Here is a 50,469-nt window from a genome sequence, read left to right as displayed (position 1 = left end):
GCCCCACCCCTCAACCCCGCCGCGCTCCAGCAAGCCATCGCCGAGCGTCCTGGCGAGGCAGCGGCTAGCGCGGTGGCGTTCGTGCAGAGCGAGGGCCAGACCTGGCGTGGCACCTCCGGCGACGCGCAGACCGGGCAGCCGGTCTCGGCCGATGCGCACTTCCGCATCGGCAGCATCAGCAAGACGTTCTCGGCCGTCGTGCTGCTGCAACTGGCCGCTGAGCGGCGTGTGGATCTGGACCAGAGCGTGCAGCACTACCTGCCCGGGCTGCTGCCGGCCGCGTTCCAGCCGATCAGCTTGCGCCAGCTGCTCAACATGACCAGCGGGCTGCCGCAGATCGGCGCCGGCGGCCCGGATCTGAGCACCGACCAGATGATCGCGGGGCGTTTCGGGTACCACGACTTCGAGCAGATCATCGATTCGACGCTGCGCCCCGCCGGGCAGGCGTGGCCCGGGCCGGTCTTCGCGCCGGGCACCGCACAGAACTACAACTCGCTGAACTACCGCATCATCGGGCTGCTGATCGAGCACGTCACCGGGCGTTCCTTCAGCGACGAGGTCAACGCGCGCATCGTGCGCCCGCTGCACCTGACCGGCACCTTCGTGCCGCAGGGCGCGCCGCGGATGCCCTCGCCCTACATGCACGGCTACCTCACCGGGAGTCAGGGCACTGTCACGGACGTCAGCGCGCAGGGCGGCGACCCGTCGAGCATGATCTCCACCACCGGCGACCTCGACCGCTTCATCACGGCGCTGTTCCAGGGCCGTCTCCTGCCGCCCGCACAGCTGGCGCAGATGTTCACGCTCCCCCGCGACACCCGGGGAGACCTGCTCCCCTACACCGGCGACACAGGGAACTGCCAAACCGGCCCGGAGAAGGGCAAGGCCTGCCTGGGCCTGGGAATCGGGACCGACACCCTGCCCGACGGCACCGTGCTGTGGGGCAAGACCGGCGAGGACATGGGCTACTTCACCGCCATGTTCGCCACCCGCGACCTGCGGCACGTCGGCATCGTCTCGACCGGCGTCACCGACCTCGCGGCCGAGGCCGGGCTGGAGAACGCGAACCGGCTGGCCGCTGCGGCGTTCACGTCCTGATGTGAATATGGGGCCTGACAGAGCTCCCTGTCAGGCCCCACTGGCGCTACAGCCCCCGCAACAACCGCGCGGGCTCCTCGACCAAGTCCGCGACGTATCGCAGGAAACCGCCGGCCACGCCGCCGTCGCACACCCGGTGGTCGAAGGTGAACGACAGCTGCGTCACGAGCCGGATGGCCAGCTCGTCGCCGCCCGCGCCGGACACCACCCACGGCTTCTTCACGATCCGCCCCACGCCGAGCATCGCGGCCTCGGGGTGGTTCAGGATCGGGGTGGAGCCGTCGACGCCGTAGACGCCGTAGTTGTTCAGCGTGAAGGTCGAACCGGTCAGGTCCGCCACCGGCAGCGAGCCGGAGCGCGCCGCCGTCGTCAGCCGCTCGAACTCGGCCGCCAGCTCCTCGGTCGACATCCGGTCGGCGCCGTGCACCACCGGCACGACCAGGCCGCGGTCGGTCTGGGCGGCGAAGCCCAGGTTCACGTCGGCGTAGCGGACGATCTCCTGACGCTCGACGTCGACCGTCGCGTTCAGCTCCGGGTAGCGGGCCAGGCCCGCGACACAGATCCGCGCCAGCACCGCCAGCAGGCTGATCTTCCGCTGTGACGCGTCGCGGTTCAGCGCCGCGCGCAGCTCCATCAGGCCGGTCGCGTCGACATCGACCCACGTCGTCGCGTCGGGGATCTCGCGACGGGAGCGGGACAGCTTGTCGGCGACCGTCTTGCGCAGACCCCGCAAGGGAACGCGCTCGCGCTCGGCGATACCGGTGGCGGAAACGGCAGAAGTGGCAGAAGTGGCAGAAGCCAGAGCAACGACAGGCGCAACAGCCGGAGCAGCAAGAGCCGCCTCGACATCCCGACGCATGATCAGGCCCTCGGGCCCGGACCCGCGCACGGAAGTCAGGTCGAGCCCGCCCTCCTTGGCGAGCCGGCGCACCAGCGGCGACACGACAGCGATCCGGCCGCCGTTCTTGCGTCCAGTCGGCTCCGGCTCAGGCTCAGCAACTGGAGTAGCACCGGCGCGATTGGGAGCAGTCCCGTTGGTGGGGGCCGCGGGAACCACGACCGGCGCGACATGCACGCGCGGCGGTGCGGCCGCGTGCCCGCCGAACCCGCTCACCACGCGCCGCCGCCGGACCCCGGTGCTCTCGCTGGTCCCGTAGCCGACCAGCACCGCCCCGGACTTCGTGGCGCCAGACTTCGCAGACCCGGACTTCCCAGACCCCGACTTCGCAGACCCAGCCTTCGCCGCATCGTTGCGCGCCTCGGCATCGAGCCGCGCCCGATCGGCGGGCTCCTCCGGCGCCGCGCCCAGCTTTTCGGGCCCGTTATTAGCAGTCGTGGCGATGCTGATCAGCGGCTTCCCGACGTCGATGACGTCCCCGACCGCCCCGTACAGTTCAACGACCTCGCCGGCGTACGGGCACGGCACCTCCACCGAGGCCTTCGCCGTCTCGACCTCGCACACCACCTGATCGACGCCGACGTGCTCGCCGACCGTCACATGCCAGGCGATGATCTCGGCCTCGGTCAGCCCCTCGCCGAGGTCCGGCAGCAGGAACTCGCGAGTGCTCACCGGTCCTCCCACTGCAAGGACGCCACCGCGTCCAGGATCCGGTCCACCGACGGCAGGTGGTGCCGCTCCAGCTTCGGCGGCGGGTACGGGATGTCGAAGCCGGTCACCCGGCGCACCGGGGCCTGCAGCCAGTGGAAGCACCGCTCCGAGACCCGTGCGGCGATCTCCGCGCCGGTCCCGCCGAAGCCGACGGCCTCGTGGATCACCACCGCGCGCCCGGTCTTGCGGACCGAGGCGGTGACGGTCGCGTCGTCGAACGGCACGAGCGAGCGCAGGTCGACGACCTCCAGGTCGTATCCCTCGGCGGCGCCGGCCTCGGCCGCTTCCAAGGCGGTCTGCACCGTCGGGCCGTAGGCGATCAGCGTGGCATCAGTACCCTGACGCCGTACCGCCGCCTGCCCGATCCGCTGCCCGGTCGCCTGCCCGGTGACCGGACCGGTCCCCGACCCGGCCGCCGACCCGCTCGCGGCCAGCGCGTCGATCGTGTCCTTCGACCAGTACAGCCGCTTGGGCTCCATGAAGATCACCGGGTCGTCGGACTCGATCGCCGCGCGCAGCAGCGTGTACGCGTCCGACACCGTCGCCGGCGTCACCACATGCAGGCCGGGCGTGGCGACGAAGTAGCCCTCGGAGGAATCCGAGTGGTGCTCCACGCCGCCGATCCCGCCGCCGTAAGGCACCCGCACGACCACCGGCAGCGGCAGCTGTCCGCGGGTCCGGTTCCGCATCTTCGCCAGGTGCGAGAAAATCTGCTCCAAAGCCGGGTAGGAGAAGGCGTCGAACTGCATCTCGACCACCGGCCGGAAGCCGTACATCGCCATGCCGATCGCGGTGCCCATGATGCCCGCCTCGGCCAACGGCGTGTCGAAGCAGCGGTTCTCGCCGAACTCGCGGGTCAGGCCGTCGGTGACGCGGAACACGCCGCCGAGCACGCCGACGTCCTCGCCGAAGACGACCACCCGCTCGTCGGCGCCCATCGCGTCGCGCAGCGCCTGGTTCAGGGCCTTGGCCAGGGGGATCGCGGTGTTGGTCGCACCGTCCAGGGTCGCGGTCATCGGCCGGCCTCGCTCTCGGCGTCGCTCTGCGCAGAGTCGACCTGGTCGGCATCGAGCTGCTCGGCGTCGAGCTCGGCCTGCAACGCGGCGGCCTGCTCCAGCAGCTGCGGCGTGGGCTCGGCGTAGACGTGCGCGAACAGCTCGCGGTGGTCCACCTCCGGCTCCTCGCCGAGCCGGGCCCGCATCTCGGCCGCCAGGTCCTCAGCGGCCTGATTCGCCTCGGCCACCGCCTCGTCGGTCAGCAGGCCCGCGGCCCGCAGGTACGTCTCCAGCCGGGCCAGCGGGTCGCGCACCTTCCAGTACTCGACCTCTGATTCGTCCCGGTACCGGCTGGCGTCGTCGGCGTTGGTATGCGCCTGCATCCGGTAGGTCACGGCCTCGATCAGCGTCGGCCCCTGGCCGCGCCGGGCCCGCTCGGCGGCCTCGGCGACCACGTGCCGCACCGCGATCACGTCGTTGCCGTCCACCCGCACGCCGGCCATGCCGTAGCCGACGGCCTTGTGCGCGAGCGCGGCGGCGTGCGTCTGCTTGGCCAGCGGCACCGAGATCGCGTACTGGTTGTTCTGGACGAAGAAGATGGCAGGGGCCTGATAGACCGCGGCGAAGTTCAGCGCCTCGTGGAAGTCACCCTCCGAGGTCCCGCCGTCGCCGCAGAACGCCAGCGCCACGGTGTCGTCCCCGGCCAGCTTGGCGGCCAGCGCGAGCCCGGCGGCGTGCGGGCCCTGGGTGGCCAGCGGCGTGGTCTGCGGGGCGGTGCGCCACTGCTGCGGGTCGTAGCCGCAGTGCCAGTCGCCGCGCAGCAGGGTCAGCGTCTGCACCGGGTCGATGCCGCGGGTCACCATCGACACGCAGTCGCGATAGGTCGGGAAGAACCAGTCGGTGGGCCGCAGCGCCAGGATCGCGCCGATCTCGCACGCCTCCTGGCCGAACGAGGAGGGGTAGACGGCCAACCGGCCCTGCCGGACCATCGTGGTGGCCTGCACGTCGAAGCGGCGGCCGATCACCATGGCCCGCCAGGTCGCCAGCAGTTCCTTCGGCTCCAGCTCAAGGGCATCGTCACGCAGCGCGCCGGACAGCGCGCCGTGCTCGTCGAGGTACTGCAAGGGCGAGGGGTCCAAGATCGTGTCGAACCCCAGGGGAAAGCCCGACCCGGTCTTGTCGGGCGTGGCTAGAACGGTCACGTCGTCTCCATTGACACGTGTCGGAGGTGCTTTGGCTGTGTGATGCATTTCAGCTCTGCTGACAATGTGCACAGTCTTTGTTCGGCAGACACCGCCTGACCAGTAAGCATCCAAGATCGGAGACAATTGGAAGCATGAGCGCCGCTAACCCGAACCAACCGTCCACCCTGGACGACACCGACCGCCGAATCGTCCACCTGCTCCAGCAGGACGGCCGGATGTCCATGCGGGACCTGGCCGCCGCCGTCCACGTCTCCCGAGCGCACGTCTACACCCGGGTGAAACGCCTGCTCGACGACGGAGTCATCCGCCGCTTCACGATCCAGGTCGACCCCGAACGGGTCGGTTTCAGCACCTCGGCCTACCTGACCATGAAAGTCGAGCAGAACAGCTGGCGGCAGATCCGCGACAGCCTGGCCGCGCTGCCCTGGGTGGAGCACGTGGCGCTGGTCAGCGGCGACTTCGACGTCCTGCTGCTGGTCCGCAGCGCCTCCAACAAGACGCTGCGGGACCTGGTCTTCGCGCACATCCAGAACATGCCCGGCGTCCGCTCCACCCGCACCCTGCTGGTCTTCGACGAGACGGACCACCTGCCGGCGCTGCCAGGCGACCCGGAGTTGGTGCTGGAGCCCCAGAGCAGGACAAGTGAGTCTGACGAGTGAGTCAAGCGGGCAGCAGCGCCAGGACCCGTTCCTCAGCGATCTCGTCGCCGTACTTGCTCACCAGCTCATCGGCCACTCGGGTGAAGCGCGGCTCGGAACGCTCGAACACCCGGGCCTCGTAGCGCCGCCGAACCGAGTCGCCGTCGTCGTCGGGCAAGTCGGCGACGACCCGCTCGCCGTCGGCGATGGCGCAGTCCCCGGCCAGCACATACACGCGGTCATCGCTGTCCGGGCCGACATACCGCATCCGACACCCGTTCCCGGCACCCGCGTCCGCATCGAGGTCCACGTCGCCCGACGCGACCGCCAGCAGCATGCGCTCCTCGAACCCGTGCCCGACCCGGTCCCGTAGGAAGCGGAACGCCTCGCTGACCACGTGGCCGGGTGGTGAATCCTCCGCCACACAGATCTGTGGCGCGTCGTCAGACCTGCGATACAACGGGAACACCGCCGTCAGCAGGACGTCGTCGGCCTGGTAGCAGGTCACGCCCGGCAGCCAGGACACGAGCGTCACCTCGAACCGGGAGCGGGCGGACTCGGTCAGGGTCTTGCGGAACTGGTAGAGGTGGCAGAGATTCGCCTTCACCCGCTCCACGTAATCCTGCGGGTTCTCAAAAGCCGCGGTGAGCGCTTCGGCACGCAACCCGACCTCGATGGCCTGCGGCTCCATGAGGACGATCTCCACCCGGCCGCCGGCGTCCTGCAACAGCCGCCGGAACGCGACCATGGCACGCTCCCGCAGCTCGGGTTCGAGCAGGAAGCCGATGCACGCGTCCTGGATCCGGACCAGCTGCTTGGCCTCCTCCACCGCACGCAGGTAGCGCCGTGCCGGAAACTCCGGGAACTCCTGACCCACGCAGGTGTCGACGGCGGTCGTGGGCCGGTAGGCCGGCCGACGCACGACCACGGCCAGCACCGCGAGCGCCGCGATCGACACCCACAGCAGGGACGCCGTCGACACGGACGCGACGTTCCATTGGCCGCGCCACGTAGTGGCAGCGGTGAAGAACGCCGTGGCCGCGGTGATCCCGGCGGCCGTCGCCATCTCGACCGGGCTGTAGCCCCGCCTCATCGCGCCACCCCCACGCCTGTGACCGAACCCTGATAAAGGTCCGGTACTGGGGGATGTTAGCCGCCAATGCGGCACAAGGCACGCTCCTGGGAATTTCCCTGCCCCACCGCGCGGATATCAGGGCACTGTTCCGAGGAGGAAGAAGGGCGGACGGTCGGGCGTGTGGTACTTCACTTCCCAGGCCTCGTCCAGTTCGGCTTGCAAATGGTCCTGGGTGCGCGGGTCCACGGCCTTCGGCGCCCATGTGCTCTGCTCCCCGCAGTGCCACCACGTCACGGAGTCGCAGTTCGCCACGAACGCCCGGTCATCGCGATCGGTGACGGCCACGAACACCTCGCCGCCGTGCCGCAGGAAACGCACGCGCTCGATCTCCCGGTCGCCGGCGGGGTCGTGCACCACCAGCGTTCCAGAGCGGTGTTCGGCCAGCGGCAGACCGCTCCGCCGGATCTGGTCGTAGTCCCCGTCGCACTGTCGCGAGTGCAAAGACCCGGGCGCCATGTCGACGTACAGGGCGTCCTGCGACCGCTGGTCCCCCACCAATCCGCACACCAGGTTCGAGTCGTCGACCCGGTAGGACGCGTAGGACGGCGGTTCCTTGTACAGCCATATCCAGACCCGGGCGCGATGATCGGCGGGCAGACCGGCCACGAAGACCTCGAACTTCCCAAGGGTGCTCTCGGCGATCCGCTCCTGCTGCGCCTCAGTGCGGTTCAGACGCTTGGCACGCTCTTTCATGGCCGGCGAGAGCGGGCACAGAAAGGCGGCTTCCAGGACGAATTCGCCATGGCGCGCCAGCCGATCGGCCAGGATCTCGAACATCCGCGGGCCGTTGTCCGGATCGGTCGCGACCGCACAGATCGTGTCCACGATCCGCACCCTGCGGTTCGCCCCGGCCAGCCGCTCGATGAGCAGCGACTGTGGCAGCCCTTCGTAGTCGGCCGAAGACGCCTGCGTTTTGCGCGCCCTACGGAGCCTGAGCCAGTCCACGTGCGCCAGCTGGGTGAGCGCGCCGATCCCGCAGAGACTGGTCGCGCTGAAGCACGCGACCTGCGCCGTGCCGTGCACGAAGGGATCGATGCAGAGCAGAAGGATCGCCGCGGAACCCAGGCTGATGAGCTTGCGCCGCTCCGAGGTGTCATCCTCGGGCCGCTTCACGGGCTTCCCGGTCACGACCGCCGTCCGCGGGATAGAGCCGATATGTGCATGCTGTCGCCTTTCAAGGGCGCAACCGAACGATAGCTCAGCGTACTTATACCGGCGGCCTGCTGCGAAATCCGTCTGACCACCCGGGCGTCCGGGCGTCGCGGAACCTGCCGACCCTCCACGATGCCACACCGGGCGCACGCAAAGCGGCGGGTTCTCCTTGTGTCGCAAGGAGAACCCGCCGTCACGCCGTGCGCTTCACCCGATCGCCGGCGCCGCCTCCCGGACCGTGCGGCCGGCCCGGCGCATGAAAACGACCCACGTCAGCCCCGCGCACAGCGCGTAAAAGAGCAGGAACGTCCAGTACGCCGCGTCCCCGTTCTTCGTACTGAGGAACGACTGCCGGAAGGCCATGTTCACCAGCACTCCCCCGAACGCCCCAACGGCCCCCGCCAATCCGATCAGCGCCCCGCTCAGCCGCCGGGCCCGGGGCTCGGGCTCGCCGGCGAACAGAGCCGGGATCATCTTGTAGACCGAGCCGTTGCCGACGCCGCTGAAGACGAACAACAGCACGAAGCCGGTCACGAACGCCGCGAGCGAGGCGGCTTCGGAGGCTGCCAGCACGACGACGGCGCTGGCGGCCATCGCCGCGAAGGTGACGAGCGTGACGCGCGCACCGCCGAGCCGGTCGGCCAGCCGGCCGCCGATCGGGCGGGACAGCGAGCCGAGCAGCGGGCCGAGGAACGTCAGGTACGCGGCGTCGACCGGGGTGGCGAACTGGGTCTTGAACTGGACCTGGAGCACCTGGCCGAACGCGAAGCCGAAGCCGATGAACGAACCGAAGGTGCCGATGTAGAGGACTGAGATGACCCAGGTTCGGCCGCTCTTGGCCACCTCGCGGATCGCCCCCTTGGCGGCCGTCCGGTTCGGCAGGTTGTCCATCCACAGTGCCGATCCGACCGCGGCCACCACGATCAGCGGCAGGTAGATCCCGGCGACCAGGCCCGGGTGGCCCTTGCCGCTCCAGGCCAGCACCGCCAGCCCGACGAGCTGCACGGCCGCGACGCCGACGTTCCCGCCGCCGGCGTTGAGGCCCAGCGCCCAGCCCTTGAGCCGGTCGGGATAGAAGGTGTTGATATTCGTCATCGATGATGCGAAGTTCCCGCCGCCGACACCTGTTACCGCCGCCAGGATCAGCAGCGTCGAGTACGACACCCCGGGCTTGATGAGGAACGCGCACAGGCCGCACGGCACCAGGAGGATCAGGGCACTGAAGACCGTCCAGCTGCGGCCGCCGAAGCGGGTGACGGCGAAGCTGTACGGCAGCCGCAGCACCGAGCCCACCGCCGTGGGCAGCGAGGTGAGCAGGAACTTGCCGGCGGCGTCGACGTGGTAGTCCGGGCCGAGGAACAGCACCAGCACCGACCACAGCGACCACACCGAGAAGCCGATGTGCTCGGACAGGATCGAGTAGGCGAGGTTGCGACGGGCGATCCGGCGGGCGCCGGCGGCCCACAGGTCCTCGTCCTCGGGGTTCCAGGCCGCCAGCAGGTCCCGGTCTGACAGGTTTCGCTCTGTTGTGGTAGCTCCTGTGGTAGCTGTCATGACCGCAACCTACGAAGACCCTGTTTCGCCTGATCAGGTCACCAGCGTCGGTTCTGTGAGGAGTTCTGCACCCGCCGCGGTCTGCGATGTGACATCCGGCGCGACCCACACCACGCCCCGGTGCCGCCGCACCGCGAACACCGGCAGGCGTACGTCCGGCGCGTCCAGGGCGACGCCGGTCGCCAGGTCGAAGACGTCCTTGTACATCGGGGACGCGACGGTCGCGGTGCCGTCGCCGCGCATGCCGGTGATGCCGCGGGAGATGACCGAGGCGCCGCAGAACGGGTCCAGGTTCCCGACCGCGTAGAGCGAGCCGTCGCGCAGCCGGAACACCGCCACCGCCTCGCCCTCGACGAGGGCGGCCACTCCGCGACCGGGTTCCAACTGCGAGTACTTACATACCGCGGTCCACATCAGCGCCTCCCAAGAGTCAGCAGCGGCTTGATCTGGCCGCGTTCGGGCACGAACGCGACGGTCGGGTCCGGGGCCTGCGGCGCGTTGACGAAGGTGGCGAAGCGGGCCAGCTTCACCGGGTCCTCCAGCACCGCACGCCATTCGTCGGTGTAGGCCTCGACGTGTGCGGTGATCAGCCCTTCCAGCTCCGCGCCGCGGTCCTCGACGTCGTCGATCAGGACGCTGCGAAGCCGGTCCAGGCCGCCCTCGTAGCGCTCGACCCAGGTCGCGGTCCGCTCCAGCCGGTCGGCCTGGGCGATGTAGAGGGCCAGGAAGCGGTCGATGGTGCGGATCAGGGCCGCCTCGTCGAGATCGGTGGCGAGCAGGTCGGCGTGCCGGGGCCGGGCGCCGCCGTTGCCGCCGACGTAGAGGTTCCAGCCGCGCTCGGTGGCGATGACGCCGACGTCCTTGGACTGCGCCTCGGCGCACTCCCGGGCGCAGCCGGACACCGCCATCTTGATCTTGTGCGGGGCCCGCAGGCCCCGGTAGCGCAGCTCCAGGTCGATGGCCATCTTGACCGAGTCCTGCACACCGTAGCGGCACCAGGTGGAGCCGACGCACGACTTCACCGTCCGCAGCGCCTTGCCGTAGGCGTGCCCTGATTCGAAGCCGGCGTCGACCAGCCGCTGCCAGATCTTCGGCAGGTCGGCCATCCGCGCGCCGAACATGTCGATGCGCTGGCCGCCGGTGATCTTCGTGTAGAGGCCGAAGTCGCGCGCCACCTCGCCGATGACGATGAGCTTGTCCGGCGTGATCTCGCCGCCGGGGATGCGCGGGACGACGGAGTAGGAGCCGTTGCGCTGGAGGTTGGCCAGGACGTGGTCGTTGGTGTCCTGCAACGCGGCTTGGCCGCCGTCCAGGACGTGCGGCTTCGCCTCGCCCTCGGCGAGCAGGCCGCCGAGGGAGGCCAGGATGGAGCCGACGGCGGGCTTGCAGACGTCGCAGCCGTCGGTGACGCCCTTGGCGGCGGTGCCGTGCTTGGCGAGGAGTTCGGCATAGCCGGTGATGTGGTCGCGGCGGACGATGGTGTAGAGCTCGGAGCGGGTCTGCGAGAAGTGTTCGCAGAGCCCTGAGCTACCGCCGCCGCCTTCCGCCTTGATCAGGGCCTTGATCGAGGTGACGCAGGAGCCGCAGCCGGTCCCGGCCTTGGTGCAGCCGCCGATCTGCTTCGGTGTCACCTCGCCGTCGTCTTGACCGTCGCCTTGTCCGGCCAGATCGTGGATCGCCGTGCAGATCGCGCCCTTGGTCACGTTGTGGCAGGAGCACAGGACGGCCGAGTCCGGCAGGCCGCAGGGCCCGATCGACACGGCACCGGCGGTCCCGGCCGGGAGCAGCAACGCCTCGGGAGCGGCCGGGGGCTGCTCGCCGACCAGCGCGCGCAGGGTTCCGTAGTCCTCCGCGTCGCCGACCAGGATGCCGCCGAGCAGCCGGCCGTCCGGCGCGATCGTGAGCTTGCGGTAGACCCGGCGGCGAGAGTCGCTGTAGGTGGCGGACGTGGCGCCGTCGCCGACGCCGAAGGCGTCGCCGAAGCTGGCCACCTCCACGCCGAGGAGCTTGAGTTTGGTGGAGGTGTCGGCGCCGGTGAAGGCCCGGTCCTCGGCTTCCTTGGCAATGTGTGCGGCGGCTGCCTCAGCCATCTGATATCCCGGCGCGACCAGGCCGTAGACCCGGCCGTCGGCGGCCAGGGCGCACTCGCCGATCGCGTAGATGTGCCGGTCCTCGGTGCGGCAGAGCGAGTCGACGACGATGCCGCCGCGCTCGCCGACGTCCAGTCCGGCCGCGCGGGCCAGGCTGTCCTCGGGACGGACGCCGGCGGCGAAGACGACCAGGTCGGCCTCGATGGCCAGGACGTCATCGCCGCGAACCGCCTGCACGGCCGTCGCGGCGCCGTCCTCGCCGACCACGACCTTGTCCAGACGGGTGCCGGTGTGCAGCGTGACTCCGAGTTCTGCGATCCGCGCTTGGAGCGCCGCCGCGCCGCCGTCGTCCACTTGCAGCGGCATCAGGCGCGGGGCGAACTCCACGACCGTGGTCTTCAGGCCGAGGCTGGTCAGTGCTTTGGCGGCTTCCAGTCCGAGCAGGCCGCCGCCCACCACGACGCCGGTGGTGCGGGCGCGGGTGGGGGTGGGGGTGCGGTCCGGCTCGGCGGCGTACGCGGCGATGGCTTCGACGTCGTCCAGCGTGCGGTAGACGAAGCAGCCCGGCGCCTGGTGGTTCTCCACCGGCGGGACGAAGGGGCGTGAGCCGGTGGCCAGCACGAGGGTGTCGTAACCCCGCACATCGCCGTCCGCGGTGGTGACGGTCCGCGCCGCCCGGTCGACGCCGGCCACGGCCACTCCGCTCAGCACCTCCACGCCCCCGTCCGAATACGGCTCCAGGCGCAACGAGGCGGGATCGCGGTCCTCGAACCACGACGAGAGGCGCACCCGGTCATAAGCGGGCCGGTCCTCGGCCCCGAACACGGTGACGTCCGGCGCCGGGTGCCCGTGCTCCAGCAGGCTGGAGACGAAGCGATGGCCGACCATGCCGTGTCCGACGACGAGAACCGTGCGCTGCGATGGGCTCATGGCCCCAGGCTCCCGCCGCGCCGTTTCCCGCCCGCGTCGGCCTTGTTACGCGTTGCCGACCCCGCCCGCACCGCGCCCCGCCCCGGATGTGAGAAGCGCGGCCGGCACCCGCGGCGCCGGCGCACTCGGCCGCGCGATGGCCCGCGCCAGCGCGGCAGCCGCGCCGACGTCCCCGACCAGCGCGGCGGCCACCGGCACATCCCCGTCCAACGCGAGCACCTTGCGCGTACGACGGCGCTGGTCGGTGAACTGGATGGACGGCTCGGCGCGCGGCGTGCCGAGGACGGCGACGTCGGCACCGGGGATGTCGTAGGTGCGCAGGCGCAGCGGCGCGACGATCGCAGGCTGCGTAGACGCCACGCCTCCGATAGCCGCCACAGCACGCCGCGCGCCTTCGAAGGCACCTAGCGCACCAGTCGGAGAGCTCACGCCGATAGTTTCCGCACAGTCACCGATTGCGAAGATCCGATCGTCGCCGATGGAGCGGCCGCAGGGATCGACCAGGATGCCGGTCCCCAGCGGCAGCCCGGCCGCGCGGGCGAGGGCGACGCGGGGGCAGGTGCCACAGGCGAGGATCACCAGGTCGGCGCTCGGCCAGACCCCGGTCGCGGCGGAGATGTCGGTATCACAGTGCACGACGATTCCAGCCTCGGTCAGGGAGTCGGCGAGGAGGCTCGCCGACTCGGCATCGAGCCAACGGGACAGCAGGTGCGGACCCCGGTGCAGCAACTCGACACGCACCCCTCGGCTGACCAACGCGCATGCGGTCTCCACACCGAGCGGGCCGCCGCCGACGACCGCGATGCGCCGCCCTCCGGAATGCTTCCGGCCGGAAAGCAAACCGCGGCCCATCGCCACCGCGCCAACCTGCCTGCGCCCGGGATCGGCCTCGCGGTTCGCAAGCGGTTCGCGGTTCGCGCGTGCCTCGCGGTTCGCAGGTACCGCACCGCCGGCACCCTCCAGCTCGCCGAGAATCGTCCGCACATCCGCGAGCGTCCGCAGCGGCACCGCGTTCCCCCGCACCGGCGGGATCAGCGGCTCCGCGCCGGTCGCCAACACCAGGTGGTCGAACTCCGCCTCGGCGATGGTGCGAAGTGGCGTCGTCCGGTAGGTCAGGCGCGGGTCGGTCAGCGTCGGCAGTTCAACCGCGCTCGGAGCATGGTGCCCAGCGAGCAGGTCCGTTAGCAGAACCCTGTTGTAGGGGCGGCCCGGTTCCCCGGCGTGCCAGGTGATCGTCCCGTCGAAGCCCGGGTCGGCCAGCAGCCGCCGGACCACCTCGTGCCCGGCGAGTCCCGCGCCCGCGACCACGACCCGGCTCACTGTGCTGCCTCCACCCGTGCTGTCTCCGCCCGTGCCGTCTCCACCTGTGCCGTCTCCACCAGCGCCGCCTCCAGCCGCACCGCCGCCGTCTTGAAGGCCGGCATCCCCGACACCGGATCCGTGGTGCGGCGCGTCAGTGAGTTCGCGCGGCCCGCTCCGGCCCAGTGGAACGGCATGAACACCGTGTCCGGCCGTATCAGATCGCTGATCCGGGCCGCCGCGACCGCGGAGCCCCGCCGACTCGTCACGCGCACCGCGTCCCCCTCAGCCACCGCGAGTACGGCGGCCAGGTCCGGATGCAGCTGGACGAACGGGCCCGGTTCGGCGGCGTTCAGCGCGCGCACCCGCCGGGTCTGCGCCCCCGACTGGTACTGCGCCAGCACGCGCCCGGTCGTCAGTCGGTACGGGTACTCGGCGCACGGTTCCTCGATCGCCGGTTCGCAGGCCACCGCCACGAAGCGCGCCAGGCCGTCCGGGGTGCCGAATGCGTCCAGGAACATGCGGGGCGTGCCGGGGTGGTCGGGGGTCGGGCACGGCCAGTGCAGCCCCGGACCCTCCGATGTCGCGTCCAGCCGCTCGTGCGACAGCCCCGAGTAGTCCGCGACGCCCCCGGCGGAGGCCTGGGCCAGCTCCGAGAACACCTCCGCGGGCGACGTCAGGAACCCCGGCCGGCCCAGACGCGACGCCAGGGCGCCGAGCACGTCCAGATCGGAGCGCACCGCCTCGGGCGGCGCGACGGCCTGTCGGCGTAACAGAACCCTGCCTTCCAGGTTCGTCACGGTCCCGGTCTCCTCGGCCCACTGCGTCACCGGGAACACCACGTCCGCCAACGCGGCCGTCTCGCTCAGCACCACGTCGCACACCGCCAGGAACTCCAGCGCCCGCAACCGCGACGTCACGAACTCCGCATCCGGAGCCGACACCACCGGATTCGACCCGGCGACCAGCAGGGCCCGGATATCAGTGCCGCACGACGCCAGCAGCTCCACCGCCGGACGCCCGGGCCCCGGCAGCGAGTCCGCCGGGACGCCCCAGACCGCGGCGACATGCTCGCGCGCCGCCGGGTCCGTGATCTTCCGGTAGCCGGGCAGCTGGTCGGCCTTCTGCCCGTGCTCGCGCCCACCCTGGCCGTTCCCCTGGCCGGTGATGGCTCCGTAGCCGCAGTACGGACGCCCCGCCTTCCCGGCGGCGAGCGCCACGTTGATCCAGGCGTTCACGGCGTCGGCGCCGTCGGCCTGCTGTTCGGTGCCGCGCGCGGTGAGCACCATTCCTGAGGTGCCATAAGGGTTTTCGGCCTTGTCTTCAGCTCCAGCCGAAACGCCGGCGAACATCCTGGCCGCCGCCCTGACCTCCCCCGCGGGCACCCCGCACACCGCCTCGACCCGCTCGGGCCACCACCGCTGCGCCTCGGCCCGCGCCTCCTGGAAGCCGGTGGTCCGGGCGGCGATGAAGGCCTCGTCGATCAGGTGCTCGGCGATCAGCACGTGCAGCAGCCCGGCGGCCAGCGCGGCGTCCGTGCCCGGGACCGGTTGCAGGTGCAGGTCGGCCTGCTCGGCGGTCCGGGTCCGGCGCGGGTCCACGACGATCAGCCGGCCGCCGTTCTCCCGCTGCGCCGTGAAGTAGCGCAGGGCCGGGGGCATGGTGTCGGCGAGGTTGGAGCCGACCAGCAGGATCACGTCGGTGTGGGCGACGTCGGCCAGCGGGAACGGCAGGCCCCGGTCCACGCCGAAGGCCCGCTGCGAGGCCGCGGCGGCGGCGCTCATGCAGAACCGGCCGTTGTAGTCGATGTGCGGGGTCTGCAACACGACGCGGGCGAACTTGCCCAGCGAGTACGCCTTCTCGTGGGTCAGGCCGCCGCCGCCGAAGACGCCGACCGCGTCGCGTCCGTGCCCGGCGCCGATCGCGGACAGCCGGTCTGCGGTGAAGTCCAGGGCTTCGTCCCAGGTCGCCGGCTCCAGCTCCGCGCTGCGGTGGCTGCGCAGGAGCGGAGTCGTCAAGCGCACCGCCGGATTCAGCAGCTCTGTCGACGTAGCGCCCTTCTGACACAGCGCCCCGCGATTGACCCCGAACCCGTTCCAGCCGGCGACACGAAGCGGCGTGCCGGTTTCGGCGTGCAGCTCCATTCCGCACTGCAACGCGCAGTACGGGCAGTGGGTCCGGGTGACTGCGGGGAGCGCGTCCATGGCCCCACCTTCGCCAGCGCGCGTTTCCGGTGCGCCGCGCCGCCGTTACCCCCGCGCGACGGACGTCTCACAGCGGCAAGTCACGTACGTGACGTGCCGCGCATGGCGTGTTGTCCGCAGGCTCGGCACGGGCTCGACGCAGGCTCGGCACGGGCTCGACGCAGGCTCGGCACGGGTTCGGCGCGGGTGCGAAACGCGAGCGCGGACCGTCTTACCGCCCCGTAGCCGGTCGGCAACACCACCGTAATCGGGCGCGGAGATAGTGCGGCTCATGGACACCACGACAATCGAATCGGACACACCGGGTTCACCGACGGGTGTGCCGACCGCCGCGCAGGCCGGAGCGCTCCCCGAACCCCTGGTCGGCTGCGTCGTGGCGATCACCTCCGACCGGCGCCGGGAGGAGTTGGCGGCGATGCTCCGGCGGCGCGGGGCAGAGGTCATGACGGCGCCGACCATGCGCATCATCCCGCTGACCGACGACCGGGTGCTGCGGGCCGCGACCGAGGAGTGCCTGCGCGGGCCGCTGGACTACGCGGTGGCGACCACGGGGATCGGCTGGCGGGCGTGGATCTCCACGGCCGAGGGCTGGGGTCTGGCCGAGCCGCTGTCGGCGGTGCTGACCGCGGCCACGCTGGCCGCGCGCGGGCCGAAGGCGACCGGCGCGGTCCGGCAGTGTGGGATGCGCGAAACCTATTCGCCGCCGTCGGAGTCCTCCACCGAGCTGCTGGCCTGGCTGCTGGCCCAAGACCTGGCCGGCTCCCGGATCGCGGTGCAGCTGCACGGCAGCGCCGACACCGCGTTCCTGGACGCGCTGCGCGGCGCCGGCGCCGAGGTGGTGCCGGTGCCGGTGTACCAGTGGGGACCGCCGCAGGACACGGCGGCGGTGGCCCGCCTGGTGGAGGCGGTGGTGCGGCGGCAGGTGCACGCGGTGGCGTTCACCTCGGCCCCGGGCGCGGCGGCGTTCCTGGCGGCGGCGGAGAACGACGGCAGCCTGACCCGGGTCGTGGACGCGATGCAGGCGGACGTGTTGGCGGCGTGCATCGGCCCGGTCTGCGCGGCGCCGCTTGAGGCGCACGGCATCGCCCCGGCCTGGCCGGACCGCGGCCGCCTGGGCTCACTGGCCCGGGTGATCACCCAGGAACTCCCGCCCCGCGTCCGCCGCCGCCTGAACACCCCCGGCCGCGACATCGTGGTGCAGGGCAACGCGGTCCTGATCGACGGCCGCCCGGTCCCGCTCTCGCCGCTGCCCGCCGGCGTGCTGCGCGAGCTGGCCCGGCAGCCCGGCCGGGTGCTGAGCCGGGCCGAGCTGCTGCGCCGGGTGTGGACCGGGATGCGACGGGACGAGCACGCGGTGGAGGCGACGGTCGCGCGGCTGCGGACGTCGCTCGGGGAGCACGCGGATGTGGTGGCGACGGTGACGAAGCGGGGCTATCGGCTGGCGGTGGAGCCGAGCTGAGGCTGGAGCCCAGCTGAGGCGCGGCGCGGCGGATAATCCCGGGCCCTGGCGCGTGGACCCTGGCATCCTGCCTAAATGACCTTGCCCAGCTTCGACAGCGTCCCGCCGCCCGACCTCCCGGTCCCGGATCCGATCCGCGAGGCCGCGGCCGGACGCGTGATCGTCCCGGTCTGGCACAACGAGGGCGCCTCGACCTTCCGGCTCGGTTCCGGACCGGACGCCCGCTATGCGAAGTGGGCCCCGGCCGGCAGCGAGGTGGACCTGGCAGGGGAGGCGGCGCGGATGCGGTGGGCCGGGGCGTTCGTGCTCGTGCCCCGGGTGATGGAGCAGGCGTCGAACGCCGACGGCACGTGGCTGATCACCGCCGCGCTCGACGGGGAGATGGCGGTCAGCGAGCGCTGGAAACAGGACCCTGCGACAGCCGTGCGGGTCATCGGCGAGGCCCTGCGCGTCTTCCACGACGCGCTGCCCGTCGCCGAGTGCCCGTTCAGCGCCTCCGCCGAGGAGCGGGTCGCCGAGGCCGAACGCAACGCCGCGCAGCGCGCGCATCGCACCCTGCACACCGATTTCGCCGGACTCAGCTACGCCGACGCGCTGAAGCGGGTCGCCGACATCCCGCCGGTCGACAAGCTCGTGGTCGGCCACGGCGACACCTGCGCGCCGAACACCCTGCTGTCCGCCGACGGCCGCTTCGCCGGGCACGTGGACCTTGGCGACCTCGGCATCGCGGATCGCTGGTCGGACCTGGCGATCGCGACGTGGTCGACCACGTGGAACTACGGCGGCGGCTGGGAAGAGCCGCTGCTGGACGCGTACGGGATCGCGCCGGACCCCGAGCGCACCGAGTACTACCGGCTGCTGTGGGAGGTCGCTCCCTGAGCCATGGCCGGTTCCTGGGTCATGGCCGGTTCCTGGGCCATGGCTGGTTCCTGGGTCATGGCCGGTTCCTGAGCCATGGTCGGTTCCTGGGTCATGGTCGGTTCCTGGGTCATGGCCGGTTCCTGAGCCATGGCCGGTTCCTGAGCAATGGTTGGTCCCTAGGCGAGCGCTGGTCCCAGGCGAGGGTTGGTCCCTAGGCGGTGGTCGGCCCCGGAGTCATGGTCGGTCCCTGGGCCACGGCCCCCGCGTGGACCGTGGCCCACGTGCGAGCCACCATCGGTCCCTGAGCCACCGCCGCCTCCGGCTGCGGCCGCGCGGCCGGCCCGAGGATGCGCCAGCGCTCGATCAGCAGCGGGATCAGCACGTTCCGCCACACCTCGAGATCGACCTGCCCGCTTGTCATCCCGCCGCGCGCCAGTTCCTCGCGGTAGATGCGGTCCGTGGTCGGGTCGTCGAAGGTGTTGCCGGTGAGCCATCGGAAAGAGGACCGCAGGATCTCCACCAAGTCGCGCTCGGCGGTGGGCAGCATCTGTTTCGCCAGCATCGTCCGCAAGGACCGCCACACGTAAGGGTCCCCGCGCAGGCCCCAGGCCGCGGGTTCCGGTTCGAAGAGGTCGGCGATGGAGCCGACCGGCGCGAGCTCATCGATCATGTCGCGTACTTTCCTTCAGCCACCACGTCTAACGCAGATCTTCCCGAATCTGCCCGCGGGCGACAAGGTCTTGCGGGCTGAGAACTTAGTGAGAAATCCAGTACTGTGGATCGCGTGAACACCGGACCGGCCATGGGCCACGCACGGATCGGCGACCCGGTGGCTGGCTGAGCGCGCCGCGGGTGCCGAACCGGTACCCCTTACGCGCGGCACGCGGACCTCCCAGCACTCGTGCACCCACCGACGAGTCCCGCTGGAAACCCGAATCCTTTGAGGTCACATGCCCGCGACGTTCAACCACACCATCATCGCGTCCAAGAACCGGACCGAATCAGCACTCTTCTTCCGCGAACTGCTCGAAGCCGCCGAGGCGCCGTCCTGGGGCCCGTTCGCGAACATCCAACTCGCCGACGGCGTCCTGTTGCAGTTCGCCGAACCGCCGGTCGAGATCCAGATGCAGCACTACGCCTTTCTGCTCGACGACGATCTGTTCGACCGCGCCTACCAGCGGCTGTGCGCGGCCGGGATCGAGCACTTCGCCGACCCGCAGATGCGGCTCCCGGGCGAGATCAACCACGAGCACGACGGGCGCGGCGTCTACTTCCTGGACCCGGCCGGCCACGGGATCGAACTGATCACGCGGCCCTATCTGTAGCAGGAACCTGGCAGCGCACGGGCCTGCTTTAGCGCACGGTCCTAATGGCGCACGGGCCTGATAGCACAGGGGCCTGATAGTACGGGGCCCGATAGCTCGACTGGCCACCACAGTAGGCCGCGGCGGCTCGGCGGACCGACCGGCCGCGGGCGGCGCTGATCGGTCTGCCGACCCTGCCGGCCCTGCCGATCAGCGCCGCCGCAGCCCGTCGAACACCACGTGCGTCACCGCGGACGCGACGTCGTCCGCGGACCACCGCCCGGGCCCGGGCCGGTACCACTCCACGACCGAGTTCACCATCCCGAACACCAGCCGGGACGCCAGCCGCGGGTCCAGGTCCGTGCGCAGCGCCCCGGCCGCGGCCGCGCGCTCCACGAACCCGGCCAGCCGCTGGTCGATCGCCCGTCGCGAGGCCTGCGCGGCCCGCTCGGCCTCGGTGTTCCCGCGTACCCGCAGCAGCAGGGTCACATACGGCAACTCCTCGACCAGGATCTGGACCGCGCGGAACACCGCCTGCTCCACCCGGTCCAGATCCCCGGCGTCCGGCAGGTCCTCCAGCGTGTCCAGCGAGGCGTTCAGCGCGTCCAGGGCCCGGTTGACGCCGCGGGTCAGCAGCTCCTCCTTGCCCTTGACGTGGTGGTAGATCGAGGACTTGGTGATCCCCGCCGCCCGCGCCAGATCCTCCATGCTGGTCCCGTCGTAGCCGCGCTCGTTGAACACGGTGACGGCGACTTCTAGCAGGGAGTCGGGCGTGTAGGTGACGCGCCGCGCGGCGGCGCCCGTCTGGGCCCGCGGGGAGTCCTGGACTCGCTGCGAGCCCTGCGAGCCCTGCGGGCTTTGGGAGCCCTGCGAGTTCTGCGAGTTCTGAGAATTCATCGGAACCTGTTGTAGATCATTTTTCGCCGCCTCGCATATCGAGGATCCGTTGTGCCTTGCCTTGCGAGCGTTCCAGCGCCCCCGGGTCCAGCACGTCGACCGTGACCGTGACGCCGAACCGCTCCTTCACCCCGAACGCCAGCCGCGAAGCGGCCGCGTCCCGATCCACCGAAGCCTCGCGCGCCTCGACCCGCACGCACAACTCGTCGAGCCGTCCCGGACGGGTCAGCACACAGACGAAGTGCGGCGCGAGCCCGGCGATCGTCAGCAGCTCCTCCTCGATCTGGCTGGGGAACACGTTGACGCCGCGCACGATCATCATGTCGTCGCTGCGCCCGGTGATCCGCTCCATCCGCCGCATCGGCCGGCTCAACCCGGGCAGCAGCCGGGTCAGGTCGCGCGTGCGGTAGCGGATGACCGGCATCGCCTCCTTCGTCAGCGAGGTGAAGACCAGCTCACCCATCGCGCCGTCCGGCAGCACCTCGCCGGTGCCCGGATCGACGATCTCCGGGTAGAAGTGGTCCTCCCACAGGTAAGTGCCGTCCTGCTCGGCGACGTCCTCGTTGCCGACGCCGGGACCCATCACCTCGGACAGCCCGTAGATGTCCACGGCGTGCACGGCGAGCCGCTCCTGGATCTCCGCGCGCATGGCGTCGGTCCACGGCTCGGCGCCGAGCACCGCGACCCGCAGCGAGGTGGCGGCCGGGTCGATACCCTGCCTCACCATCTCGTCGACGATGGCCAGCAGGTACGACGGCGTCACGCAGATCGCGTCGGGCTCGAAGTCCTGGATCAGCTGCACCTGCCGCGCGGTCTGCCCGCCGGAGATCGGGATCACGGTGGCGCCCAGCGCCTCGGCGGCGTAGTGCACGCCGAGTCCGCCGGTGAACAGGCCGTAGCCGTAGGCGACGTGGACCCGGTCGCCGGCCCGGACACCGGCGGCGCGCAGCGAGCGCGCGCCGACCGAGGCCCAGTTCTCGAGGTCGGTCTTGGTATAGCCGACGACGGTGGCCTTGCCGGTGGTGCCGGACGAGGCGTGGATCCGGGCGACCTGCTCGCGCGGCACGGCGAACATGCCGAACGGGTAGTTGTCGCGCAGGTCCTTCTTCGCGGTGAAGGGGAAGTGCCTCAGGTCGGCCAGTTCTTTGAAGTCGCGCGGGTGCACGCCGGCTTCGTCGAAGGCTGACTTGTAGTGCGGGACGTTGGCGTAGGCGTGGTCCAGGGTCCACGCCATGCGCTCGGTTTGCAGAGCCCTGAGTTCCTCGACAGTCATCCGCTCGGCGTCGTCGAGGACCCGCTCCGGAATCTGCATCTTTCCCTGGCTCGGCATCTTTCCCAAACCTGGACGCGAGCTCATGCCGCACGCTCCAGCAGCACGGCGATCCCCTGTCCGACGCCGATGCACATCGTCGCCACGGCGTAGCGGGCCTGCCGCTCGTTCAGTTCCAAGGCCGCGGTGAGGGCCAGCCGGGCGCCGGAGGCCCCGAGCGGGTGCCCGAGGGCGATGGCGCCGCCGTTGGGGTTGACGTGGGAGGCGTCGTCGGGGAGTCCCAGTTCCCGCAAGACAGCCAGCGACTGCGCGGCGAACGCCTCGTTCAGCTCGACGACGTCGATGTCGCCGATCCCGAGCTTGGCCCGCTCCAGCAGGCCGCGGGTGGCCGGGACCGGGCCGATGCCCATGATGCGCGGCTCGACGCCGGCGGTGTGCGAGGTGACGACCTTCGCCAGCGGCGTGAGGCCGTACCGCTCCACGGCTTCCCCGGAGGCGACGAGCAGCGCCACGGCGCCGTCGTTGACGCCGGAGGCGTTGCCGGCGGTGACGGTGCCGCCCTCGCGGAACGGCGTGCCGAGCTTGGCGAGCGCTTCCAGGGAGGTGCGGCGCGGGTGCTCGTCCCGGTCGACGACGACCGGATCGGCCTTGCGGCGCGCAATGCTGATCGGCGAGATCTCCTTGGCCAGCCGGCCGTTCTCCTGGGCCAGCAGCGCGCGTTCCTGGGAGCGGAGCGCGAACGCGTCCTGGTCCTCGCGGCCGATGTGGAACTCCTCGGCGACGTTCTCGGCCGTCTCCGGCATGGAGTCGATGCCGTACTGCTTCTTCATCAAGGGATTGACGAACCGCCAGCCGATGGTGGTGTCGAAGACGTCGGCGCCGCGGGCGAAGGCGGTATCGGCCTTGCCCATCACGAACGGCGCCCGCGACATCGACTCCACGCCGCCGGCCACGACGAGGTCCGCCTCCCCGAGCCGGATCTGCCGCGCAGCCTGCACCAACGCCTCCAGCCCCGATCCGCACAGCCGGTTGACCGTGGCGCCGGGCACCGTCACCGGCAACCCGGCCAGCAGCGACGCCATGCGCGCCACGTCGCGGTTGTCCTCGCCGGCCTGGTTGGCATCGCCGAGGAAGACCTCGCCGACGGCCTCCCCCGGTATCTGCGGGACGCCCGCGAGCAGTTCGCGGATGACGTGCGCGGCGAGGTCGTCGGGGCGGACCGACGCCAGGGCGCCGCCGTAGCGGCCGAAGGGGGTGCGGGTGCCGGTGACTAGGTAGGCGTCGGTCATGCTGGATCCTTGTCGGGGTTGTCGTGCTGGTGGTCCTGGTGCTGGTCGGGGTTGTTCTGAGTAGGGTCGTGTTCCTTCAAGAAGTCGTCGAGCAGCGTGTCGGCCTCGGAGTCCTTCGCGAGTTCCTCGATCAGCGCGGCGCCGGGTGCGCGGCTGAGCGGCGCGTCCATGAGCCGGTCGGCCTGAGCGAGTTGCCGCAGCAACGGCGAGGCGCGGTAGCGGCCGTCGCGATAGACGTCCTCAAGGTTGTCGAGGACTTCGCAGAGGTAGCCGAATCCCAGGTCCTCGCCCCACTCCAGCGGCCCCTTGGGGTAGTTGACCCCGAGCTTCATGGCGGTGTCGATGTCCTCCTCATCGGCGTCGCCCCGATAAAGCGCGTCCACGGCTTCGTTCACCAGGCGTGCGACCGTGCGGGTCGCGACCAGGCCGGGGACGTCTTCCAGGATCACGACCTTCTTCCCCATGGCCTGCAGGAACACGATGGCCTCCTGCAGGCGATCGTCCGGGGTGTCGGCGGCGGGGGCGATCGCGACGGTCGACATGCCGTCGGGATCGATCACGATGTCGATCAGGATCCGGCCGTCGCCGTAGGAGGTCGCGGTCTTGCCGTGGCTGCGGTGGAGCCTCGGCGCGGGATACCGCTCCAGACCGAGCGTGTCCGCGTAGCTCGGCGCCGCCTTCTCCACGCCCTCGCCGTACTCGTAGAACCCGCGCCCGCTCTTGCGCCCCAGCCGCTTCGCCGCGACGTGCTCCTTCTGCGTCCACGCCGGGGTGTAGCGCGGGTCGTAGCCGGTCGCCTCCCAGACCGAGGTCGAGACGGCGAGGTTCACGTCGAGCCCGATCATGTCCATCAGCTCGAACGGCCCCATCTTGAAGCCGCCGCTCTCGCGCAGGACCGCGTCGATGGTCGCGATGTCGGCCGCCTGCTCCTCGTAGGCGCGCAGGGCCTCGGCGTAGAAGGGCCGGGCGACGCGGTTGACGATGAAGCCGGGGGTGGAGCGGCAGTGGACCGTGGTCTTGCCCCAGGCCTGGGCCAGGGCGGCGACGGCCGCGCTGAGCTCGGGGGCGGTGGCCAGGCCCTCGATGACCTCGACCAGCGGCATCAGCGGCGCCGGGTTGAAGAAGTGCATGCCGACCAGGCGCTCGGGCTCGCGCAGGGCGCCGGCGATGGCGCTGATGGACAGCGAGGAGGTGTTGGTCGCCAGCAGGCAGTCCGGGCCGACGATGCCTTCCAGCTCGGCGAACAGCTTCTGCTTCACGCCGAGGTCCTCGACCACCGCCTCGACGACCAGGACGGCGTCCTCGAGCTCGGCCGGCGCCTCGATCGCGCGCAGCCGGTCCCGGCCCGCTTGAGCTTCCTCAGCGGCGATCCGGCCCTTCGCCGCGAGCGAGTCCAGGCGCTTGCCGATGCCCTCGACAGCCCGCGCGGCGGCCCCGTCGAGCGCGTCGTAGACCGCGACCGTGTGCCCGGCCTGTACGGCCAACTGGGCGATTCCGGCGCCCATGGTGCCGGCGCCGATCACTCCGACGAGTGACCCGCTCGACTCGTTCCCCACCGTGGTCCCCACCATCGACGTTCGCTCCTTCCCAGGCCGTGGCTGCCGGGCGGTAGCCCACCCTGGAACCGACCGACCGTTCGGTTTACTCTAGAACCCGTCAGGGCCGCCACACCAGCATCCCGGGAGTCGATGATGACCGCCACGGCCGAACAATTCACCGCCCGCCACCGCGAAACCCTCGGGCGGGCGGTGGAGGCGATCCGCGAACGCGCCTTCTGGACGCCCTACCCGGAGATCCCGAAGGCCTATGGCGAGGAGGCCGGGCCGGCCGGCAAGGCGGCCTATGAGGGCTACCTGAACCGGCCGTTCCCGCTGGCCCAGCCCGGGACCGACGAGCTGGTCGGGGGCGAGAAGTCGCCGTACGGCGTGGCGCTGGGCGTCACCTACCCGCACCCGGACCTGGACGTGCTGCTGCCGGCGATGCGGCAGGCGATGCCGAAGTGGCGCGACGCCGGCCCCGAGGCCCGGGCGGCGGTGCTGATCGAGGCGCTGGCCCGGCTGAACGCCCGGACCCACGAGATCGCGCACGCCGTGCACCACACCTCCGGCCAGGCCTTCGGCATGGCGTTCCAGGCCGGCGGACCGCACGCGCAGGACCGCGGGCTGGAGGCGGTGGCGTACGCCTACGCCGCGCAGACCGCGCAGGTCGCGGCCGCCGAGTGGGAGAAGCCGCAGGGGCCGAAGCCCTCGCTGCACATGACGAAGAAGTTCACCGCCGTCCCGCGCGGGATCGGACTGGTCATCGGCTGCAACACCTTCCCGACCTGGAACAGCTACCCGGGCCTGTTCGCCTCGCTGGCCACCGGCAACGCGGTGGTCGTGAAGCCGCACCCGAACGCGATCCTGCCGCTGGCCATCTCGGTCGCGGTGCTGCGCGACACGCTGGCCGAGGCCGGCTTCGACCCGGACCTGGTGGCGCTGGCGGTGGAGAAGCCGGGCGAGGGGCTGGCCAAGACCCTGGCGACGCGCCCGGAGATCCGCGTCATCGACTACACCGGCTCCACGGAGTTCGGGGTGTGGCTGGAGCGCAACGCACCGCAGGCCGTGGTCTACACCGAGAAGGCCGGGATCAACACGGTGATCGTGGACTCGGTGGAGGACTACAAGGGGATGCTGGGCAACCTGGCCTTCTCGTTCTCCCTCTACAGCGGCCAGATGTGCACCACCCCGCAGAACATCTTCCTCCCGCGCGAGGGCATCACCGCCGGCGGCGAACACAAGTCCTTCGACGACTTCGCCACCGACCTGGCCACCGCGGTCGACAAACTCCTCGGCGACGACACCCGCGCCAACGCCCTGCTCGGCGCGGTCTGCAACCCCGGCGTCACCGACCGGCTGAAGCAGGCGGAATCGGTCGGCAAGACCATCCTCGCCTCCCGCACCGTGAAGAACCCCGAGTACCCCGACGCCGAGGTCCGCACCCCCCTCATCGCCGCCATCGACAGCACCGACACCGACGTCTACACCGGCGAGTGGTTCGGCCCGATCAGCTTCCTGATCGCCGCCGACACCACCGACCAGGCCATCGACACCTTCCGCAAGACAGTCCAAGACCACGGCGCCATCACCGCCGCGGTCTACTCCACGGACGACGACGTGATCGTCAAGACCGAGGACGCGGCCCTGGACGCCGGCGTGAACCTGTCGGTCAACCTGACCGGCGGCGTCTACGTCAACCAGAGCGCGGCCTTCTCGGACTTCCACGCCACCGGCGCGAACCCGGCCGCCAACGCGGCGCTTTCGGACTTGGCTTATGTGGCCAGCCGGTTCCGGGTGGTGCAGTCTCGGCGGCATATCTGAGCGATCTGGTCCGCGCGGCCCCCGGGACTTGGTTCCCGGGGGCCGTTCTCACGCCTCCGGAGCGGACGAATAACGCTCGATCGTCCCCGGAGCGGTGCTGGCGTCCAGAAACACCAGCTCCCACGGGCCGGTGTTCACGTCGAAGTCCTTCCCGAATCCGACCCACTTCCCCGAGATGCGACGTCCGGTCGGCTCAGCGAGCATCTGAAGGGCGCCGTAGTAGGTGGCGCCCCGGTAGAAGCCCTCCTCGCCAGTCCGCTCGCGCCACGTCCCGGTGATGATGTTCCGATCGACGGTCAGATCAACGCTCATGGAGGACTGGGGATCCAGCGAGTTCGGAGAGATGGACCGGCCGGTGATCCGATCCCCTGTCTGGAGCAACAGGACATGATGGGCGCCAGTGAAGGTCTGTTCTCGGCTGGACGAGAAGAACTCGTAGCGGGACAGCCAGATGCCTGAGAAACCGGGTTGTGCTGCCTGAGCACCGTCGGCAGCTTCAGGGTTGGCGACGCCCTGAGCGGATGATTCCGCAGCGGACATGTCGTGACCTCCTTCTCGGTCCGGGCTGACCCTCGCAGGGAAGCCCATCGCTTCGATCGGCACCCCGAGCACAGCTTCCAGAGCGCGCGCATAGACCGGCCGGGGCTGGGCCGTGGTGCCCGACTCCCAGCGTTGTACGAGCCGCTTACTGGCGTCGTTGGGCTCACCGACGGCCTTGCCGGCCTCTCGGATGCGGCGGGCAAGCTCCTCTTGACTCAGACGTAGGCTGAGCCGAGCAGTCTTCAGCGTGTCGTTCGTCATGGTCCAAGGCTAGGGCTCTGAGCACCGGAGTGACACCGGAATGACGCCCTCGGGACGGCGCGGCGACGCCGGGGTGCGTCAGGACACTGGTCAACGTGGAGAACGAACCTCAGATGACGTCCGCCTGCCCGGTCAACCCACGGCCCGGGTCACTGGTCCGGTATGCGGGCAAGACGTTCAAGGTCATGGCATACATCGGTGTGAACACCGTGGCGCTCCGGCCACCCAACGGCGGCGTGGAGACCTGGGTACCTACCGGCGAGATCAGCGTGATACCGGCATCCGATTAGCACTCAGGCCCGGGATCGCTCCGGTCCCGACGGATGCATCGCTGTAGCGAACTGCCGGCAGCCAGGCCAGACTGCCCCCATGAACGCTGAGCCCCCCGCCGTCCGCGTCGAGAAGAACGGCCCGGTCACCACCGTCGTCCTGCACCGGCCCGAGGTTCGCAACGCCGTGGATCCGGCGACCGCTGGTGCGTTGTTGGCTGCGTTCCAGGAGTTCGAGAAGGATGCGGATGCGCATGTCGCCGTGCTGTATGGCGATGGGGGGACGTTCTGTGCGGGGTTCGATCTGAAGGCGCTGACCGGCGGGGCGGTGCCGGCCGGGATGGTGGAGTACGGGGACGGGCCGATGGGGCCTTCGCGGTTGCGGTTGTCGAAGCCGGTGGTCGCGGCGGTGGCGGGGCATGCGGTGGCTGGTGGGCTGGAGTTGGCGTTGTGGTGCGATCTGCGGGTCGCGGAGGAGAGTGCGGTGTTCGGTGTGTTCTGCCGGCGGTGGGGGGTGCCGTTGGTGGACGGCGGGACGGTGCGGCTGCCGCGGCTGATCGGGCAGAGTCGGGCGATGGACATGATCCTGACCGGGCGTGGGGTGCCTGCCGACGAGGCGTTGGGGTGGGGCTTGGCCAATCGGGTGGTGCCGGATGGGACGGTGCGCGCGGCCGCCGAGGCGCTGGCCGCCGAGATCGCCGCGCTGCCGCAGCTGTGCCTGCGCGAGGATCGCATGTCAGTGCTCGAACAGGACGGGCTGGACGAGGAGGCCGCGCTGCGGAACGAGTTGCGGCACGGGCAGGTGTCGCTGGTCGAATCGGTGGCGGGGGCGCGGCGGTTCGCGGCCGGGGCCGGGCGGCACGGGGCGGCGGCGGACTAGCAGACTAGCGGGCTAATCGGCTGGCAGAACTAATCCGCTTCGGAATCGCGGCACCACCGCCTACTGTGACCCGGTGCCCATTCAAGCGATCATCCTCAACGGCGGCTCCAGCTCCGGCAAGACCAGCATCGTCCGCTGCTTCCAGGACCTGCGCCCCGAGCCGTGGCTGGCCTTCAGCGTCGACGGCTTCGTCGACGCCCTGCCGCCGAGGATGCGCGACGGCGACGACCCCGACGCCAACACCAACACCAACACCGGCATCCAGTTCGGCCCGGACGGCGAGGTGACCGTGGGCGCCGACTTCCGGACCCTGGAAGCCGCCTGGACCGCTGGCGTCGCGGCCACGGCCCGGGCCGGCGCGCGGATCATCGTCGATGACGTCTTCCTCGGCGGCGCGGCCTCGCAGCAACGCTGGGAACAGGCCCTGGCCGGGCTCGACGTCCTGCGCGTCGGCGTGCACTGCGACAGTGCGGTCGCCGCAAGCCGCGAAAGCCGACGCGGCGACCGCACGCCGGGAATGGCCGCGCGGCAAGCGGAAATCGTCCACCAAGGCGTGCGCTACGATCTCAAGATCGACAGCACCGACACCTCGGCCGCCGACTGCGCCCGCCTCATCGCCGAGCGGATCGCATAGCCCACGCCCAGCGCCGCTGCAAACCACTCAGTCAGTCTTTTGGATCCAACTCCGACAACCGCAGAGCCAACAACATCCCCGGCCACTCCCCACCCCGCGTCGGCACCGTGAACTCCTGCACCCGCGTAAACCCATACCGCTCATAAACCCGCACCAGGCTCCCGCCCTCGCCGGCCCAGCAGTCCACCCGCATCAGGTCGATCCCCCGCTCGGCCGCCTCCTGCTTGGCCCGCTCGAACAGCACCTGCCCGATCCCGCGTCCAGCGTGCTTGCGCGAGGTAATCAGGAAGTTGACGTACAGCTCCCGCTCTTCAGCATCCGGCACATAAGGCTGGCGCTCCTCGGTGATCACCATCGCCCCGAGCGGAGTCCCGTCCTCGTCCTCCAGGATCCGCATCCCGCCGGTGTCCGCACGCTCCAGGAACCCGGCCTCGCGGGTGCTGTTCTCCCCGCTCCATGGCTCGGTCCCCCACTGCTGCGTGTTGCCGCGCGCGTTCATCCACGCCACGGCCTCGTCGCCGAAGGCCAGGAACAGCGGGACGTCCGCCCGGCCGCCAAGTCGAATCTGCATGTTCCCTTCCTAGCAACATGATCGCTTGCGAGCAAAGAGTTCGTTGGCGAAGAGATCGCAGGCAAGAGTTCACGTGAATACGCATCAGATATAACCGCTGTTCACCCGCGCTCCGACCCAGCCCTATAGAACTCCGCTCCATGAGAATCTACCTAGCGTCCAAGCGACGCCTCGCGGTCTCGGCGGTCGCCCTGGCCGTGGGCTCCGCGCTCCTGGTCCCGGGCACGGCCATGGCGGCCGGCCGGCACCGCGGCGGGCAGCCGACCGCCTGGACGCTGTCCGGCCAGGTCACGCCGGCCTCGCTCAAGGGCGGACCGTGGACGCTGGGCCAGACCCCGGCCACGTACGGCTCCCCGGACGCCGGCTACTGCGACGCCGCCGGGAACGTCACGCGCAACCCGGGCACCGAGCTGTTCCAGCCGGCCTACTTCCCGAACGTCACCGGCAGCGGCCAGCACCTGCGCGGCTTCTTCGACTACCGCCCCAAGGACACCGACGAGGCGGTCCTGGCTGCCAAGTCCGACGACGGCGGCAAGACCTGGACCTACCAGGGCCAGGCCCTGGAGTCGCAGAAGGGCCAGTGCCCCTCGCCGGCACTGAACGACGACGGCCAGGGCCACCCGACCGTGCTGCACGTGGACGGCAAGGACTTGCTGTACACGCTGACCCGGCCGACCGCCGACACCGCGGGCTCGCAGCTGCTGGTACACCGGATCGGTACCGATGCCAGCCCCGCGGCCGACGCCAAGAACCCGCTGGCCAAGCTGCCCGCCGCGCAGTCCGTCGGCACCGGCGCGAAGACCACGCTGACCGCCGCGGTGACCCTGCCAGCCGCGACCATCGCGGCCGCCGACACCTCGGCGTTCGAGATCCCCGGCACCGTCCGGATCCAGACCTCGGCCGGGCTACAGGACGTGCGCTGCACGGACTCCACCGACACCTCCTTCACCGGCTGCACCGGCGGCGAGGGCACCGCGGCCAGCGGCGCGGCGGCCGGCACCTACCCGGTGGTCCCGGCAGACACCCAGGCCACCACCGGCCTGATCTCCCCGGACGGCATCCTGGGCGTGCTGCCGGGCAAGGACGGTCGCTCGGTGACGGTCCTCTACGTCGAGAAGCAGCTGGACTACTTCAAGACCGCGGACCAGGCCAACGCCTGCGCCGTGCCGTTCGCCACGCTGAACAAGATCGGCGAGGGCAAGAACAAGGCGCCCTACTACGGCAACAACGAGGACCGCTCGACGGTCCGCAGCGCGACCACCCGCGACGGCATCCACTTCACCGACAACGGCCCGGTCAACGGCCTCGGTGACAACGAGAGCACCGGCGCGACCGCGACCCGGTTCGTCAGCCCGTCCGGCACCGTGGTGAAGAACCCCGACGGCACGCTCGGCCTGTTCTACGGCGCCGGCAACTGCTACGACGGCGACAGCGACGGCTTCCACTACATCGGCTACGCCACCAGCAAGGACGGTGTGAACTGGAAGATCGTCGACGGCTTCACCAACCCGCTGCTGTCGGTGGACACCGCGTTCCCGAAGACCAGCCCGGCGCTGTACTACAGCGGCCGCATCTACGGCCCGCGGGTCGTGCTCGGCCGCGACGGCAAGACCGCGACCATGGTGTTCGCCGGCTACCGCACCCCCAAGCCGCTGCCGAACCCGGGCACGGTGCTGGGCACCGACCCGAGCGCGCGGTACACGGTCGGCGCGAACGATCTGGCCTCGTACCGCAGCATCCTGACGGTGACCCTGACGGCCAAGTAGCAAGTAAGGCCCCTGAAAGTAGGGTCCTCAATCAGTGCGGCAGCGGCGCGGCCCGGGCACCTTCCCGGGCCGCGCTGCCTGTTACCGTGAGCTGAATCTTCTGCTTCCCGGGGGTGCCCCTATGTCTTTCGTCAAGGGGCGGAGAGGTTAGATCATGACGTCGCGGGCTGGGCTGCATAGAAGGAGCCGTCGCGGAGCATGGCGAACAGGACGGTGATCCGTCGGCGGGCCAGGCGCAGCAGCGCCTGGGTGTGGGTCTTGCCGCTGTTGCGGTGGCGGTCGTAGTAGGCGCGGGAGGCGGGGTCATGGAGCGCGGCGAACGCGGACAGGAACATGGCACGTTTGAGCTGCCGGTTCCCGCGCCGTGGCGCGTGTTCGCCTTTGATCGAGGAGCCGGAGGCCTTCGTGGCCGGGGACAGTCCGGCGTAGGAGGCGAGGTGGTCGGCGTCGGGGAAGGTGCGGCCGTCGCCGATGGTGACCAGCAGCGTTGCGGCGATCCTGACCCCGACGCCGGGCATGGAGGTCAGGAGTCGGTGAAGAGGGTGGGCCTCCAGCAGAGCAGCGAGCCGGCCCTCCAGCGCGTCGCGTTGGGTAAGGATCTCCGACAGTTGCCGGGCCAGGGAGGGCACGATGACCTCGGCCGCGGCCGTGCCGGGCACGACGACGGTCTGCTCGGCCAGCGCCTGGGTGATCGCGGCGGCGAGGCGCCCGGCCATGCGCGGTGCCTTCGGCTTGAGGATCACCGTGATCTGCTCGGTTCCGGCCTGGCGCAGCTGCTCCGGGGAACCCAGGTGTTGCAGCAGTTCCAGCACGGCCGGGTGGTGGATCCGCTTGCCGAGCACGCGCTCCAGGCTGGGGTGGATCTGGGCGAGCAGGCCGCGCAGCCGGTTGGAGGTGCGGGTGGACTCCCCGGCCAGGTCGTCGTCGAACCCGACGAGCATGGCCAGCTCGGCCTCGGTCTCGTCCGCGACGGTGATCTGCCGCAGGGCGCGCGGGTTGGTGCGGGCGACGTCGGCGATGATGAACGCGTCGCGGGCATCGGTCTTGGCCTCGCCCTCGTACATGTCCGCGGCCCGGCGCATCGCCAGACCGGGCAGGTAGGCGACCTCGCACCCGCAGTCGCGGGCCACCGTCAGCGGCAGCGCGCCGATGTTGGCAGGCTGGTCAACGATCACCAGCACGGTGCCGAACTTGGTCTTGAGCTTGCCGAACACCTCCCGCAGCTTCGGCTCGGAGTTCGGCAGCCGCTTGTCGAAGACCTTCTTCCCGGCCGGGGTCAGCCCGTGCCCGTGGTGCTCGCCCTTGCCGACGTCCAAGCCCAGGAAGACGCCGATACCGCTGGTGTCGTACACGAAGCCCCTCCGCGTCGTGCATCGTCGTGTCCATCTGGCCTCGACCTTGCACCGCGCGCCGGCAACCACGTTACGCAGGCCGTTCCCTTCACGCCCGGCGTTGCACCGGGCACGGGAGCGGACCAGGCCCCTTATCAGCGGTCAAGCAGTGCTCCAAGCCCGGCGGCAACACCCCCCAGGCCATACCGCCAACGACGGCGGCAGGGGGCAAACAGCCATACCGGGCCCAGAGGCCAGATCATCCCCCTTGCGGGGACCCCTAAAAGGTAACGGGGCTGCCATGACGCAGAGCGACGAAGCGGTCGCCAACACCGGCACTGACGCTGCCGTCGACACCGACACCGACACCGACACCGACACCGGCACCAACACCGACACCAAGCCGGACTTCGACGCCTTCGAACCGGGCACCGTCCTGCTCTCCGGCATCATCGGCTCCACCGCCTACGGCCTGTCCGGCCCCGGCTCGGACGTGGACCGCCTCGGCATGTTCGCCGCCCCCACGCTGTCCCTGCTCGGGTTGCAGACCCCGCGCGAAAGCCACGTCACCGCCAAGCCCGACGTGACGTTCCACGAGGCGGCGAAGCTGGCCCGGCTGGCGCTCGGCGGCAACCCGACGGCATCGGAGCTGTTGTGGCTCCCCGACGAGCTGTACGAGCGCCGCACGCCCCTCGGCGACGAGGCGATCGCCCTGCGCACCGCGTTCCTGTCCGCACCCCGCGTCCACGACGCCTACCTCGGCTACGCCACCCAGCAGTTCCGCAAACTCCTCTCCCGCGACCCGAGCTTCACCCACCGCAAGATCGCCAAGCACGCACGCCACCTCATGCGTCTGGTGGACCAGGGCCACGAGCTCTACACCACCGGCCACGTCACCGTCCGCCTGGCCGACCCCGAGCGCTGCCGCGCGTTCGGCGAACGCGTCGCCGCCGATCCCGAGGCCGTGCGCCCGTTCATGGCCGCGGCTGAGGAGCGGTTCGCGTCGGCGCGGAGCGTGTTGCCGGCGGAGCCGGACACGGCGGCGGCGCAGGATTGGGTGCTGCGGGTGCGGAAGGCGTTCTGGGTGGGGTGAAGCTGGCGAAGCTGATTGAAGCTAGGTGATACCCGGTGATGCCCGGTGCAGGCCCCGCTCAGTGCCGCGCCGTCAGCACCGGCTGGTAGTAGCCGGACTCCGAGGGTTCCTGCCACGTAACGTCCCGAAAGCCAACCGCTGCCGCGAACTCTCCCAGCTGTTTCCGCGTCAAAGCCCAGTACGTGGCCCGCCGCACCCGCACATCCCATCCCGGGCCGCCGGACGGAACCGGCACCAGCTGGAAATGTTCCAGGTCGTAACGCTCGCCGTCGGGGTGCCAATGCCACAGCTGGAAGGCGATGGCGCGTCCGGCCTCGTGCTCTGAGACCTGCGGCGACGTCGACGCGGGGTGCTGGGCGCGAAGCTCGTCGTAGTCGCGCACCGTCAGCACCAGCAGACCGTCAGGGCGCAGGACCCGCCGCATCTCGGCCAGCCCGGCGATGAGCGCGTCGGGGGTCAGCAGATGCGGCACGGAGTTGTCGGCACTCAGCACGACGTCGAAAGCCCCGTCGCCGAACGGCAACGCCCGCATGTCCGCCGCCGCGGTCGGCAGCCCGACGCCGCGTGCCGAGGCCTCCCGTGACGCGCGGGCTGCGGCACGTGGGCTCAGATCCGTCCCGATCACCTCGGCGTCGCCCACCCGCGCCAGCCCGATGGCCTGCGTCCCGATCCCGCACGAGCAGTCCAGGACCCGCCGCGCCACGCCGATGCCGCCGGTACCGCCGACGCCGATGCCCGCCTCGATCACCGCGGCCAACACCGAGGCCTGATACTCCATGCTGGCGTCCCAATCCCGGAAGATCAGGTGGTAGTCATCGGCCAGTTCGTCGTAGAAGGCGCGCATCCGGCTACTCTGCCAGCGTCTTCCTGGAGGACACCAGCGTCCACGGCCGGTGCACTGATGCCCGCCACCCGCCGCGCCGCCCGGTCACGTCAACGGAATCGGATCGTCGAGCGCCTTCTCACTCCGCCACGCCGCCATGTTCGCCGTCGCCACCCGATGCTGCTCAAGCGCCTGCGCGCCGAAGACCCGCCGCGACATCTCGGCGGAGTCCGCCCACCGGCCCGACCGGAGCGCCTTGCGCCTCTCCGGCTCGTACCTGGACGTGATCTTCCGTGCCGCGGCGACCAACGGGTCGGCCGAGCCGTCGGCCATCGACGCCCGCACCGCCGGCATCATCGCGCCCAGCGACCCGGACCGGGCCAGCTCGACCGCCCACACGACCTCCGGCGAGGACATCTCGGCCAGCCGCAGGTAGGCCCGGAGCAGTGTCTCCGGCTCCAGATCGGACGCCAGTGCCGCGATCACCGAGCGCACCCACGCGGCCTCTTCCTGCGGTGCCGCGTCGACCATCGCCAGGAACGGCTCCTCGCCGCAGATCCGCAGCATCTCCCGCAGCCCTTGCAGGACGGCGCCCGGATCGTCGCGCATCGCGTGGAACGCCAGCCGTCGCGGCGTCCCGCCGGCCCACTGGTGGACCTGCACCATGCGCGTGACGTCGGGTTCGGTGTCGTACTCGCGCACCAGCCGGGACAGCACGCTGTCCGGTGTGTACGGGTTCTCGGCCAGCCGCATCCGCAATGCCGTGTCCCCCAGCGATCCGAACGCGTGCTCCACCAGCTCCCGGCACAGCGGCGCCTGCGAGGCCATCTCCAGGACCAGCCAGGCGTGTTCCTGCAACGCGGACAGCTCCGCCCCGGTCGGCTGCTTGTGCACCGTCGCCACCGAGGCCAGGAACCCGCGCGCGGACAGCGGCGGGGCCAGCGCCAGCACCACGTTCGCAGCGCGCCAGCGGCGTCCGGCCAGGTACGTTCCGGCGGACTCCGGCTGCCGGGCACGGGGCAGCCGGCGGGCGATGACGCCGCGTCCGGAGTCCGGCCGCGCCTTCACCAGCGCCGCCAGCGAACCGGGGGTGGTGTCCACGTCGCGCACCATCCGCGACCAGTACTGCGGTCCGGCGCTGTCGCCGCGCAGGATGGCGCGGGCGACGGCGTCGCTGACGGCCACGATCTCCGGTTCCATCACCAGGGTCACCGCCACCGCGGCCGGGCGGACGTGCCGGACGATCTCGGCCGGGCGGATCGTGCCCAGCCGCGCGCCCATCAGCGCGATCTCCCGCAGGTAGGGGAACTCCGCCGCCGGGTTCGGCGTCTCGCGGAACTGGGCCAGGACCCGTTCGTAGTCGTCGATCGTGGGGTGCGACGGGAACGGCGGGAGGGGCTTGGGGGCACCGGGGCGTCCCCGGTCGTCGACGCGGTTCACGGCTCACCCTCCACGGCCTCCCCGACGCCGTCATCGACCGTGCCGACCGTCTCGACCAGTTCGACTAGCTGCGCGTATTCCAGGGGACCGGCTTCCATCAGCCGGTGCACCATGATTCGCCATCGGTCCGGTCTGTTGTCAAGATGCTGCCGTACCGCGGTCTCCAACGGCCACGATGTGGGATCGTCGGGATGTGGTTCGCAGGGATGGCCCGGATCGGGGACGGTGACGCCCGGCAGTTCGCGCTGCCCGGCGATCTCGGCGGCCGTCAGCAACGGCCCGGCATCGCCGGAGGCCATCGACGCGCGCACGAACGGGACCGCGTGGTCCAGCCCGCCGACCGCCGCCGCCACGTCCCAGACCGGTTCGGGCCCGGCCTCGGCGGCCAGCCGGCCGTAGAGCAGCGCGGCGGTGTCAGGGCCCAGATACTTCGCGAACTTCTTCAGCAGGAAGTGCAGCCGCTCGACGTTGGGGGCACCGGCGATGAGCTGGTAGATCCGGGCGTCGCCCAGCCCCTTCGCGAACTGCGTGATCTGCGCCCACGCGGTCCCGGACTGCTCCAGCAGTTCCAGGGCGGCGTAGCGGATGCCGGGGTCGGCGACGTCGTAGAGCATGGACAGCCGGGTGTTCGTGGTGTCCACGGGATCGTGCAGCAGGCGCCGCAGGACGGCGATCGGCGTCACCGGGTTGACGGCCAGCGTGCGCCGGGCGCCGGCGCCGGGGTTGGCGACCAGCGCCCGGGCCACCAGGCCGGGCGGCAGCGGGCGGCCTTTCAACAGTTCCAGTTCGAGCTCGTTCATCTGCCCGGGGCCCTCCGACAGGAGTTCCAGACCGACGTGCGGCCGGGCGAAGGCCATCAGCACGTTCGCGCTGGGCACGTCCCGATACTCGCCCTCGGCCACGTCCTCGACCAGCTCTTCGAGCTCGTCCTCGTCGGCGAAGACGTGCTCGGCGCCCAGGACCGCGGTGGAGTCGACGAGTTCGGCGACGGTGCCGGACCACGTGAAGGAGCGCAGGAGCAGAGCGGTCCACAGCGGCAGGTCGTCGCCGATCCGCTGGTACAGCAGGCTGCGCACGCCCTCGGCCAGGTCCGCGCGGCCCCGGGCGGCCGGCACGATCTCCTCAGCGTCGCGCCAGGCCAGGTCCAGCACCGCGCTGGCCGGGACGGCGTGCCCGATGACCTCGGCCGCGGTCAGCGAGCCCGCGGTCAGCCCCCTGATGATCAGGTCCCTGATGGCGCCGACGAACTCCGGGTCCTGCTCGAAACCGTGCCAGTCCAGGTGCAGCGCCAACACCGCCGCCGAGATCCGGCGCAAGGTGTCGACGTCCGGCGCCGCGGCGTGCCAGGCGGCCTGCGGATAGCTGGCGAGCAGCCGGCGCCGCACGTCCTCGGGGATGTCCTCGCGCGCGGCGGCCTCGTCGAGCCCGGCGATCTGGCCGAGGTAGCGGCCGCTGTCACCGGCCACGCTCTCGTGGTCCTGCGCCAGGGCCAGCACCTCGTCCCAGTCCAACCGCCACGGGCGCGAGCCGGCGCCGGGCCGGTCCCAGCGTCGCACCCAGGCCTGGTCTCGCCAGCCGGGCTGGTCCGCCGGGATCGGGCCGGGCAGTCCCAGCACCCGGGCCGCGGGCAGGGACAAGCCCAAATCCCGGGCCCCGGCAAGGACTCGCAGCAGTTCGAACTCGGGATCGCCGGTGTCGGTGTCGGCCAGGTGCGACGGCGAGAGCGGCAACACGGCCGTCCCGAGGAAGTCGGCGAGCTTCGCCCGCAGATCCGGCGGCACGATCGCCTCCCCGTCGGCCCCCACCCGGTCCCGCAGGATCGCCGACCGCACCCACGCCACCCCGACCTGCTCCAGCCGCCCGAACAGCGCACGGTCGAGGTCGGGATCGGCGAAACTCAGCAATCTGCGACGCGCGGCGTCCCGGTCCGGCATACCGTCGCGGCCCCGCAAGCCGTCTCGGTCGCGCAAGCCGTCCCGGTCGGGCGCACGGTCGAAAGGGTTCAGGAGAATCCGGCGCACATCGGGCGGCGGCGCCGGCAGCCGCAGCTGCCAGGCCAGGGTCCGGCGGGCCGGATGCGGTCCGTGTGCGATGACATGGTCGATCACCGCCTCAGGCACCCGCGAGCCGAGCCGCGCGATGCCGGCGTTGAGCTGCGCAGTACTCAGGGCATTGAGAACCAGCGGCAGATCCCCCGCCCGCGCGGCCTGCGTGAAGAGCAGAACCCTCGCGGCCGCGTCCGGAACCGCCAGCGGCGTGCCACCGCCCTCGGCTGCCTTCTCCATCGCGCCCCGCCTTGCCTCCCGCCTGCACGCTTGCCTGACATGACCATGATGCCGCACGCGCGGGGTGGCGGCACTCAGCCGGAGGTCGTTGCGTAGTGTCAGGGTTTCGTAGTGTCAGGGTTTCGTAGCGTCAAGGTTGTGTGGTGTCAGGGTTGCGCGGTGTCAGGGTTGCGCGGTGTCAGCCCGCCCCAACACCTGCAAAGCCTGATCGGCGATCTCAATCTCCTCATCCGTCGGCACCACCAGCACCGCGGTCTGGGCCCAGTACGGCGAGATGTACCGCTCCTGCTTCGACTCCTGCGCGTTCCGCTTGGGGCTCACCGAGATCCCGAGGTGTTCCAGGCCGAGCAGGGCGCCGGCGCGGACGGTCGCGGAGTTCTCGCCGATGCCGGCGGTGAAGGCCAGGGCGTCGACGCGGCCCAGGGCTGCCAGGTAGGCGCCGATGTACTTGCGGATGCGGTAGCAGTACACGTCCAGGGCCAGGCGGGCGGCTTCGTCGCCCTTGGCCGCGGCGGTGTCGACGTCGCGCATGTCGTTGCTGCCGGCCAGGGCCAGCAGGCCGCTGGCCTTGTTCAGGGTCTGGTCGATCTGTTCGGCGCTCTGGCCGGCCTGGCGGGCGATGTAGGCACAGACGGCCGGGTCCAGGTCGCCGGAGCGGGTGCCCATGACCAGGCCTTCCAGGGGGGTCATGCCCATCGAGGTGTCGACGCTCTTGCCTTCGCGGACCGCGCAGACGCTGGCGCCGTTGCCGAGGTGCAGCACGATCACGTTGACCTCCTCCGGCTCGCGGCCGAGCATCGCCGCCGCGCGTCGGGAGACGTACTGGTGCGACGTGCCGTGGAAGCCGTAGCGGCGCACGCCGAGGTCGGTGCGCCACTCCTGCGGGACGGCGTACGTGTACGCGTAGTCGGGCAGCGTCTGGTGGAAGGCCGTGTCGAAGACCGCGACCTGCGGGGTGTCGGGGAACACCGAGCGCGCCGCCTCGATCAGCGTCAGGTTCGCGGGGTTGTGCAGCGGCGCCAGCGGGATCAGCTTCCTGATGGTGTCGCAGACCTCGTCGTCGATGAGGGTCGGGCCGCGGAACCGGTCGCCGCCGTGCACGACGCGGTGTCCGACGGCGGCCAGCCGGGAGCGGTCCAGCTTGCCCTTCAGCGCGGCGAGCACGACGTCCATGCCGGCGGCGTGGTCGGCGACGCTCCCGGCCGACTCGCCGATCCGCTCGACGATCCCGTCGGCCAGCCGGGCCCGGTCGTCCATGTCGATCAGCCGGTACTTGATCGACGAGGAGCCGGAGTTGAGGACGAGGACCTGGTTCACCGTGCGCTCTTTTCCGGGCTGCTGGTCGTGGGACTCGATGTAGGACTCGATGCAGGGCTCGATGCCAGCCCTGTCGCAGGACTCGATGCCGGGCCGGTCTCCACACCCACACCCACACCGCCGCCCGGTCCCTGGGCCTGCACCGCGGTGATCACGATCGTGTTCACGATGTCCTGCACCAACGCCCCTCGCGACAAGTCGTTCACCGGCTTACGCAGGCCTTGCAGCACCGGCCCGACCGCGATCGCACCGGCGCTGCGCTGCACCGCCTTGTAGAGGTTGTTCCCGGTGTTCAGGTCCGGGACGATGAACACCGTCGCGCGCCCGGCGACCACGCTGCCCGGCAGCTTCAGCGCCGCGACCTCGGGGTCGGCCGCCGCGTCGTACTGGATCGGGCCCTCCAGCGGCAGATCGGGGTCGCGTTCGTGGGCCAGTTTCGCGGCCTCGCGGACCTTCTCGACGTCTTCTCCGGACCCTGATTCGCCGCTGGAGTACGACAGCATCGCCACCCGCGGCCGCACGCCGAACGCCTCGGCGGTGCGGGCCGAGGAGACGGCGATGTCGGCGAGTTGTCCGGCGTCCGGGTCGGGGATGACCGCGCAGTCGCCGTATACCAGGACCCGGTCGGCCAGCAGCATGAAGAAGACGCTGGAGACGACCGAGACCCCGGGCTCGGTGCGGATGATCTCGAAGGCCGGGCGGATGGTGTGCGCGGTGGTGTGTACGGCCCCTGACACCATGCCGTCGGCGCGGCCGGAGTGGACCATCATCGTGCCGAAGTAGGAGGCGTCCTGGACGATGTCGCGCGCCTTGTCCAGCGTCATGCCCTTGTGCGCGCGCAACGCGGTGTATTCGTGGGCGAATTCCTCGACCAGGTCCGGATCCGCCGGACTGACGATCCGCACCCCGGCCAGGTCCAGGCCCAAGGCGTTGGCACGGGCCCGGACCTTCTCCTCCTCGCCCAGGACGATCAGATCGGCGGCACCGCGGCGCGCGACGATGTCGGCCGCGCGCAGGATCCGGTCGTCGCCGCCTTCCGGCAGCACGATGCGTCGGCGCTGCGACCGCGCCCGCTCCAGCAGCTGCGCCTGGAACATCAGCGGCGTGACGACGACCGAGCGCGTCACGTTCAGCCGGTTCAGCAGCGCCGAGGTGTCGACGCCGCGGGCGAACGCGCCGAGCGCGGTCTCGACCTTGCCCGGATGGCCGGCGGTGATCTCGCCGCGCACCGCGGCCAGGTGCAGCGCGGTCGGCAGCGTGTCCTCGCCGCTGGCGATGATCGGCAGCGGCGAGGAGACGCCTTCCAGCAGCCGGGAAACGCTGGCCGGGAGGGTGAAGCCGCCGGTGAGGAAGACCCCCGACAAGGCGGGGAAGTTGGCGGCCTCGTGCGCGGCCAGCAAGCCCGGCACCAGACCGGCGGTACGGTCGCCGGGGGCGATGATCGCGACGCCTTCGGTGAGCCGGTCCAGCACGTTGGGCAGCGACATCGCGGCGACGACGAGCGAGGCGGCCTCGCGGTCGAGCAACGCCTCCTCGCCGCTGATCAGCTCGCCGTCGGCGGCACGGACCAGGTCGCGGATGGTCGGGGCGGTGAGGCCGGGGACTTCGGGGATGGTGAAGACCAGAGGTGTGGTGCTGTTCGCCCCCGCCCCCAGCGCCGCGGCCACCTCCCGCCGCACCGCCTCCTCATCCCCGGGCTGCACCCGGTTCACCACCACCGCCAACTCCGTGGCGTGCAACCGCGTCAGCTCCTGGCGCGACACCCGCACCACGGCGGCCACGTCCTGCGGCGTGCGCTCCATCCCGCCGACCACCAGCAGCACCGGCAGCGCGAGGTTGGCCGCGACGTTGGCGTTGAAGCCGAACTCGGTGGTGTTGGCGGCGTCGGTGTAGTCCGAGCCGACCACCACCACGGCCTCGCAGCGGGCCGCCAGGGCCCGGTAGCGGTCGACGATCGTCTCCACCGCGCGCGCCGGGTCCAGGTGGACCGCGTCGTAGGTGGTGCCGACGCAGTCCTCGTAGGGTTCCTCGATCCGGTAGCGGGTGCGGATCAGGTCCACGAGCTCGTCGACCGCGCCGCCGCCGGGGACCACCGGGCGGAAGACGCCGAGCCGGCGCACCCGGCGGGACATGGCCTCGGCCACGCCGAGCGCGACGACCGTCTTGCCGCTGGCGGCATCGGTCGCGGTGATGTACAGGCCCTGCGCCGGGCCGCCGTCCGGGTCCCGGTCCTCTGCGTCCACACCGCGATCATGCCAGCGTGACCCGTCCGGCGCAGCACAAGGGGCGCGGGCTGCGACCACTGTCACAGGCTGGACGGGTGACTCGCCTTTCCCGACCCCGACCGATGCTCTCCCGACAGACCCAGGCCAAGGGTCCGCTGTCCGCGAAGGACCTCGACGCGATCAACGCCTACTGGCGGGCGGCCAACTACCTGTCGGTGGGCCAGATCTACCTGCTGGACAACCCGCTGCTGCACCGGCCGCTGACCCTGGACGACGTCAAGCCGCGGCTGCTGGGCCACTGGGGCACCACGCCGGGCCTGAACTTCGTCTACGCGCACATGAACCGGGTCATCAAGGACCGCGACCTGAACGCGATCTACATCGCCGGTCCCGGCCACGGCGGCCCCGGCGTGCTGGCCAACGTGTATATGGAAGGCACGTACACCGAGTACTACCCGGCGATCGGCCAGGACGAAGACGGGATGCGCAAGCTGTTCCGCCAGTTCTCGTTCCCCGGCGGCGTGCCCTCGCACGTCGCACCGGAGACCCCGGGCTCGATCCACGAGGGCGGCGAGCTGGGCTATTCGCTGGTCCACGCCTACGGCGCCGCGTTCGACAACCCGGACCTGCTGGTCTGCACGGTGGTCGGGGACGGCGAGGCGGAGACCGGGCCGCTGGCCGGCTCCTGGCACTCGAACAAGTTTCTCAATCCGGTCCGGGACGGCACCGTGCTGCCGATCCTGCACCTGAACGGCTACAAGATCGCCAACCCGACGGTTCTGTCCCGCATCCCGCAGGCCGAGCTGGAGCAGCTGATGCGCGGCTACGGCTACGAGCCGTTCACCGTGGTCAGCGAGGAGGGCGCGGACCCGCTGGCGGCGCACCAGGCGATGGCCGGGACGCTGGACCGGATCCTGGACCGGATCGCCGACATCCGGAGCCAGGCGGCCGGCGGCAAGGACAACGGCCGGCGCCCGGCCTGGCCGATGCTGATCCTGCGCACGCCGAAGGGCTGGACCGGCCCGAAGACCGTCGACGGTGAGCGTGTCGAGGGTTCCTGGCGCGCGCACCAGGTGCCGGTCTCGGAGGTACACACGAACCCGGAACACCTGAAGCTGCTTGAAGAATGGATGCGCTCCTACCATCCCGAAGAACTGTTCGACCCGGCCGGCACGCTGATGCCGGAGCTGGCCGCACTCGCCCCGACCGGCCACCGCCGGATGGGCGCCAACCCGCACGCGAACGGCGGCGTGCTGCTGCGCGATTTGAAGATGCCCGACTTCCGCGACTACGCGGTCGACCCGGCCGGGCACGGCGTCGAGAACGCCGAGTCCACCAAGGTCCTGGGCACCTTCCTGCGCGATATCATGCGGGACAGTTCGGGCCCTGACAACTTCCGCATCTTCGGCCCGGACGAGACCGCCTCGAACCGGCTCCAGGCCATCTTCGAGGCCACCGGCCGGATGTGGTACGCCGAGACCCTGCCGTGGGACGACGAACACCTGTCGACCGAGGGCCGCGACCTGGAGCCGCTGAGCGAGCACATGTGCCAGGGCTGGCTAGAGGGCTACCTGCTGACCGGCCGGCACGGGCTCTTCTCCTGCTACGAGGCCTTCATCCACATCGTCGACTCGATGTTCAACCAACACGCGAAATGGCTGAAGACCACCCGCGACATCCCCTGGCGGGCCCCGATCGCCTCACTGAACTACCTGCTCACCTCGCACGTATGGCGCCAGGACCACAACGGCTTCTCGCACCAGGACCCGGGTTTCATCGACCACGTGATAAACAAGAAGGCCGACGTGATCCGGGTCTACCTGCCACCGGACGCGAACACCCTGCTGTCGGTGGCGGACCACTGCCTGCGCTCGCGGGACTACGTGAACGTCATCGTGGCCGGCAAGCAGCCGCAGTTGCAGTTCCTGTCGATGGACGACGCGATCATGCACTGCACCCGCGGCATCGGCATCTGGGAGTGGGCCTCCACGGACGGCGACGGCGAACCGGACCTGGTGATGGGCTGCGCCGGCGACGTGCCGACGATGGAGACACTGGCCGCGGTGGACATCCTGCGACAGCACTTCCCGGACCTGAAGGTGCGGGTGGTCAACGTCGTGGACCTGATGCGGCTACAGGGCAGCGAGGAGCACCCGCACGGCCTGACGGACAAGGAGTTCGACGCCCTGTTCACGACGGCGAAGCCGGTGGTGTTCACCTACCACGGCTACCCGTGGCTGATCCACAGACTGACGTACCGGCGCACCAACCACGTCAACTTCCACGTGCGCGGCTACAAGGAGGAGGGCACCACGACCACGCCCTTCGACATGGCGATGCTGAACGACATCGACCGCTTCCACCTCGCGATCGACGCCATCGACCGGGTCCCGGGCCTCGCGGAGCGCGCCGGGCACGTGCGGCAGCAGTTGCAGGACGCGCGGTTGAAGGCCCGGCAGTACACACGGGAGTTCGGGGAGGATGATCCGGCGATTTCGGGGTGGGTGTGGCCTTACTGAGGGTGCTGGCCGAGCGTCCTGGCTGAGGTGTTAGTAGAGGCTGAAGCTGTTCAGGCTGAGGCCGTTCGCGGCGCGTGGCTGCCCGGGCCTGATGGCTCGGGCCGCTTCGCGCTGTAGGTTCTGCGCTATGGCGATCCGCGTCTATCCCTACGTCGGGCCTTTCGGGACGAACCCTGGTCAGCGGTGTCGGTCAGCAACCAGTCGACCGGCTACTGCCCGGACGTGACCTGCTGGCCGCCCGTCGCCGCCGCCCTCGATCGCCTCGGCGTGGGCAGGCCCGCGGGTTTCACCACCGAGATCCCGTTCCGCCGCTGCACCGCCTGCGCCGAGATCAACATCGTCCGCGACGGCGACCTCGTCTGCGTGTTCTGCGACGCCGACCTCCCCGCTGCCTGGAACATCAGACCTCGTGCTCCTCCCCCGGCCTGGGGAACGTGATCGTCTGCACCAACACCGCGGCCATCTCGCTGACGTCGACCCAGGACTCCATGTTGAACGTCCCCATCGTCACGATCGCCATGAGCGGGCCGGTCGGGAACGGGACGAAGACCTGGATCTGGCCCTGCACCAGTTCGGCCGGGGCGCCGCCGGCGGTCAGCGCCGGGTCCAGCGGGAACTTGGTGACGGTGATCCGGGAGACGGCCGGCCCGCAGGGCAGGTTGAGCCAGCGGGAGTCGTTGAACTCGTCGCGGACCAGGATCTCGCGCAGGCCCGTGGCCGCGACCTCGGGGTCGGTGTGGTCCGAGGCGGTGGCGGCGATGGTCAGGTTGACGGTCGCGACGCCGCCGCGCTCGTTGTCGAACACGCCCATCGCGGCGTAGGCGACGCCGGTGGCGGCCGTCATCTCGCCCATGGCGGCGAAGGCTGGGGCGTTGGTGCGCCACAGCTCTTCGCTGCCGTTCGGGTACAGCTCGCGGGCGAACGCCTCGGCGGCCGCGGCGCGCTGGGCCGGGTCGGATTGCAGCGGGAGCTCGTGGAAGCCGTCCGGGAGGACGAACAACAGCGGCGGGATGCCGGTGGCGCCATGATTGATGGCCTTCGCCAGGTCGACCCGCACGGCCTCGGCGGTCGCGGCGTCCGTGGGCACAGCGGCGTCCGTGGGCACAGCGGCGTCCGTGGCCACCGCGGCGTCGGCCGCTGGCCTGGCTATCGGGGACTGCGCCAGTGATTCAGTGGTCATTGATTCTCCGTAATCAAGAAAAGCCTCGCGGGTCAGCCGAGCACCGGCTTGCCCGCAGCGTCCAGGGTGATGCTCCCGGCGTTGACCACCTTCTTGCCGACATGGGCCTTCGCCTCGACCGAGACGATCCCGGCGGCCGCGTCGACGGAGTTCACGACGAACTCCACCGGCTTGGGCAGCGCCGAGGACCAGCTGTCGACGGCGGCCTGCTGCGCGGGGTTCAGCGCCACCGGCTCGGTCGCACCGCTCAGGACCGCGACGACCTTCGCCGCGCTGCCCTTGCTGCCCAGATCCAGCCGGACCCAGGAGCCGTCGGTGAAAGTCACGGTGACGTCGGCGCCGTGTGTGGCGAAGGCGTGCTGCACGGCCCCGGCCACCCGGTCCAGCGGCAGATCCCACACCACCTCGGCGGGCAGCTGGACCGAGGCGCTGCCGAGCACCAGCAGGCGCTGGTCGGTCAGCTGTAGATCGGTCCGGTAGGACCGGTCGGGGCGCCGGTCCGGGTCCAGCTGGTACGGCGCCGTGCGCGCCGTGGAGCCCGCCGCCGCCCACAGCACCGGAAAATCCTCCACCTCCAGCGCCGGGTCGGTCGGGTGGGCGCCGTCCGGGCCCTTGACGTTGACGTTGGAGCCACCGCCCGGGCTGAGCAGCTCCACGGTCCCGGCGACCACGACCGCTGTCGCCTTGCCGAGGATGCCCAGACCCCGGCCGGCCTTGGCCGCCTTCTCGCCCTTCTTCTCGTGCGCGGGTGCCGGCGGCCAGCCGACGAGCTCGGCCGAGATGTCCCGGCCCTGGTCGTCACGGAACCAGCGCTTGCCCGCGACCATGGGCGCCCGGCCCGAGGCGAACGAGGCCACGCCGCGGAACAGGGGCGTCTCGCCGGATTCGGGGTACCAGTCCATCAAGGGCTCCAAACGTTCTGTGCAGGATTACCCGCCTATCCTTACCCGAACAGCGCGTGGAACGGGTTACCGGCGTTCATCTCCATGTCGTTGTGGATGCCGCGCGGCAGGAAGTACAGCTTCGGCGCGACTTTGATGCCGGCGTCGATGGTCCGGCCCAGCCCGGTCATCGCGTCGATGCTGAACTTGGGCATCTCCTTGCCGAAGACCTTCACCCCGTCGCCGAGCATGTTCAGGCCCTTGGTGCCCAGCAGCTGCCCGGGCTTGTAGGCCTGCTCGACGATCATCTGCGCCCGGCCCAGGAAGCTGCCGTCGTGGGAGATGAAGCCGCCGGCCTTGGTGCCCCAGACCGCGACCGTCTTGCCGAACGCGGACAGGTTCTTCAGCGCGCTGGCGTCGTGGCCCAGGCCGACCAGGCTGTGGCTGATCGTGGTCACGCCCTTGAAGCCCTCGCCCAGCTCCCCGGCGCGGGCCACCGCGACCGCCCCGTCGGCCACCTTCGCGCCCTTGGCGAACGCCCCGATGCCGGGGATGGCGCCCAGGGCGTCCACGCCGATGCTCATCCAGCTCACGTTCGCCCCGGCGGCCATGGCCAGCAGGTGCGTCAGGCAGGCGGCGGCGCTGGTCGCCACCGAGGCCGCGGCGAAGATCGCGCCCAGCGGCTCGAACGGCGCGGTGATGATGGCCAGGATGCCCAGGATCCCGGACAGGTCGCTGAGCAGGTCGCCGATGAACTTGATGGCGTCGGCGTGGGCCTGGACCCAGTGCCAGGCGCCGGAGAAGGCCTTGCCGATGCCGTCCACGATGGAGTCGAACAGGCCCGGCTTGCCCGGCGCCAGCTGGCCGGCGTGGTGCAGCTGGTCGGCGATCCCCTTGGCCGCGGCGATGAACCGGTTGTGCAGGTCGTGGGCGCGACTGACGATGTCGCTCATCCCGTTCTGCGCGTCGGTCAGGGCCTTCTGGTTCTTGGTGGCGTCGGTGGTCTGCTGCGTGGCCTGCGGGCTCCCGGCCGCGGCCGCGGCGGGCTGGCCGGGCTTGCCGGGCTGGCCGTTGACCGTGGACTGCGCCGAGTTGACGGCGCCCTGCTGGCTCGCGGCCTGCTTCTCCAGCGCGGCGGCCTCGGACTGGAAGCCCTCCAACTGCCCGGCCCAGTTGTAGAGCAGGCTGCTGGCTTGGGTGAAGGAGTCGTGGCACTTCTGGACCGCGGGCTTCAGGTCGCTGTTCAGGTGGTCCATGAACGCGTTCGCGGACTGGCCCTGCCAGGAGCCGCGGTCGGCGCCGGCGATGTTGGACAAGATGGTGCCGAGCTCGGTGCCCATGTCACCCAGCGAGCGGCCCAGGTCACGGGTCTGCGATACGTCGCCGGGGGTCGGGTCGAAACCCAGCGCCGGCAGGTTGCGTGCGACAGTCATAGCCGGTCCCCCTACGCCTTCTTCGGCTCGATCTGAGCCTTGAGCTTGCCGTCCGCGTCGTCGAACGTCTTGCCGAGGTTGTCGAGCATCTGGACGCAGTCGTCGGCGTGCTGGCCGATCTGGCCGATGCCGTAGTGCCACTCGTCGGCGAAGTCGTGCACCCGGTTGACCAGAGGGTCGGCACCGACCCCGGTCGCGTCGGTGTTGCGCAGCCGGCGGCACGCGCCGTCCAGGTCACCGCTGATCTTTGTCAGAGTGCTGCGCAGGTCGGCCAGAACCACCGCGCTTATCTGCAGGTCACTCACTCAGGATCCTCCCCGTGATCAAGATTTGCAGCACTATACCGAGTTGGGAACTTGTATGCGGCGCGCGCGGGAGACGTGAGGGGAGCCCACAGTGCACAACGCCATGAACAAGCCGGCTGCCGGATTCACCCGATCCCCTGGTTTGGCCGCCTCGCCCCTTCAACTCCGCTCGCACCGCGCCTAGCTTCAAAGGCATGCCGAAGCCGTTCCACCTGCCCGATTTCTACATGCCGTACCCCGCGCGGCTGAATCCACATCTTGAGTACGCGCGCGTCCATTCCAAGGCCTGGGCGCGGGACCTGACCATGATCGAAGGGTCCGGAATCTGGGACGCGGACGATTTCGACCGGCATGACTATGCGCTGCTTTGCGCGTATACACACCCTGACTGCGACGCCGAGGAACTGGCGCTGGTCACCGACTGGTACGTGTGGGTGTTCTTCTTCGACGACCACTTCCTGGAGGTCTACAAGAAGCCGCGCGACATGCCCGGCGCGCGTGCCTACCTGGACCGGCTGCCGGCGTTCATGCCGATCAGCGACCCGGCCGCGATGCCGGAGCCGACCAACGCCGTCGAGGCCGGGCTGGCCGACCTGTGGCTGCGGACCGTGCCGGGTAAGTCAGAGGACTGGCGCCGGCGGTTCGCCGAGAGCAATCGGCACCTGCTCGAGGAATCGTTGTGGGAACTGGCGAACATCACCGAGGGCCGGGTTTCCGATCCGGTGGACTACATCGAGATGCGGCGCAAGGTCGGCGGGGCGCCGTGGTCGGCGCACCTCGTGGAGCACGCGAACGGGGTCGAGGTACCGGACCGGGTGGCGGCCACCCGTCCGCTGCGGGTGCTGAAGGACACCTTCGCCGACGCCGTCCACCTGCGCAACGACCTGTTCTCCTACCAGCGCGAGGTCGAACAGGAGGGCGAGAACGCCAACTGCGTGCTGGTCCTGGAGCGCTTCCTCGGCTGCCCCACGCAGACCGCCGCCGACCTGACCAACCAGCTGCTCACCAGCCGGTTGCACCAGTTCGAGCAGACCGCACTGACCGAGCTCGCGCCGCTGTTCGCCGAGCACGGGGTCGGCCCGGCGGAGGCGTCGCAGGTCACGCTGTATGTCAAGGGTCTCCAGGACTGGCAGGCCGGCGGGCACGAATGGCACATGCGCTCGTCGCGGTATATGAACGACGCCGGGTCCGCCTCCGGTGCCCGCGACAGCGCCGCCGCGTCCGCGCTCGCCGGGCCGCTCGGGCTGGGGACCTCGGCCGCCCGCATCGTCGCCTCGATCGCCAAGACGATGCCGGCCCGCCTCAAACGCCTGAGTCACCCGCCCTACGAGCCGGTAGGCCCCACCCCGATCCCCGATATCGCGGCCCCGGCCGAACTGCGCCTGAGCCCGCACCTGCCCATCGCCCGCCGCAACGTCCTGGACTGGTCCCGGCACATCGGCTTCTTCGACGGCATCTGGGACGAGCAGCACCTCATCAGCGGCGACTTCGCCCTGTGCGCCGCAGGGATCCACCCGGACGCCGCACCGGAGGAACTGGACCTCGCCACCGCCTGGCTGGCCTGGGGCACCTACGCCGACGACTACTACCCGGCCGTCTTCGCAGGCCCCGCAGACCGGGCCGCCGCCAAACTCAGCAACGCCCGACTCAGTGCCCTGATGTCCGACACCCCTCCCGCCCCGGTATCAGCACTGGAACGAGGCCTGGCCGACCTATGGCGCCGCTCGACCGCCGACGTGTCGGCCACCGCCCGCGAAGCGCTGCGCCACGGCACCCAGACGATGATCGACAGCTGGCTGTGGGAGCTGGACAACAAGGCGGCACACCGGATCCCGGACCCGATCGACTACATCGAGATGCGCCGCGCCACCTTCGGCTCCGACCTGACGATGGCCCTGTCCCGCGTCCGCCACGACTCGGTCCCGCCAGAGGTACTGCGCAGCCGCCCGGTGAAGGCCCTGGAGCACGCGGCGGCCGACTGGGCATGCCTGCTGAACGATCTGTACTCCTACCAGAAGGAGATCCAGTTCGAGGGCGACGTGCACAACGCCGTGCTGGTCGCCCAGGACTTCTTCGACTGCGACCGCGACCACGCACTCCAGCTGGTCAGCACCCTGATGACGGCCCGCCTGGACCAGTTCCGCCACGCGGCCGACGTCGAGATCCCGGCACTGGCCGACGCCCTGCGCCTGTCCTCGGCCACACGCACCGCACTGGAGCGGCACGTCCAGGAGCTGCGGGACTGGATGACCGCGATTCTCAACTGGCACCAGGAGACCGCGCGGTATGGCGAGGCGGAGCAGCGCAGGCGCCGGGCGGGGCGGCTGCGGCAGTTGTCGCCTTGGGGGTGGCAGGCTCAGGGTGGGCT

The 50,469-nt window shown here is 70.7% G+C and carries 41 protein-coding genes; 14 read left to right on the top strand and 27 right to left on the bottom strand.

Annotation, left to right across the window (positions count from 1 at the left end; all coding sequences use genetic code 11):
- Positions 1-1,098: serine hydrolase domain-containing protein (locus IZR01_RS18250; protein ID WP_194924508.1), on the top strand; the 1,098-nt coding region annotated here is incomplete at its 5' end.
- 46 nt (positions 1,099-1,144) lie between these two features.
- Here IZR01_RS18250 and IZR01_RS18245 read toward each other — a convergent pair.
- Genes IZR01_RS18245 through pdhA form a run of 3 tightly spaced genes read right to left on the bottom strand, consistent with a single transcriptional unit; the run spans position 1,145 to position 4,904 of the window.
- Positions 1,145-2,668, bottom strand: a complete 1,524-nt coding sequence (locus IZR01_RS18245; protein ID WP_194924507.1) for a dihydrolipoamide acetyltransferase family protein — start codon at positions 2,666-2,668, stop codon at positions 1,145-1,147.
- Positions 2,665-3,723: an alpha-ketoacid dehydrogenase subunit beta gene (locus tag IZR01_RS18240; RefSeq protein ID WP_194924506.1), complete on the bottom strand. Its 1,059-nt coding sequence runs from the start codon at positions 3,721-3,723 to the stop codon at positions 2,665-2,667. The genes IZR01_RS18245 and IZR01_RS18240 overlap by 4 nt, the downstream gene beginning before the upstream one ends.
- Positions 3,720-4,904 (bottom strand): pyruvate dehydrogenase (acetyl-transferring) E1 component subunit alpha, encoded by a 1,185-nt coding sequence (pdhA, locus tag IZR01_RS18235; RefSeq protein WP_323747033.1) that lies wholly within the window; start codon positions 4,902-4,904, stop codon positions 3,720-3,722. Before pdhA ends, IZR01_RS18240 begins: the two co-directional genes overlap by 4 nt.
- A 134-nt stretch (positions 4,905-5,038) precedes the next feature.
- Between pdhA and IZR01_RS18230 the strand changes: the two genes are divergently transcribed.
- A complete protein-coding gene (locus IZR01_RS18230; protein ID WP_194895354.1) occupies positions 5,039-5,566 on the top strand; it encodes an Lrp/AsnC family transcriptional regulator in 528 nt (175 codons plus the stop codon).
- A gap of 1 nt (position 5,567) precedes the next feature.
- On the opposite strand, the gene IZR01_RS18225 is transcribed toward IZR01_RS18230, so the two are convergent.
- The 7 genes from IZR01_RS18225 to IZR01_RS18195 all read right to left on the bottom strand — a co-directional run bounded on the left by IZR01_RS18225 (position 5,568) and on the right by IZR01_RS18195 (position 15,909).
- Complete coding sequence (locus IZR01_RS18225) at positions 5,568-6,638, bottom strand: hypothetical protein (RefSeq protein WP_194924505.1); 1,071 nt, start codon at positions 6,636-6,638, stop codon at positions 5,568-5,570.
- 117 nt (positions 6,639-6,755) lie between these two features.
- The gene (locus IZR01_RS18220) at positions 6,756-7,808 is read right to left on the bottom strand and encodes a hypothetical protein (protein ID WP_194924504.1); all 1,053 of its coding nucleotides are present in this window, start codon (positions 7,806-7,808) and stop codon (positions 6,756-6,758) included.
- Between the two features lie 231 nt (positions 7,809-8,039).
- Positions 8,040-9,386: a nitrate/nitrite transporter gene (locus IZR01_RS18215; protein ID WP_194924503.1), complete on the bottom strand. Its 1,347-nt coding sequence runs from the start codon at positions 9,384-9,386 to the stop codon at positions 8,040-8,042.
- 33 nt (positions 9,387-9,419) lie between these two features.
- Positions 9,420-9,800, bottom strand: a complete 381-nt coding sequence (gene nirD / locus IZR01_RS18210) for a nitrite reductase small subunit NirD (RefSeq protein ID WP_194924502.1) — start codon at positions 9,798-9,800, stop codon at positions 9,420-9,422.
- Positions 9,800-12,406 (bottom strand): nitrite reductase large subunit NirB, encoded by a 2,607-nt coding sequence (nirB, locus tag IZR01_RS18205; RefSeq protein ID WP_194924501.1) that lies wholly within the window; start codon positions 12,404-12,406, stop codon positions 9,800-9,802. Before nirB ends, nirD begins: the two co-directional genes overlap by 1 nt.
- A gap of 45 nt (positions 12,407-12,451) precedes the next feature.
- Positions 12,452-13,726, bottom strand: a complete 1,275-nt coding sequence (locus IZR01_RS18200) for an NAD(P)/FAD-dependent oxidoreductase (RefSeq protein WP_194924500.1) — start codon at positions 13,724-13,726, stop codon at positions 12,452-12,454.
- Positions 13,723-15,909, bottom strand: a complete 2,187-nt coding sequence (locus IZR01_RS18195; RefSeq protein ID WP_194924499.1) for a molybdopterin oxidoreductase family protein — start codon at positions 15,907-15,909, stop codon at positions 13,723-13,725. The genes IZR01_RS18200 and IZR01_RS18195 overlap by 4 nt, the downstream gene beginning before the upstream one ends.
- Before the next feature lie 271 nt (positions 15,910-16,180).
- On the opposite strand from IZR01_RS18195, the gene IZR01_RS18190 reads away from it, so the two are divergent.
- Together IZR01_RS18190 and IZR01_RS18185 are read left to right on the top strand one after the other, a co-directional pair.
- Positions 16,181-17,368, top strand: coding sequence for a uroporphyrinogen-III synthase (locus tag IZR01_RS18190; RefSeq protein WP_194924498.1), 1,188 nt, complete (start codon positions 16,181-16,183; stop codon positions 17,366-17,368).
- Positions 17,369-17,443: 75 nt separating this feature from the next.
- A complete protein-coding gene (locus IZR01_RS18185; RefSeq protein ID WP_194924497.1) occupies positions 17,444-18,247 on the top strand; it encodes an aminoglycoside 3'-phosphotransferase in 804 nt (267 codons plus the stop codon).
- 193 nt (positions 18,248-18,440) lie between these two features.
- Here the strand turns inward: IZR01_RS18185 and IZR01_RS18180 are convergent, their stop codons facing one another.
- Positions 18,441-18,899, bottom strand: coding sequence for a hypothetical protein (locus tag IZR01_RS18180; RefSeq protein ID WP_194924496.1), 459 nt, complete (start codon positions 18,897-18,899; stop codon positions 18,441-18,443).
- Positions 18,900-19,179: 280 nt separating this feature from the next.
- On the opposite strand from IZR01_RS18180, the gene IZR01_RS18175 reads away from it, so the two are divergent.
- Entirely contained in the window at positions 19,180-19,554 is a 375-nt protein-coding gene (locus IZR01_RS18175) for a VOC family protein (protein ID WP_194924495.1), read from the top strand.
- Between the two features lie 189 nt (positions 19,555-19,743).
- On the opposite strand, the gene IZR01_RS18170 is transcribed toward IZR01_RS18175, so the two are convergent.
- Genes IZR01_RS18170 through IZR01_RS18155 form a run of 4 tightly spaced genes read right to left on the bottom strand, consistent with a single transcriptional unit; the run spans position 19,744 to position 24,560 of the window.
- The gene (locus tag IZR01_RS18170) at positions 19,744-20,430 is read right to left on the bottom strand and encodes a TetR/AcrR family transcriptional regulator (protein ID WP_228554847.1); all 687 of its coding nucleotides are present in this window, start codon (positions 20,428-20,430) and stop codon (positions 19,744-19,746) included.
- Between the two features lie 16 nt (positions 20,431-20,446).
- Positions 20,447-21,760, bottom strand: a complete 1,314-nt coding sequence (gene paaK, locus IZR01_RS18165) for a phenylacetate--CoA ligase PaaK (protein WP_228559709.1) — start codon at positions 21,758-21,760, stop codon at positions 20,447-20,449.
- Between the two features lie 23 nt (positions 21,761-21,783).
- Positions 21,784-22,989, bottom strand: a complete 1,206-nt coding sequence (pcaF, locus tag IZR01_RS18160) for a 3-oxoadipyl-CoA thiolase (protein ID WP_194924494.1) — start codon at positions 22,987-22,989, stop codon at positions 21,784-21,786.
- On the bottom strand, positions 22,986-24,560 hold the full coding sequence (locus IZR01_RS18155) for a 3-hydroxyacyl-CoA dehydrogenase NAD-binding domain-containing protein (protein ID WP_228559707.1): 1,575 nt from the start codon (positions 24,558-24,560) through the stop codon (positions 22,986-22,988). The genes pcaF and IZR01_RS18155 overlap by 4 nt, the downstream gene beginning before the upstream one ends.
- 120 nt (positions 24,561-24,680) lie before the next feature.
- On the opposite strand from IZR01_RS18155, the gene paaN reads away from it, so the two are divergent.
- Positions 24,681-26,348: a phenylacetic acid degradation protein PaaN gene (gene paaN, locus IZR01_RS18150; protein ID WP_194924510.1), complete on the top strand. Its 1,668-nt coding sequence runs from the start codon at positions 24,681-24,683 to the stop codon at positions 26,346-26,348.
- 48 nt (positions 26,349-26,396) lie between these two features.
- Here paaN and IZR01_RS18145 read toward each other — a convergent pair whose 3' ends face one another.
- Positions 26,397-27,149: a helix-turn-helix domain-containing protein gene (locus IZR01_RS18145; protein ID WP_194895342.1), complete on the bottom strand. Its 753-nt coding sequence runs from the start codon at positions 27,147-27,149 to the stop codon at positions 26,397-26,399.
- Between the two features lie 95 nt (positions 27,150-27,244).
- On the opposite strand from IZR01_RS18145, the gene IZR01_RS18140 reads away from it, so the two are divergent.
- The 3 genes from IZR01_RS18140 to cpt all read left to right on the top strand — a co-directional run bounded on the left by IZR01_RS18140 (position 27,245) and on the right by cpt (position 28,932).
- On the top strand, positions 27,245-27,439 hold the full coding sequence (locus tag IZR01_RS18140; protein ID WP_194895341.1) for a hypothetical protein: 195 nt from the start codon (positions 27,245-27,247) through the stop codon (positions 27,437-27,439).
- A 79-nt stretch (positions 27,440-27,518) separates the two neighbouring features.
- Positions 27,519-28,298: a crotonase/enoyl-CoA hydratase family protein gene (locus IZR01_RS18135; RefSeq protein ID WP_194924493.1), complete on the top strand. Its 780-nt coding sequence runs from the start codon at positions 27,519-27,521 to the stop codon at positions 28,296-28,298.
- Between the two features lie 73 nt (positions 28,299-28,371).
- Complete coding sequence (gene cpt / locus IZR01_RS18130; RefSeq protein ID WP_194924492.1) at positions 28,372-28,932, top strand: chloramphenicol phosphotransferase CPT; 561 nt, start codon at positions 28,372-28,374, stop codon at positions 28,930-28,932.
- 31 nt (positions 28,933-28,963) lie between these two features.
- Here the strand turns inward: cpt and IZR01_RS18125 are convergent, their stop codons facing one another.
- Positions 28,964-29,503 (bottom strand): GNAT family N-acetyltransferase, encoded by a 540-nt coding sequence (locus IZR01_RS18125; RefSeq protein ID WP_194924491.1) that lies wholly within the window; start codon positions 29,501-29,503, stop codon positions 28,964-28,966.
- A 140-nt stretch (positions 29,504-29,643) separates the two neighbouring features.
- Between IZR01_RS18125 and IZR01_RS18120 the strand changes: the two genes are divergently transcribed.
- Positions 29,644-31,269, top strand: coding sequence for a hypothetical protein (locus tag IZR01_RS18120; RefSeq protein WP_194924490.1), 1,626 nt, complete (start codon positions 29,644-29,646; stop codon positions 31,267-31,269).
- Positions 31,270-31,421: 152 nt separating this feature from the next.
- Here IZR01_RS18120 and IZR01_RS18115 read toward each other — a convergent pair whose 3' ends face one another.
- Positions 31,422-32,621 (bottom strand): IS110 family RNA-guided transposase, encoded by a 1,200-nt coding sequence (locus IZR01_RS18115; protein ID WP_194924489.1) that lies wholly within the window; start codon positions 32,619-32,621, stop codon positions 31,422-31,424.
- Positions 32,622-32,901: 280 nt separating this feature from the next.
- Here IZR01_RS18115 and IZR01_RS18110 point away from each other — a divergent pair, with 280 nt between their 5' ends.
- Complete coding sequence (locus IZR01_RS18110) at positions 32,902-33,693, top strand: nucleotidyltransferase domain-containing protein (RefSeq protein WP_194924488.1); 792 nt, start codon at positions 32,902-32,904, stop codon at positions 33,691-33,693.
- Positions 33,694-33,751: 58 nt separating this feature from the next.
- Here the strand turns inward: IZR01_RS18110 and IZR01_RS18105 are convergent, their stop codons facing one another.
- The 5 genes from IZR01_RS18105 to pta form a co-directional block, all read right to left on the bottom strand.
- Positions 33,752-34,537, bottom strand: coding sequence for a class I SAM-dependent methyltransferase (locus IZR01_RS18105; RefSeq protein ID WP_194924487.1), 786 nt, complete (start codon positions 34,535-34,537; stop codon positions 33,752-33,754).
- Positions 34,538-34,621: 84 nt separating this feature from the next.
- Positions 34,622-35,956, bottom strand: coding sequence for a hypothetical protein (locus IZR01_RS18100; RefSeq protein WP_194924486.1), 1,335 nt, complete (start codon positions 35,954-35,956; stop codon positions 34,622-34,624).
- Positions 35,953-38,241 carry a hypothetical protein gene (locus tag IZR01_RS18095; RefSeq protein ID WP_194924485.1) on the bottom strand — a complete coding sequence of 763 codons (2,289 nt, stop codon included), beginning with the start codon at positions 38,239-38,241 and terminating at the stop codon, positions 35,953-35,955. Before IZR01_RS18095 ends, IZR01_RS18100 begins: the two co-directional genes overlap by 4 nt.
- 162 nt (positions 38,242-38,403) lie before the next feature.
- The gene (locus IZR01_RS18090; RefSeq protein WP_194924484.1) at positions 38,404-39,558 is read right to left on the bottom strand and encodes an acetate/propionate family kinase; all 1,155 of its coding nucleotides are present in this window, start codon (positions 39,556-39,558) and stop codon (positions 38,404-38,406) included.
- Entirely contained in the window at positions 39,555-41,801 is a 2,247-nt protein-coding gene (gene pta / locus IZR01_RS18085) for a phosphate acetyltransferase (protein WP_323747032.1), read from the bottom strand. Before pta ends, IZR01_RS18090 begins: the two co-directional genes overlap by 4 nt.
- Before the next feature lie 104 nt (positions 41,802-41,905).
- On the opposite strand from pta, the gene IZR01_RS18080 reads away from it, so the two are divergent.
- Positions 41,906-44,302 (top strand): phosphoketolase family protein, encoded by a 2,397-nt coding sequence (locus tag IZR01_RS18080; RefSeq protein ID WP_194924483.1) that lies wholly within the window; start codon positions 41,906-41,908, stop codon positions 44,300-44,302.
- A gap of 183 nt (positions 44,303-44,485) precedes the next feature.
- Positions 44,486-44,740: a hypothetical protein gene (locus tag IZR01_RS18075; protein ID WP_194924482.1), complete on the top strand. Its 255-nt coding sequence runs from the start codon at positions 44,486-44,488 to the stop codon at positions 44,738-44,740.
- Here IZR01_RS18075 and IZR01_RS18070 read toward each other — a convergent pair.
- Genes IZR01_RS18070 through IZR01_RS18055 form a run of 4 tightly spaced genes read right to left on the bottom strand, consistent with a single transcriptional unit; the run spans position 44,703 to position 48,101 of the window.
- Positions 44,703-45,482, bottom strand: a complete 780-nt coding sequence (locus tag IZR01_RS18070; protein ID WP_194924481.1) for a hypothetical protein — start codon at positions 45,480-45,482, stop codon at positions 44,703-44,705. The two genes, IZR01_RS18075 and IZR01_RS18070, sit on opposite strands and share 38 nt — an antisense overlap.
- Positions 45,483-45,514: 32 nt before the next feature.
- Positions 45,515-46,384 (bottom strand): hypothetical protein, encoded by an 870-nt coding sequence (locus tag IZR01_RS18065; RefSeq protein WP_194924480.1) that lies wholly within the window; start codon positions 46,382-46,384, stop codon positions 45,515-45,517.
- Positions 46,385-46,425: 41 nt separating this feature from the next.
- Positions 46,426-47,796, bottom strand: coding sequence for a hypothetical protein (locus IZR01_RS18060; RefSeq protein WP_194896824.1), 1,371 nt, complete (start codon positions 47,794-47,796; stop codon positions 46,426-46,428).
- 11 nt (positions 47,797-47,807) lie between these two features.
- Complete coding sequence (locus tag IZR01_RS18055) at positions 47,808-48,101, bottom strand: hypothetical protein (RefSeq protein WP_194896825.1); 294 nt, start codon at positions 48,099-48,101, stop codon at positions 47,808-47,810.
- A 194-nt stretch (positions 48,102-48,295) separates the two neighbouring features.
- Here IZR01_RS18055 and IZR01_RS18050 point away from each other — a divergent pair.
- Positions 48,296-50,469: terpene synthase family protein (locus tag IZR01_RS18050; RefSeq protein ID WP_194924479.1), on the top strand; the 2,174-nt coding region annotated here is incomplete at its 3' end.

It is taken from the genome of Catenulispora pinisilvae (assembly GCF_015356865.1).
In the GTDB taxonomy this organism is placed as follows: domain Bacteria; phylum Actinomycetota; class Actinomycetes; order Streptomycetales; family Catenulisporaceae; genus Catenulispora; species Catenulispora pinisilvae.
Note: the sequence above shows the minus strand (reverse complement) of the source record. Positions and strands in the feature narration are given on the sequence as shown.

Bases quoted from the DNA above. Each gene is read 5' to 3' on its own strand.
- IZR01_RS18240 (WP_194924506.1), bottom strand. From the start codon at position 3,723: ATGACCGCGACCCTGGACGGTGCGACCAACACCGCGATCCCCCTGGCC.
- IZR01_RS18230 (WP_194895354.1), top strand. From the start codon at position 5,039: ATGAGCGCCGCTAACCCGAACCAACCGTCCACCCTGGACGACACCGAC.
- IZR01_RS18225 (WP_194924505.1), bottom strand. From the start codon at position 6,638: ATGAGGCGGGGCTACAGCCCGGTCGAGATGGCGACGGCCGCCGGGATC.
- IZR01_RS18215 (WP_194924503.1), bottom strand. From the start codon at position 9,386: ATGACAGCTACCACAGGAGCTACCACAACAGAGCGAAACCTGTCAGAC.
- nirD (WP_194924502.1), bottom strand. From the start codon at position 9,800: ATGTGGACCGCGGTATGTAAGTACTCGCAGTTGGAACCCGGTCGCGGA.
- nirB (WP_194924501.1), bottom strand. From the start codon at position 12,406: ATGAGCCCATCGCAGCGCACGGTTCTCGTCGTCGGACACGGCATGGTC.
- IZR01_RS18195 (WP_194924499.1), bottom strand. From the start codon at position 15,909: ATGGACGCGCTCCCCGCAGTCACCCGGACCCACTGCCCGTACTGCGCG.
- IZR01_RS18190 (WP_194924498.1), top strand. From the start codon at position 16,181: ATGGACACCACGACAATCGAATCGGACACACCGGGTTCACCGACGGGT.
- IZR01_RS18185 (WP_194924497.1), top strand. From the start codon at position 17,444: ATGACCTTGCCCAGCTTCGACAGCGTCCCGCCGCCCGACCTCCCGGTC.
- IZR01_RS18180 (WP_194924496.1), bottom strand. From the start codon at position 18,899: ATGATCGATGAGCTCGCGCCGGTCGGCTCCATCGCCGACCTCTTCGAA.
- IZR01_RS18175 (WP_194924495.1), top strand. From the start codon at position 19,180: ATGCCCGCGACGTTCAACCACACCATCATCGCGTCCAAGAACCGGACC.
- IZR01_RS18170 (WP_228554847.1), bottom strand. From the start codon at position 20,430: ATGAATTCTCAGAACTCGCAGAACTCGCAGGGCTCCCAAAGCCCGCAG.
- paaK (WP_228559709.1), bottom strand. From the start codon at position 21,760: ATGCCGAGCCAGGGAAAGATGCAGATTCCGGAGCGGGTCCTCGACGAC.
- pcaF (WP_194924494.1), bottom strand. From the start codon at position 22,989: ATGACCGACGCCTACCTAGTCACCGGCACCCGCACCCCCTTCGGCCGC.
- IZR01_RS18155 (WP_228559707.1), bottom strand. From the start codon at position 24,560: ATGGTGGGGACCACGGTGGGGAACGAGTCGAGCGGGTCACTCGTCGGA.
- paaN (WP_194924510.1), top strand. From the start codon at position 24,681: ATGACCGCCACGGCCGAACAATTCACCGCCCGCCACCGCGAAACCCTC.
- IZR01_RS18145 (WP_194895342.1), bottom strand. From the start codon at position 27,149: ATGACGAACGACACGCTGAAGACTGCTCGGCTCAGCCTACGTCTGAGT.
- IZR01_RS18135 (WP_194924493.1), top strand. From the start codon at position 27,519: ATGAACGCTGAGCCCCCCGCCGTCCGCGTCGAGAAGAACGGCCCGGTC.
- IZR01_RS18125 (WP_194924491.1), bottom strand. From the start codon at position 29,503: ATGCAGATTCGACTTGGCGGCCGGGCGGACGTCCCGCTGTTCCTGGCC.
- IZR01_RS18120 (WP_194924490.1), top strand. From the start codon at position 29,644: ATGAGAATCTACCTAGCGTCCAAGCGACGCCTCGCGGTCTCGGCGGTC.
- IZR01_RS18110 (WP_194924488.1), top strand. From the start codon at position 32,902: ATGACGCAGAGCGACGAAGCGGTCGCCAACACCGGCACTGACGCTGCC.
- IZR01_RS18105 (WP_194924487.1), bottom strand. From the start codon at position 34,537: ATGCGCGCCTTCTACGACGAACTGGCCGATGACTACCACCTGATCTTC.
- IZR01_RS18095 (WP_194924485.1), bottom strand. From the start codon at position 38,241: ATGGAGAAGGCAGCCGAGGGCGGTGGCACGCCGCTGGCGGTTCCGGAC.
- IZR01_RS18080 (WP_194924483.1), top strand. From the start codon at position 41,906: ATGCTCTCCCGACAGACCCAGGCCAAGGGTCCGCTGTCCGCGAAGGAC.
- IZR01_RS18070 (WP_194924481.1), bottom strand. From the start codon at position 45,482: ATGACCACTGAATCACTGGCGCAGTCCCCGATAGCCAGGCCAGCGGCC.
- IZR01_RS18065 (WP_194924480.1), bottom strand. From the start codon at position 46,384: ATGGACTGGTACCCCGAATCCGGCGAGACGCCCCTGTTCCGCGGCGTG.
- IZR01_RS18060 (WP_194896824.1), bottom strand. From the start codon at position 47,796: ATGACTGTCGCACGCAACCTGCCGGCGCTGGGTTTCGACCCGACCCCC.